The organism is Brachymonas sp. J145, assembly GCF_036312245.1.
GTDB lineage: Bacteria > Pseudomonadota > Gammaproteobacteria > Burkholderiales > Burkholderiaceae_C > Brachymonas > Brachymonas wangyanguii.
In genome coordinates this window covers 1-57671 of sequence record NZ_JAZDCI010000012.1, presented here as the reverse complement: position 1 = coordinate 57671, position 57671 = coordinate 1, and the positions used below count along the sequence as shown (strand labels likewise).

Genomic DNA, 57671 nt, shown 5'->3' with positions numbered 1-57671 from the left:
TGCTGCATCAGGTACAGGTAGTAGGGCAGCTGCTCGTGCGTCAGGCGCTCGAACAGGGTCAGCACATACTCGCCCTGATCGGTGGTGGCGAAATAGTTGGTGTTTTCGATACCGCCCTGGATGCCACGCAGCTGCGTGAGGGTGCCCAGGTTGAGGCGCTGGAACAGCGGCTGTGCCGCCTCCAGCGAGACGTCCGTATAAACTGCCATGGATGCTCAGAATTTCAGCAGGTTCCAGACGCGTTGGCCGCTGCTGGTGCTCGGGGTGGGAGTAGTAGGCTTGATTTCATAGGCGCCGGCGCGGCTGGGCGTGACGACCAGGCTGCGGGTTTCACCGCCCACGCGCAGTTCGTCGACCGCGCCGCCGGCATCGCTGTGGTGGATGCGTTCGATGCGCTGGTCGCCAGCCTGCATCGGTTCGGCCTGGCCGGTGCTGGTCACGGTGACCGGAGCCGCCAGTTCATTACCGGCACGGGTCTGCTGGCCGGTCTGGGCGCAGCCGGCCAGCGCAAGCGCCAGGGTAGCCGCCAGGGCGGAAAGCGTCAGGGAATGTTTCATGCTGTGAGTCGCTGAAGGAGGCGCACGGCATGGACCCATGGCTGGCGCAATGTTTCGATTTTAAACGATTACCGCCGGGTGACAGGCTGCGGGGAGATGTCCCGGCGAGACGCTTTGCAGGCACAATGCCTCCATGCAAGAATCCTCCGCCACCCCCGTCATTTCCGATCCGGCCACGCCGGACAACACCTTGTTGCTGGTCGATGGTTCCAGCTATATCTACCGCGCCTTCCATGCCGGCGGTAACTGGAGCGTGCCGCTGCCTGACGGCACGCAGCAGCCGACCGGCGCACTGCGCATCATGGTCAACATGATGCAGTCGCTGACCAAGGCCTATCCCGCCAGTTACGCGGTCTGCGTGTTCGACGCCAAGGGCACGACTTTCCGCAACGAAATCTATCCTGAGTACAAGGCGCAGCGCGCACCCATGCCGGACGACTTGCGCAGCCAGATCGAGCCGATCCACGATGTGGTGCGGCTGCTGGGCTGGCAGGTGCTGGCGATTGAAGGTGTGGAAGCCGATGACGTGATTGGCACCTTGGCGCGCATCGGCTCCGAGCGTGGCATGCGCGTGGTGGTGTCCAGCGGTGACAAGGACCTGAGCCAGCTGGTCAACGAGCGTGTCAGCATTATCGATACCATGAGCGGCAAGGTGCGTGACGTGGCCGGCGTGACGGCCGAATTTGGCGTGCCGCCGGCGCTGATGGTCGATTACCAGACGCTGGTCGGTGACACCATCGACAACGTGCCCGGCGTGGACAAGGTGGGCCCGAAAACAGCGGCCAAGTGGCTGAACGCCTACGGTTCGCTGGATGCGCTGATGGAGCGCGCTGACGAGATCAAGGGTGTGGCCGGCGAGAACCTGCGCAAGGCGGCCGACTGGCTGCCGACCGGCCGCAAGCTGGTCACCATCGTCACCGACTGCGACCTGTCGGCACAGGTAGATGGCCTGCCCGGAATGGACGCGCTGGCACTGAAAACACCCGACGTGCCGGCACTGCGCGATTTCTACACGCGCTATCAGTTCCGTTCGCTGCTGAAGGCGCTGCCGGACGAGAACCAGCCAGCGGCTGCCAACAGCGGCGATACCGTGGACCTGTTTGCTTCGCCAGCTACCGCTGAAACAGCAGCAGCACCGGCCTCCGTCGATTACCGCATGATCACCACGCAGGAGCAACTGACGGACCTGTTGCAGCAGCTGCAGCAGGCCGAGCTGGTCGCGATCGATACCGAAACCACTTCGCTGAATGCGCTACAGGCCACGCTGGTGGGCATGAGTTTTTCCACCGTGGCGGGCGAGGGCGTGTATATCCCGATCGCGCACGATGGCATGGATGCGCCCGAGCAGCTGCCGCTGCAGCTGGTGCTGGACACGCTGCGCCCCTGGCTGGAAGATGCCAGCCGCGCCAAGCTGGGCCAGCACATCAAGTATGACCGCCATGTGTTTGCCAACCATGGCGTGCAGGTGCGCGGTTATGTGCACGACACCATGCTGCAAAGCTATGTGCTCGAAGCGCATCGCCCACATGGCCTGGAAAGCCTGGCGCTGCGCCACCTGAGCCGCGACGGCACCAGCTACGAGGAGCTGTGTGGCAAGGGTGCCAGCCAGATCCCGTTTAGCCAGGTGCCGGTCGACAAGGCCACGCACTATGCCTGTGAAGATACCGATTTCACCCTGCAGGTGCACCAGGTGCTCTGGCCGCAGCTGGAGCAGGATGCAGAGCTGCGCGCCATCTACGAGCTGGAAATCGCCACCAGCGAAGTGCTGTTCCGCATGGAGCGCGAAGGCGTGCTGGTGGATGCGCAGCAGCTGGCGCGCCAGGGCAATGAGCTCGGCATGCGCCTGCTGGAGCTGGAAAAACAGGCCCACGAGGCGGCCGAACAGAGCTTCAACCTGGGATCACCCAAGCAGATTGGCGAGATTTTTTTTGGCAAGCTCGGCCTGCCGGTGATCAAGAAGACCTCGACTGGCGCGCCCAGCACCGATGAAGAGGTGCTGGAAAAGCTGGCCGAGGACTTCCCGCTGCCGCGCATCATCCTGGAATACCGCGGCCTGTCCAAGCTGAAGAACACCTATACCGACAAGCTGGCCGGCCTGGCCGATCCGGTGACCGGGCGCGTGCATACGAACTACGCGCAGGCAGTGGCCGTGACGGGGCGACTGTCCAGCAACGATCCCAACCTGCAGAACATTCCGGTGCGCACGCCGGAAGGCCGCCGTATCCGCGAGGCCTTTGTCGCGCCCGAAGGCAAGGTGATTGCCAGCGCCGACTACAGCCAGATTGAGCTGCGCATCATGGCGCATATCAGCGAGGATCCGGCGCTGATCCATGCCTTCGAGACCGGCGCCGACGTGCACCGCGCCACTGCCGCCGAGGTGTTTGGCGTGGCGCCAGACCAGGTCAGCAGCGAACAGCGCCGCTATGCCAAGGTGATCAACTTTGGCCTGATCTACGGCATGAGCAGCTTTGGCCTGGCCAAGTCGCTCGGCATCGACAACACGGCAGCGCGCAACTATATCCAACGCTATTTCGAGCGCTACCCGGGCGTGCAAGCCTATATGGAGCGCACGCGCGAACTGGCGCGCGACCAGGGCTATGTCGAGACCGTGTTTGGCCGCCGCCTGTATTTGCCCGATATCCGCAGCGGCAACGGCCAGCGCCGTGCCGGCGCCGAACGCGCCGCGATCAACGCGCCGATGCAGGGCACGGCCGCCGACCTGATCAAGAAGAGCATGGTCGAGGTGCTGCGTGTGCTGGATTCTGGCGATTACGCCACGCGCATGATCATGCAGGTGCACGACGAACTGGTGTTCGAGGTGCCCGAAGCCGAGATCGATTGGGTACGCAGCGAAGTGCCGCGCATCATGGCCGAGGTGGCGCAGCTGCGCGTGCCGCTGCTGGCCGAAATCGGCTTTGGCCCGAACTGGGAACAGGCGCACTGATTTTTTCACCACAACTGGAGACAAGCCATGCCGAACCGCGACCAGATCCACGATGCCATGGCGCTGCTGCCCGCAGGCCAGACGGGCACCAGCCGCCGCACCGTATTGCAGGCCGCCATGGCCAGTGGCCTCTTTGCTGCGGCGGTGCAACCGGTCAGCGCCCAGACCATGATCGTGACTTCCACCGACGGGCTGGAAGCCGGCGATGTCAGCATCGACGTGAACGGCTTTGCCATGCCGGCGTACCGCGCCGCGCCCAAGGGCGGAAAAAATCTGCCGGTGGTGCTGGTGCTGTCGGAAATCTTTGGCGTGCATGCGCATATTGCCGATGTGGCACGCCGGCTGGCGCACCAGGGCTATCTGGCGATTGCGCCGCAGCTGTTTGTGCGCCAGGGCGATGCCGCCAGCTACACCGATATTCCCACGCTGATGCGCGAGGTGATCGCCAAGGTGCCGGATGCGCAGGTGCTGGCAGATCTGGATGCCACGGTGCGCTGGGCTGGCCAGCAAGGCGGCGATACCAGTCGTCTGGGCGTGACCGGCTTCTGCTGGGGTGGTCGCATGACCTGGCTGTATGCGGCGCACAACCCGCAGGTCAAGGCCGGCGTGGCCTGGTATGGCCGTCTGATCGGCGACAAGACCGCGCTGACGCCGCAACAGCCGGTGGATCTGGCGGCGCAGCTCAAGGCACCGGTGCTGGGCCTGTATGGGGAGGCTGATACCGGTATCCCGATGGACACGGTGGATCGCATGTCAGCCGCGCTCAAGGCGGCGGGAGAGCAGGGCAACGCGGCGGCACGCAAGAGCCTGATCGGTGTCTACAAGAATGCGCCGCACGCCTTCCATGCCGATTACCGCCCGAGTTATCGCGAGCAGGATGCGAAGCATGGCTGGAAGGCGATGCTGGACTGGTTCAAGAATAACGGCGTGCGCTGACTCCGTTTGTCAGTCCTCTTCGCAATCGTCATGCGAGCATGTGGAAACTGGTGCACGCCAGACAGGTCCAGATGTCTCAGCGGCTTGCTCTAATCCTGCCTTGTTGCGATGCTTGTGCCATGCATCTCCCAGCATGGCAGCGCCCAGAGAGCCGCCAGCAGCCCATCCTAGCAAGGTGCTGCCAGTGGCGGCACTGACAGCAGCTGACAGCAGCGGGTTCGTATCTGCACTCTTGCGGGCCGGCGCATGTGAAGCAGAGGGTGCCGATGGCGGTGTATAGTCCGGTTCCGGCATACTAGGGCTTTTCCACTTGGCGATTTCACGTTGTCTTTGCAGCTCAGCGGCGCGGACGGCCTTCTTCCTGCGGGCTCGTCTGACGCGCGTTTGCAGGTTGGCGCGCTGAGTGTCAATGGCAAAAGAAAGAGTGTGCAGCCAATTTTTCTTGCTGGTACGGGGTTGCTCAATCTTTGCCTTTTTCTGAGGAGCAGGGGAGCGCTCTGTCAGCAACGCCTCAGGACGTGACTTGTTCCAGCGTCGCCATGTACGGCCTGCCAGATCAAGCACTACAGCCCAGAACGCGCCCAGCATCAGGCCGACAAAGGCACCAAACAGCCAGGCCCAAGGATCATCCGGTATGGCCAAGCCAAACAGCACGCACAAGGTGAAAGCATGGCTGGCAGGCAGTATCCAGTGCCTGCGCCAGAACCGTCTACCAAGGCGGTCAGTAGTCTGTGTGCGCTGAGTCTTCATGTCCCGAGTGTGCGACAAAATTCGGTTTGCTGCACTAATGCGTGGTTTGGCGACGTTTTCGTGCAGCAGGCTGCGTTGCCAAAGGGGAGGCCAGTTGCTGATACAGCGCAAACAGGAAGGCGACCCGGCTGGCATCATCCTTGCCTCCCTTGTAGCCGTAAGCATTGTCAACAGCCTTGTCGAGCGCTGCGTGTGCCTTGACCAGATCTACGGGCATGGTGCTCTGGTTATAGAGCTGGGCTAGCGTGCTATCCGAAAACAGGCTACGTGCATCCAGCACAGATTGCGCTGCGGATTCGATGGCTGCTTGCTGCTTGTCACTGAGCACTGGCGGCCACGGATAGTTGTTGTAGACGATGCTGACGGAGTATCGATAGTCGCTTTTCAAGCGTCCCGCAACGGTGCGCATCCAGGCATTGTGCAGACTGCTGCTCAAGATGCCGAAATGGTACAGTGTTGCGTTTGGAAGGATCAAGGCTGCATCGCCTGTCAAAGTATCTGGCTCAACAAATCCAATGGGAATAAATTGTCTTTTTTCTGAAGATACTTTCGGTATGACTAAATAGCTATTTTTAGGCATGAACTCCACATGGAAGCGTCTGGGAATGGTAGCAATAGCTCTGGTTGGCGCACTCTTGCTCTTTTCCCGAAATCGGCGGACAGCATCCACACGTTTCATGCATTCAGGCAGTTTGGCAAGTTCAGCGGGACTGGCATCGCCCAACCACAAGCACCAACGTTCAATCCCATTCAGGAATTCATTGGCTCCCAGCCATCTGCGGAAGTAGGACGTGCTGGCTGGCTCATTCTGAATGAACTCTGCTTTTTCAGCGGGGGTGAACAGGTAGTTGCCGTCATCAATCGGCTTGTTGCCAATGCCCATTTCAGGCACTTCGCACAGCGGTGTATTCCGGCGGCTCAAGACGACATCCGGCCCATTCACCAGGTAAGGGTTGATGTGGCTGACCAGCTGGCGACTACCTTCGGCAGCCTTGATGTCTTCGCTGTAATCGAACAACACGGGTTGTGCTGCTTTTTCACCACCATATCCCACAATAATGCAGTGTACCGCTGCCACCCCCTTGCCCTCATTGCTCCACTGGAACGTGCGGTGGGCAAAGCGCAAATGCAATCCTTGAGCCAGCATATACGGCCAGAGCACACCAACCTGTTCACCCTGACAAATGCTGTTGGTAGATACCAGTGCAGTACACAGGCGCGGGTTGCCCTGCATATAAGCAGCAGCCTTGACATGCCAGCACGCCACATAATCCAGCAAGCCATAGTTGGGAATGTGCCCCATTACGGCTTTTGTATCGGCACGCTGTTCTTCATTCTGGAACTTGGCTCCCACAAACGGTGGGTTGCCCACGATATAGCTGCAATTTTCAGGTGCCAGCAACTCGCTCCAGTCCGCATGCAAGGCATTGGCGTGCAGGATTTGCGGGCTGTCTACCAACGGCACACTCGGTCGTGTCGTGCCAAAGCGTAGTGCTGCCAGCTGGTTCATCTGGTGGTCGGTAATCCACATGGCCACCTGGGCAATATGTGCGGCACTCGCATCAATCTCTATGCCATGGAACTGCTGCACACTGACACGCGCCAGGGTGCTGATATCAAACAGCCCCTTGCTTTGCCCGCCCTTGCTGAACAGGCGCTCAATCACATCCATTTCCAGCAGACGGAGTTCGCGGTAGGCCACGACCAGGAAGTTGCCGCAACCGCAGGCAGGGTCGAGCACGCGAATAGTTGGTAGGCGGTCATACAGCGCGGTCAGTTTGGCGCGATTGGTCGCCGCCTGCTGCAGCTCCTTGCGCAAATCATCCATGAACAGGGGATTAATGGCGCGCAGGATATTCCGTTCACTGGTGTAATGCGCGCCCAGCTCTCGCCGACTAGCCTGGCGACTCAGATCAGGTTGATGCTGGTCTAGCACCCCTTGGAACATGGAGCCAAAGATTGCAGGTGAGATGGTCTTCCAGTCATAACGGGCGCAATCCAGCAACAAGTTGCGGAGGTCTGCATCAAAAGACGGAATACGTGTCCGCTCGGCAAACAGCTTGCCGTTGACATAGCAGAAGGCCTGCAAGGCATCGTCCAGATGGTGGCTGCGCTCCTCAACCGGGGTATTGAGAACCTCGAACAACTCCGTCAATTGGGCACCAGTATCCTTGCCATCGGCTCTGGTGTCTTCCAGCAGGCGCAAAAACATGCTGTTATCACCAAAGATTTCGGTGTCATCGGCAAACAGGCAGAACAACAGGCGCGTCAGGAAAACTTCCAGATCACGGCCCTTGAAATTGCTGCGCAGCAGGGCTTCGTGCAGTCGGGCCATCAGTTCCGTGGCCTTGCGATCTGCTTCTGTTTCCTCCTTGATGACCGGACGCTCGTCTTCAATCAGGAATCGGAACCAGTCAGCGTGCTTGGGCAAGTCGGCCAAGGTGCAGAAATGTTCCGTGTCCTGCTTCAGATCACACAGCACAAAGTTCTGAAAGTCGCACAGCAGGATATAGCGTGGCTGCTCATGTACCGGACACGACCAGCGGTAAGCTTCAGCCTGCTGGCGCGCATTTTTCAGGTTCTTGCCCAGACTCTTGAATTCAATGATGAATTTGCCCGGAATGAAACCATCCATGTAACCCGTCGAGCCATTGGCCTTTGGAACCTTGCCTTCACGCACGTAATGGTGCTCAGAAAGTCCGTAGCACTCCAGGAAACGCAGCGTAAAAATCTGCGCATCTGCTTCTTCGCGAAAGGCCTCCCGCCAGGGTTGGATAAAAGCACTCAGGCGGCTACGAATGGCGTTGGTGGTCAGTTTCATGCGGCCATTTTGCCCGAGTTGACAGGCAAAAATAGCTAGTGATCTGCTGGGTTCATGCTCCCAAGAGCAGAGTACTCAGCCACGCTCCACCGGCAGCGCCGGCTCGGTGGTGCACCATTCGCTCCAGCTACCCGCATAAAGGGCAGGGCGCGGCAGGCCGGCCAGTTCCATCGCCACGATATTCGGCACCGCGCTGACGCCACTGCCGCAGTGAATCGTCACGCTGGCAGCATCGCGCCCTTGCAGCAGCTGCCCAAACTCCTGGCGTAGTTGCGCAGCCGGCTTGAAACGGCCATCAGCCTCCATGTTCAGGGTGAACGGGCGGTTCAGCGCGCCAGGAATATGACCAGCGACTGGATCCATCGGCTCTTCGGCGCCGCTGTAACGGGCCGGACCACGGGAATCGATCAGGGTCTGGTGTGGCTGCTTAAGTCCTGCCGCCACACTGGCAGTATCAACCAGACGAACACACGATTCACTGATGGCAAACGGCGCACTGGCGGACGCCGTTGCTACCGTACCGCTTTCTACCGGGAGGCCAGCAACTTGCCAGGCTTCCAAACCGCCATCCAGAATCGCCACAGCCTCATGGCCGAGCCACTTCAGCATCCACCACAGGCGGCCGCAGTAGTTATTGCCATTGCGGTCGTAGACCACCGCTTGCATGTCGTTGCGGAAACCGATCGTCTGCAGTGCAGCGGCAAAATCCTCGCGCAACGGCAACGGATGCCGACCACCGCTCGCGCGGCGATCAGTTTGCTGGCTGCTCAGGAAGTGATCGAGATCGGCATGCACGGCACCCGGTACATGTGCCTGGGCAAACAACTCGGCACCCAGTGCCGGATTGGACAGGTCAAATGTGCAATCGAACACCATCAGGGGCTGGCCCGATGCCTGCAGGGCCTGGAGTTGTTCAGCGCTGATCAAGTGGGTAAACATAACTGACTCGGTAAAGGGTGCAGGTGGTGGGGCCCCCCAGCCCTCAACTCAATGAGGCAACCCCACATGGCGCTCCGACTGACGTCATTGCTGACTGCGTGCTACGGCCGGGAGAATATTACCGTGTCACACCTGCGTACTCATTTTAGGAGGCTGCGCCTTGTACTGCAATGAGGTATCAGGCTGCGTTGGCCGGAATGGGTGCAGGTGGTGGGGCCCCCCATCTACCATCGAATGGTAGCAACCCCATATGACGCTCCGACTGACGTCATTGCTGACTGCGTGCTACGGCCGGGAGTGTATTGCCGTGTCACACCTGCATGCTCATTCTAGGCGCTCTCTACGCCGGAGCACTACTTATTCTGCCGCAGCCAGCGCCGCCTTGCGCACCTGATGACCACGCACGGCTGTCGCCGCCACGCCGCTCAGGATGATGATCGCCATGCCGAGCCAGGCCAGCGGTTGTGGCATTTCATGGAACAGCCACAAGCCGAACAGCGTGCCGTAGACGATATTCAGGTACTGCAGCGTGGCCGCCAGCATGGTGGCGCCGCGCGAGTAGGCGCGCGTCAGGCACCACTGGCCCATGGAGGCAAACACGCCGCTGCCCAGCAGCCAGAGCGCGTTCATGCCTTCGATTCGATGGAATTCGCCAAATGCCAGCACGCCCAGAAAGCCCAGCAGCAGGGTGCCGACAGAGAAATAGAACACCACGCGCGATTCCGGTTCGCCCGCCTTGCCCAGCGCGCCGACCTGCATATAGGCCAGCGCCGCCATCATGCCGGCACCCAGGCCAATCATGCCGGCCACTGGCGGCAGCCGGTCAAAGCGCGGATTCAGCAGCATCAGCACGCCGGCAAAACCGACCAGCACGATCACGAACAGCCAGGGATGGCTGATGCGGCGCAGTCGCCACCAGTTGCCAGCCAGCACGATGGTGCCGACCCAGACGCTGCTCATGCTGTTGAGCGACATGGCGGTGGACATCGGCAGGTGCGCAATCGTGTAGAACCACATCGACATCGACAGTACGCCGACAATGCTGCGGCGCACGTGCAGCACCGGTACCGGCGTGGCAATCGGGACGTTCTGCAGGCGCATCAGCAGTGCAAACAGCACGATGCCGACCAGACCCCGGTAGACCAGGATTTCCATGATGCCGTGCGCCTCGGAGGCCAGTCGGATGCACAAGGCCATCAGGGTGAAGAACAGGGCACCCAGGGCCATCCAGAGGGCTTGCATAAATCGTCAGGGGGAGGTGTAAAGACAAAAAAAGAGATGGCGTCATGGGAAACGCCATCTCATATTGTAGGAAATCAGGCCGGATCGTGCTTAACGCAGGGCATCCACCGCCAGTTCCTCGGGATTGCCGACCTTGCGGCGATACCACTCGTGGAAGTGCTGCATGCCGTCTTCCATCGGGCTCTGGTAGGGGCCAACCTCGTTGTCGCCACGCTCCAGCAGCGCCTTGCGGCCGGCGTCCATGCGCTCGGCGATCTCGTCGTCCTCAATGCAGGTTTCCATGTAGGCGGCCTTTTGCGCCTCGATGAATTCCGGCTCGAAAGCGGCGATCTCCTCGGGGTAGAAGAACTCGACCAGGTTGAGCGTCTTGTCCACTGCCAGCGGGTGCAGCGTGGACACTGTCAGCACGTTCGGGTACCACTCGACCATGATGTGCGGGTAGTAGGTCAGCCAGATCGCGCCCTGTTCGGGCAGCTCGCCGTTGCGGTACTGCATCAGCACCTCGTGCCACTTCTGGTAGATCGGGCTGCCGGGCTTCTGCAGCTGGTTGGCGATGCCAACCGTCTGCACCGAGTACTCGGGCTTGAACTCCCAGGCCAGATCGTCACAGGTGACGAAGTTGCCCAGGCCCGGGTGGAACGGACCTACGTGGTAGTCTTCCAGATAGACCTCGATAAAGGTCTTCCAGTTGTAGTTGCAGATATGCGCTTCGACATGGTCGAGCACAAAACCGTCAAAGTTGAGCGCAGAGGCCGGGCCCATGTCGGCCAGGTCAGCGTGGATGTCGCGGCCGTTATCCTCGAACAGCAGGCCGTTCCAGTTGTGCAGCTTGTACTTGTTCAGGTTGAGGCAGGGATCCTCGGGGAAATGCGGGGCGCCCAGCAGCGTGCCTTCGCTGCTGTAGGTCCAGCGGTGCAGCGGGCAGACGATGTTGTTGCCCTGCGGCAGCGTGCCGCGACCTTTCAGCATCACGGCCTGGCGATGGCGGCAGACGTTGGAAATCAGCTGGATGCCGTTGGGCGTGTGTACCAGCGCACGGCCTTCGTTTTCCTGGGGCAGGGCGTAGTAGTCGCCCACGTTGGGCACGGCAGCAGCATGGCCGACATAACGCGGACCATGGGCAAAGATGGTGTCCAGTTCACGCTGGAACAGGGCCTCGCTGAAATAGCTGCTGACGGGGAATTGGCTTGTGGCCTGCTGTAATTGAAGACTCAAATCAGACATTGTGTCCTGACCTAAAGACTCCCCCTATGAAGGGGCAGGGTGCGCGTAGCGCGAAAAGGTGAAGCATGAGAGATACATGCGAAGGAAGCACATGCCACCATGCCTCCACCGGCGAACAGGGATTTTACCCGCTCGGGCTGTCTTGTGGGGGAATCTGTCGTTTTTATGCCTGATTTCGACGGTAATCATCTGTTTATTGCAGAAAAAGCCGGCTATTTTCATACAACTTGCATATTTCTGTCAGTTTCATCCGGCAACGTCGCGGCTCCGGGGGCACCGGTACAATGCCCGCATTCCCCCTTTGCCAGATAACGCATGAGCACGCCAACCGATTCCCCTGACCAACTCCCCGAGACTTACGAGGCCGCCCTGGCCGAACTGGAAGCCCTGGTGCAAGCCCTGGAAACCGGCCAGACACCACTGGACCAGCTGCTGGCCGGCTACCAGCGCGGTGCCACCTTGCTGGCTTTTTGCCGCAGCAAGCTGCAGGCGGTAGAAGACCAGATCCGTGTCCTCGATGCCGGCAATGGCCAGCTGCGTCCCTGGGAGGAGGCATGATGGCTAATAACTCCGCATTTGATGCCTGGACTACAGACCAGCTGCAGCGCGTTGAACAGGCGCTGCAGGGCTGGGTCGGCGAAGGCGCACCGGATGGCCTGCGCGAGGCCATGCGCTATGCGGTACTGGACGGCGGCAAGCGCCTGCGCCCGCTGCTGGTGCTGGCTGCCAGCGAAGCGGTACAGGGCCTGGCCGAAGGAGCCCTGCGCGGCGCCTGCGCTATCGAGTTGATCCATGCCTATTCGCTGGTGCATGACGACATGCCCTGCATGGACAACGATGTGCTGCGCCGTGGCAAGCCAACCGTGCACGTGCAGTTTGGCGAATCGGCAGCGTTGCTGGCCGGTGATTCGCTGCAGACCCAGGCTTTCGAGCTGCTGACGCCGGCTGCCGATCTGGTACCGGCAGCCATGCAGGCAGATCAGTGCCGCATCCTGGCGCGCGCCTCGGGCGGGCAGGGCATGGCTGGCGGCCAGGCGATCGATCTCGCCAGCGTCGGGCTGCAGCTGACGCAGGACGAGCTGCAGCACATGCACGCGCTCAAGACCGGCGCATTGCTGCAGGCCAGCGTGATGCTGGGCGTGGCCACTGGCCAGTGCAGTGCCGAAGCCGCACAACAGCTGCAGCAGTACGCTTCCGCCATCGGGCTGGCGTTCCAGGTGGTGGATGACATCCTCGACGTCACGGCCGACTCGCAGACCCTGGGCAAGACCGCCGGCAAGGATGCCGCCAACGACAAGCCCACCTATGTCTCGCTGATGGGCCTGGACGCATCGCGCCAGTATGCACAGCAACTGCACCAGCAGGCACAGGCCGCGCTGGCAGCCAGTGGCCTGGCCGAAACGGACAAATTGCACGCGATTGCCGATTGGGTGATCAATCGCGCCTACTGATGCACAGCCCTCAGAAGCTACAATGAACTTTTGGCCGCCACCGGGGCCGGCGTCAGCCTGCCCTGTTGCTGCCTGACAGGCCCAGCGGCCTGTTGCCTGCCTTCCATTCCTTCAGGATCCTCTTGCGATGTCCGATTTGCTAGCCAGCATCCAATCCCCCCATGACCTGCGCAAGCTGCCGCGTGAGCAGCTCAAGCCCCTGGCCAAAGAGTTGCGGGAGTTTCTGCTGGACAGCGTTTCCCGTACCGGTGGCCACCTGAGTTCCAACCTGGGCACGGTCGAGCTGACGGTGGCCCTGCATTACGTGTTCAACACGCCCGAAGACCGCATCGTCTGGGATGTGGGCCATCAGACCTATCCGCACAAGATCCTGACGGGTCGCCGCGACCGCATGCCGACTCTGCGCCAGCTGGACGGCCTGAGCGGTTTCCCGCGCCGCGACGAAAGCGATTACGACACTTTCGGCACCGCCCATTCCTCCACCAGCATTTCCGCTGCACTCGGCATGGCCACGGCCGCGCGCCAGAAGGGCGAGCAGCGCCACAGCATTGCCGTGATCGGTGATGGCGCCATGACGGCCGGCATGGCCTTCGAGGCCCTGAACAACGCCGGCGTGGAAGAGAACATCCGTCTGCTGGTGATCCTGAACGACAACGACATGAGCATCAGCCCGCCGGTGGGCGCGCTGAACCGCTACCTGGCGCAGCTGATGAGCGGCCAGTTCTATGCCGCGGCCAAGAACGTCGGCCGCAACGTGCTCAAGAATGCGCCGCCGCTGCTGAACCTGGCGCGCCGCATCGAGCAGGGCGCCAAGGGCATGGTGGTGCCGGGCACACTGTTCGAGAAATTCGGTTTCAACTACGTCGGCCCGATTGACGGCCACGACCTGGAGTCGCTGATCCCGACGCTGGAAAACCTGCGTCACCTGGAGGGCCCGCAGTTCCTGCACGTGGTCACGCGCAAGGGGCAGGGCTATGGCCTGGCCGAGGCGGACCCGATCGCCTACCATGGCCCCGGCAAGTTCGATCCCGCCGTTGGCCTGCAGAAGCCGGCCACCCCGCCCAAGACCACCTTTACTCAGATTTTCGGCAGCTGGCTGTGCGACATGGCGGAACAGGACAAGCGCCTGGTCGGCATCACGCCGGCGATGCGCGAAGGCTCCGGCATGGTCGAATTCCACAAGCGCTTCCCGGACCGCTACTACGATGTCGGCATTGCCGAACAGCACGCCGTGACCTTTGCTGCCGGCATGGCCTGCGAGGGCCTGAAGCCGGTGGTGGCGATTTATTCCACCTTCCTGCAGCGTGCCTATGACCAGTTGATCCACGACGTGGCACTGCAAAACCTGCCGGTGGTGTTTGCGCTGGACCGTGCCGGCCTGGTCGGCGCCGACGGCGCCACCCATGCCGGCAACTACGACATCGCCTTTACGCGCTGCATTCCCAACATGAGCGTAGCCTGCCCGGCAGACGAGGCCGAGTGCCGCCAGCTGCTGACCACCGCCTACGAGCAGGATCACCCCGTCACGGTGCGCTACCCGCGTGGTGCCGGCGCTGGCGTGACGCCGCCTGCTTCGCTGGAAGGCCTGCCATTTGGCAAGGGCGAAATCCGCCGCCAGGGGCAGGGCGGGGTGGCCATGCTGGTGTTTGGCTCGCTGCTGTACCCGGCACTCGAGGCGGCTGAACAGCTGGACGCCACGGTGGTCAACATGCGCTGGGCCAAGCCGCTCGACGAGGAACTGCTACTCCAAGTGGCCGGCACACATGCGCACCTGGTGACCATCGAGGATGGCTGCATCATGGGTGGCGCCGGCAGCGCCGTGCTGGAAGCGCTGGAAGCGCACCAGATCGAGCGTCCGGTGCTGCAGCTTGGCCTGCCGGACAGCTTTATCGAGCATGGCGATCCGGTCAAGCTGTACCAGATGCAGGGCCTGGATGCCGATGGCATTGCCGCTTCCGTACGCAAGCGTTTTGCGTCCTGAAGCCCGTCAGCCCCGAAAACATATTTACAAATTCCTGAATGCCGGGTAAAACCGGTCTGTCAGGCAGCCACCGGGATCCTATAATTTTCCGGTTAGGCTCAATCCTTTTCAAACTACTATCTGGAGAAATACATGGATCGTCGTTCCATCGTCAAGAGCATCGGTATTGCCGGTGCAACCGTTGCCGCAGGCGCACTGGCTGCGTGCGGCAAGAAAGAAGACGCCGCTGCAGCACCGGCTGCATCTGGCGCGGCACCGGCTCCTGGCGGTGCTCCGGCGGTTCATACGTCCGATTCCGTGCGCTGGCGCCTGGCTTCCAGCTTCCCCAAGTCGCTGGACACCATCTTCGGTAGCGGCGAGCGCTTTGCCCAGACCGTGAAAGAGCTGTCTGGCGGCAAGTTTGAAGTCACCGTGCACGCGGCTGGCGAGCTGATGCCCGCTTTTGGCGTGGTGGATGCGATCCAGAACGACACCGTGGAAATGGCCCAGTCTGCTTCCTACTACTTCACCGGCAAGGACCCGATCTTCGCCTTCGGCTGCGCCGTACCGTTCGGCCTGACCGCACGCCAGATGGACGCCTGGATGGAAGTCGGCAACGGTCGCAAGCTGCTGGACGAGTTCTACGCCAACTACAACATCAAGAGCGCCAGCGCCGGCAACACTGGTACGCAGATGGGTGGCTGGTATCGCCGCGAAATCAACACCGCAGCCGACCTGAACGGTCTGAAGATGCGCATGGGTGGCGGCCTGTTCGGCGAAGCCATGCAGAAGCTGGGCGTGGTGCCGCAGAACATGCCGGCCGGTGACGTCTACCAGTCGCTGGAAAAGGGCACGCTGGACGCAACCGAATTCGTCGGTCCCCACGACGATGAAAAGCTGGGCTTCAACAAGGTGGCTCCGTACTACTACTACCCGGGCTGGTGGGAAGGTGGTGCAGAACTGGAGTTCTTCATCAACAAGAAGGCCTACGAAGCCCTGTCCGCCACCAACAAGGCGATCGTGGACGCTGCTACCCGCGTGGCAGCCCGCGAAATGACCAACAAGTACGATGCCTTCAACCCGATCGCGCTGAAAAAGCTGGTGGCTGCCGGTACGCAGCTGAAGCCGTTCTCCAAGGAGATCCTGGACGCCGGTTTCAAGGCTTCCATGGAAGTGTTTGCCGAGCACGAAGCGCGCTCGCCGGAATTCAAGAAGATCCACCAGGACATGCGCGCATTCCAGCGCGACCAGCTGCTGTGGAGCCGCTTCTCGCAGTTCCGCTACGACAGCTACATGGCTACCGTGACCAACCTGTAATTGCCACAGGATCCGGCCAGTTCATACTGGCCGGTACGCTGCCAAAAACGGGTAAGCGGATTAAATGGTTGATCTTACCTTTGCATGAGAGTGAGGCAAACCGGCATCTCATCGGATTATCTGGTTGGCACTCCAACCTACTGCTGATGCATGCTTCCCTCGCTAATTCCAGCAAGAACCCCACACGCCTTAACTTCCCGGTCATCGTTGCAACGCGCTCTTAGTGAAACGAGTTGTTTCTCAAGCGCCTGTAGAGCGGTTATCTGCGAGCGCACATGAGAGATGTGATCATCGAGCAAGGCATTGACAGCGGTACAGGACTGATGAGGGTCGTCCTGATAGCGCTTTAGTTCGTGAATTTCTGCCAGTGACAGATCCAGGATGCGGCAGCGACGAATAAAGGCCAGCCGCTCAACGTGTTTCTCGGTATAGACACGGTAACCGTTCTCCTGCCGACCAGGCGGCGGCAACAAGCCCTGCCGTTCGTAGAAGCGGATCGTCTGTGTATCTACCCCTACTGACTGTGCCAACTGACCAATACGCATCGGGTTCCTCCGCAACGGATTCTCTACGCTATTGACATTATAGCTACTATATAGTTTTAAATGAAAACCCGATCACATTCAAGTGGAGTCATATCATGAGTAAAAACTGCGGAGGCCCCTGTGGCGACCATGCAAGGCCTGCGGCGGATACCGATATGCAGGCCTCCTCCGATGCGTCGGGGGAATGGGTCAGTGTTTATGCCGTGCCGAAGATGGACTGTCCATCAGAAGAGCGCATGATTCGCCTGGCCCTGAACGGCGTTGAGGGGATTCGGGCACTGTCCTTCGACTTGTCGAACCGCCGGTTGAAGGTCGTGCATGACGGTGAGGTCGAGCCCGTCACCTCGAAACTGAAGACCTTGGGGCTAGGCGCCTCGCTTCAGGAAACCGTCGCTGCAAATCCGGAGACCATCAAGGCCGCCGAGTTTTCGGCAGCTTCTGCTAAGCAAGAATCCGGGACCCTGCGCTGGTTGCTCGGCATCAATGCACTTCTGTTCGTGGTGGAAATGACTGCCGGTCTGATCGCCCGGTCCACCGGCCTGATTGGAGAATCCCTGGACAATTTTGCCGATGCGGCGGTGTACGGGCTTGCCCTTTATGCGGTTGGACATAGCGTGAAAATGCAGGTACGTGCCGCGCATCTTGCTGGTGTACTGCAACTGATCTTGGCTGTGGGCGTACTCATAGAGGTGGTGAGACGCTTTGTATTCGGTAGTGAGCCTGAATCGCTGGTGATGATGGCTATCGCATTCGTCGCATTGATTGCCAATACCAGTTGTCTGCTGCTCATATCCAAACATCGGGAGGGCGGGGCGCACATGAAGGCAAGCTGGATATTCTCGGCCAACGACGTGGTGATCAACCTGGGGGTCATCACCGCCGGCGCTCTGGTCGCGTGGACCGGGTCCAATTATCCGGATCTGATTATCGGCACCATCGCGGGGGTAATTGTACTTAACGGTGCTAGACGCATTCTGGCGCTCAAGGATTAAGCAATGTCCATTTTTGGCAAACATCTGTCACCGTACGCTCTGTTGTCCATATCGGGCCTGCTGGCAGCGTCTGATCAGGCCATAAAATGGCTGGTGCAACAATCAATGGCATATGGCGAGTCTATTTCAGTGACCTCATTCTTTAACTGGGTACACGTATGGAATACCGGTGCCGCATTCAGTCTTTTTGCGAATGGTGGAGGCTGGCAGCGCTACTTTTTTATCGGAATCGCGGTAGTGGTCTCGATTTTTCTGATCAAGCTGATCCTTGAAAATCGTCATAAAGGAGAAGCCATCGCTTACAGTCTTATCCTCGGTGGCGCCATGGGCAACCTGATTGACCGGGTCTTTCGCGGCTATGTTGTGGATTCCTTTGATTTCTATTGGCGAGACTGGCATTGGCCGGCCTTCAACCTGGCTGATATTGCAATTGTCCTCGGTGCCTTACTTTTAGTTTCCAGCAGCTTGTTGGGTAAAAAAGCAAACACCAATGCCGAGTCGGATGGATCTGACTGACACCTACGCCTATACAACACCATGACCGAACTTCCCGACAACATCCTTCACCTGCCGCAATACCAAGTACTGGGCTGCAAATCAACCGACGACGAAATGCACTTCCAGGTGGACGTGCCCGATCCCATCGCCTGCGAGGAATGCGGCGTGCAGGGTGAGTTCGTACGGTTCGGCAAGCGTGACGTTCCCTATCGTGATCTGCCCATCCACGGCAAGCGGGTCACTCTCTGGGTGGTCCGCCGCCGATACACCTGCCGGGCCTGCAAGACAACATTCAGGCCCCAGCTACCGGAGATGGTGGACGGATTCCGTATGACACTGCGGCTGCATGAGTACGTGGAGAAGGAATCCTTCAACCACCCCTACACCTTTGTGGCGGCACAGACCGGCCTGGACGAGAAGACGGTGCGCGACATCTTCAACGCCCGCGCCGAGTTGCTGGGGCGCTGGCACCGCTTCGAGACGCCCCGCATCCTGGGCATTGACGAGCTATACCTGAACAAGCGCTACCGCTGCATTCTGACCAACATTGAGGAGCGAACCCTGCTCGACCTGCTGGCCACCCGCCGCCAGGACGTGGTGACCAACTACCTGATGAAGCTAAAAGACCGGCAGAAGGTCGAGATCGTCAGCATGGACATGTGGAACCCCTACCGGGCAGCGGTCAAGGCTGTGCTGCCCCAGGCCCGTATCGTGGTCGATAAGTTCCATGTGGTGCGCATGGCCAACGATGCCCTAGAGAGAGTGCGCAAGGACCTCAGAAAGGAGCTGAAACCGTCCCAGAGCCGGACTCTCAAGGGAGACCGGAAAATCCTGCTGAAACGCGCTCACGAAGTCTCAGACCGGGAGCGCCTCATCATGGAGACCTGGACAGGCGCGTTCCCGCAACTGCTGGCCGCCTACGAGCACAAGGAGCGCTTCTACGGCATCTGGGACGCCACCACACGGCTCCAGGCAGAAGCCGCCCTGGACGAGTGGATAGCCACCATCCCGAAGGGCCAAAAGGAAGTCTGGAGCGATCTGGTCAGGGCAGTGGGAAACTGGCGCGAAGAGACCATGACCTACTTCGAGACGGACATGCCCGTCACCAACGCTTACACGGAGTCCATCAACCGACTGGCCAAGGACAAGAACCGTGAAGGGCGCGGTTACTCCTTCGAGGTGATGCGGGCACGAATGCTCTACACCACGAAGCACAAGAAGAAGGCACCGACTGCGAAGGTCTCTCCTTTCTACAAGAAAACCATCGGTTACGGACTGCCGGACTTCGCAGAGGAACTCAACTACGGAGTCGATCTATCAACCATCTGAGGGTGGTATCAGATTGATGGGGTGAAGGTGCCCCATCAACCATTAAATCCGTATACCCCCAAAAACAAAACCCGGATCGCGCAAGCGTCCGGGTTTTTTGCTGGCTGCCTGCCACACACGGTGGCAGGCGGGGCAGGGGCTTACTGGGCCTTCTTGTCCTGCTCCATCATGCGCTGCAGATCCTGCATCGGATCGTCAGCCAGACCATCGCTGCCGATGGGGGCCGGTGCCAGACCGCCGCCGGCTGCAGCCGGAGCAGCAGGCGTTTTGGCTGCGTCCGTTGCAGGAGCGGCAGGGGTAGCCGGAGCGGCCGGCTGTTCATCAGCGAAGGGATTACCCAGATCGTGGTTCAGCGTGGAGCCGACCGAGGGCATGCCCGGGGCGACCGGCTGTTGCAGGTCGCTTTCCAGCTTCTCATCCTGCAGGCTCTGGAACATCTGCTCCGTGACCTTGTCCATATCGACCTCAACCTGCTTGTCCAGGCTGCCAGTGACCAGCTGCGGGAAGGCAATCAGGATACCGACCATGGTGATCTGGATGATCAGGAAGGGGATCGCGCCCTTGTAGATCTGCATGGTGGTGATCGGCTCGATGGTCTTCTTCGTGACGCGATCGACATAGGCCTTGGCCGGTGCCACCGAGCGCAGGAAGAACAGCGCGAAACCGAACGGCGGGTGCAGGAAGGACGTCTGCATGTTGACCGCCAGCAGCACGCCGAACCAGATCAGGTCGATACCGAGCTTTTCCGCCACCGGTGCCAGCAGCGGCACGATGATGAAGGACAGCTCGAAGTAGTCCAGGAAGAACGCCAGGAAGAAGATCAGCACGTTCACGAAGATCAGGAAGCCGATCGGTCCGCCCGGCAGGTTGGCCAGCAGGCCTTCCACCCACAGCGAGCCGTCCACGCCCTGGAACACCAGGCTGAACATGGTGGCACCGATCAGGATGAACATCACGAAGGCGGACAGCTTGGTGGTGGATTCCAGTGCCTGCTTCAGCTGCACGAAGGACAGGCGGCGCTTGACCCAGCCCATGATCAGGGCACCGACGGCACCCATGGCACCGCCTTCGGTCGGCGTGGCCACGCCCAGGAAGATCGTGCCCAGCACCAGGAAGATCAGCAGCAGCGGCGGGATCAGCACAAAGGTGACGCGCTCGGCCAGCTTGGACAGCAGGTTGAGCTTGAGCAGCTTGTTCAGGCTGGCAATCACGAACGCCAGGAAGGTGCCGGCGCACAGGGCCACCACGACTTTTTCGTCGGTAGCCACGGCAGTGACCTCATGGCCAAACCAGGCATAGACGTCAATGATGTGGCGGGCCAGGAAGATGGCGACCAGTGCCGAAATGACGGTCAGCACGATCAGTGACGGGTAGCCGCTGCTGCCATTCGGCTGGCGATAGGCACGCGCCTCAGGGGGCAGGGCAGGGACCATCTTGGGGCGGAAGACGGCCAGGATCAGCACGTACAGGATGTAGAAGCCCATCAGCATGAAGCCGGGGATGAAGGCACCCTTGTACATGTCGGCGACGCTGCGGCCCAGCTGGTCGGCCATGATGATCAGCACCAGCGAGGGAGGGATGATCTGTGCCAGCGTACCCGAGGCGGCAATCACGCCCGAGGCGACGCGCCGGTCATAGCCGTAGCGCAGCATGATCGGCAGCGAAATCAGGCCCATGGAGATGACGGAAGCGGCAACCACGCCGGTGGTGGCGGCGAGCAGGGCGCCTACCAGCACCACGGCCAGCGCCAGGCCGCCACGCATCGGCCCGAAGACCTGTCCAATGGTATCGAGCAGGTCCTCGGCCATGCCGCTGCGTTCCAGAACCAGACCCATCAGGGTAAAGAACGGGATCGCCAGCATGGTGTCGTTGGTGATGATGCCGAAAATCCGCAGCGGCAGCGCCTGCATCAGCGCTGGCGGCAGGATACCGAGCTCGATGCCGAGGAAGCCGAAGAACAGGCCGCAGGCACCCAGGCTGAACGCCACCGGGAAGCCCATCAGCAGGAAGGCGATCAGGCCGCCGAACATGATCGGCGCGAAATTGTGAAGAATAAAGTCCATGGTGTCAGGCTCCGGAATCAGGCTTTCTGGTTGCCGGGAGCCGGCGTGTCATGCTCGTTGGCGCGCAGGGCGTTGATCAGCTCCTGCTCGGGCGGGGTTTCATCGGGCTTGTCAGCCGGATCGGCAATGCGGCCCTGCAGGAAGGCAAAGCGCTTGATCAGCTCGGACCAGCCTTGCAGCATCAGCAGCGCCACGCCAATCGGAATCGGCAGCCAGGCCGGCCAGCGGATCAGGCCGCCAGTGTTCTGTGACGATTCGCCGGAAACATACATGTACTCCACCATGGGAATCGCGTAATACAGGATGATCAGGCAGAACGGCGTGAGGAAAAAGATAAAGCCGAAGATCTCGATCCAGACCTGGGTGCGGCGCTTGAGCGTGCCGTAGAGCACGTCGATCTTGACGTGCTCCTGGCGCAGCAAGGTGTAGCCGGCCGCCAGCAGGAAAGCCCAGGCAAACAGGTACCACTGGACTTCGAGGTAGGCGTTGGAACTGGTGTGGAAGATCTTGCGCACCACGGCGTTGATCGCGCTGATCATGGTAGATGCCAGGATCAGCCAGATCACGGCCTTGCCGACAAAGCGGTTTAGCGCATCGATCAGCTGTGACAGCTTGAGAAGAATGGTCATGGGTTGTGCTCCCTGCAACGGCGACGGCAGGCCGGATCATGCGTGGCCTTGCCGTTGTTACCCGATGCTTACAAAAACGGAAGCTGCAATTCTACGTGTTCGAACGGATGTTCGCATAACGGATATGTAAGACAGGGGGTGTCTTCAGGCTTGCTGCGTATATTATTTGACATAATATACATTGTATTAATCATGTCGATGACCAAGGGCAGACGGAAAAATGGCCGGCATCGGCCGGCCATGACGCATGTTTGCCAGTTCCCTGGATCAGCGCACCGTGTTTTGCCACAAGGCTGGCGCTGCAACCGACGTGCTGCTGGTGCTGGCTGCGCCCGATGCCGCATCCACTGGCGCGACCGGATCGCCTCGCAAGGCTGCAGCCTGTTCCGGCGTCAGCGGCTTGAGCGGCTGCACCTTGCCCGGATCGCGGACCTTGCGCTGTTCCTGTTGGATCAGGTCGATATTGGCCTGGATGCCGCCGTATTTGGCAAATTCCAGCGCCGTCATGTTCAGGTCATTGCGTTCCCAGACCAGCGCGCCACGCTGGATCAGGTAGCGGATGGTGTCGGTATTGCCCATCCAGGCCGCCATCATCAGCGGCGTGCTGTTGTTGGGCGAATCGGCGTTGATGTCGGCACCACGGCCCAGCAGCAGCTTGACCATGTCCAGATTGGACTTGGTGGCGGCGTAATGCAAAGGCGTCCAGCCGTAACGATCGGTTTCGGCGCCCCGGTTGATGAGTCGGCGCGCCAGATCGTTCTGCTCCGTGTAGATGGCGATCATCAGCGGCGTTTCGTTATTGGCGTTGGTCGCATTGACGTCGATATTGCGCGCAGCCAGCAGCACCGGCAACACCTTGGTCGATTTTTCCTGGATGGCGTGGATCAGCGGTGTCTTGCCGTTTTCGCCGCGCAGGTTGGGATTGACGCCCTGCTGCAGCACTTCACGTGCACGTATATCGCTGTCGCGCTTGACCGCGACCATCAGGTCCTCAATGCTGGCTGCAGAGGCGATTCCCGAGAAGGAAATGGCTGTAATGGCAATGGCTTGGAGAATTTTCTTCATGTTGTGTGAGACTCCTCTTGAGAGATTTTGCATGAACTGCTGTTGCAAATGCTTTCAACTCATGAATTCATGGAAATCATGGTATTAGGATGATTTTCTGATCCTGTTTCTCATGGTTGTTGGCCAGCGGAAACAGCGCATCAAAGTTGCGTGTGGTGATTTCTGCCACCGTTTCCGGCGCCAGATTGCGTATCTCGGCCAGCAGTTTCGCCACATGCGGCACATAGGCTGGCGAGTTGGTCTTGCCGCGATACGGTACTGGTGCCAGGTACGGACTGTCGGTCTCGATCAGCATGCGGTCCAGCGGCACATAGCGTGCCACATCGCGCAAATCCTCGGCGTTACGGAAGGTGACGATGCCTGAGAAGGAGATGTAGAAACCCATGTCGAGCGCAGCGCGCGCCACTTCCATGGTTTCGGTAAAGCAGTGGAACACGCCGCCCGCAGAGCCGGAAGAGCCGTCTTCACCCTCCTCCTTCAGGATGCCCAGCGTGTGGTCGGAGGCGCTGCGGGTGTGGATCACCAGCGGCAGCGCCAGCTCGCGTGCAGCGCGGATATGGATGCGGAAGCGCTCGCGTTGCCACTCCATCTCGGCCAGGCTGCGGCCATTCAGGCGGTAGTAATCGAGTCCGGTCTCGCCGATGCCCACCACACGCGGCAGACGGCCGCGCTGCAGCAGATCCTCCAGCGTGGGCTCCTGCACCTCGTCGCTGTCGGGATGCACGCCAACGGTGGCCCAAAAATTGTCATGCTGCAGCGCCAGCGCGTGCACATCGGGGAATTCTTCCAGCGTGGTGCTGATGACCAGCGCGCGTTCAACCCGGGCTTCGGCCATCGCCTGGCGGATCTCGGGGATGCGGTCACGCAGATCGGGAAAATTGAGGTGGCAGTGGGAATCGACAAACATGGATCAACGGTAGTTGGCAACAGGACGGGCTGCAGAGCCAGCCGCCCTGCCCGCTGACTGGCGGCGCGGCTGCAGCGCCAGGCGGGCCTGCGATAGCAGGTCTTCCAGGAAAAGACCGGGGTTGTAGGGGTGCTCGGCAGAACGGCGGTCACGCGCGAGCTGGCGGCTCCAGCGCGTGAGCAGGTTCCAACCGGCCAGTCGGTCGGCCGTGGGGAAGTCTTCGGTGGCAAAAAAGCGCGGCACGCTGCCGCTGCGTACCAGGAAGGCATCGTGGCAGATTTTTTGCAGCGCATCAATCGCCTGCAAGGGTGTGAAACCGGCAAAGGCAGCGGTCTGCCCGCTCCAGGCGGCCTGCGGCAGCTGGCGCCAACTGGCCGCCATCACGCCCTGGCTGGCCAGCGCCAGCGCATCATGCGGGCGACCACCTGCGGCCTGCAGCAGCGCGGCGGCATCGTGGGCCGGCAGTCCTTGCTGTTCCAGCCAGACGGCGGCCTGCTCCTGCTGCGGCCAGGCCATGGTGTGCGTCATGCAGCGGCTGCGGATGGTCGGCAGCAGCTGGTGCGCCGCTTCGGTGGCCAGCACGAAGCGCACGTCGCCAGGCGGCTCTTCCAGCGTCTTGAGCAGCGCGTTGGCGGTGACGTGGTTCATGCGTTCGGCCGGGTAGATCAGGACCGCCTTGCCACGGTTACGGCTGCTGGTGCGCTGGGAAAACTCCACCGCATCGCGCATGCTCTCGATGCGGATCTCCTTGCTCGGCTTGCGCTTCTTGTCGTCCAGCTCCTTCTGCGCCTTTTCGCCCAGCGGCCAGTCCAGCTCGTGCAGCTGGGTTTCCGGCATCAGCACGAACAGGTCGGGATGCGTGCGCACCTCCACGCCGTGGCAGCTCTCGCAGTGACCACAGGCGCTGCCATCGGCTTGCGGCTGCTCGCACAGCCAGGATCGCACCAGGCCCAGAGCGATGGCGTACTGGCCCAAGCCCGACGGCCCCTGCAGCAGCCAGGCATGGCCGCGCTGTTGCAGCAGGTCCAGCATCTGCTGCTGCAGCCAGGGCGGCAGCGGGCCGTCTTGTGGCGGGGCGACAAAGGCCGGCGCAGCCGGCTTGCGTGTACTCATGCCAGCCAGCCTTTCTCACGCACTGCCTGTTCCACCTGCTGCCAGACTGCGTCCGGGGTCAGGGCGGCATCGATACGGGCAAAGCGTTCCGGGGCCTCGCTGGCGCGACGCGCATAGCCGGAAGCCACGCGTTCAAAAAATTCCTGCTGTTTGGCCTCGAACTTGTCCGGTTCGCGCGCACCGGCCAGGCGCTGCGCGGCCACTTCGGTCGGCAGGTCAAACCAGAGTGTCAACGCTGGTTGCAGCTGGATGTCCCGCTGGTGCAACACCATGTGCTCCAGCGTCTGCAGCGTGAACCAGTCAAAGCCGCGGCCGGCGCCCTGGTAGGCAAAGGTAGCATCGGCGAAGCGGTCGCACAGCACCACGTCACCGCGCTCCAGTGCCGGCAGGATCACCTGTTGCACATGGTCACGGCGTGCGGCAAATACCAGCAGCGCCTCGGTCAGCGCGTCCATTTCCTGGTACAGCACCAGTTCGCGCAGCGATTCGGCCAGCGGCGTGCCGCCCGGCTCACGCGTGCGCAGCACCGTCTTGCCCTGGGCGCGGAACGCGGCTTCGAGTGTGGCGATATGGGTGGTCTTGCCGGCTCCGTCAATGCCTTCAAAGCTCAGGAACAGGCCAGGTAGTCGTATCTCCATCAGCGCCCCCGGATGTACTTGTTGACGGCACGGTTGTGCGCGTCCAGTGTGTCACTGAATTCGGAGCTGCCATCACCACGCGCCACGAAATACAGCGCCTTGCTGTTGGCAGGATGCGCGGCAGCGGCCAGCGAGGCTTCGCCCGGCATGCTGATGGGCGTGGGCGGCAGGCCGGCCCGGGTATAGGTGTTGTAGGGGGTATCGGTCTGCAGGTGGATCTTGCGCAGATTGCCGTCAAAGCTGTCGCCAATGCCGTAGATCACGGTCGGGTCGGTTTGCAGGCGCATGCCGATGCGCAGGCGGTTGACGAACACCGAGGCCACCATGGCCCTATCCTCGGGGCGGCCGGTTTCCTTTTCGATGATGCTGGCCATGATCAGCATCTCGTAGGGGTTCTTGTAGGGCAGATCGGCATCTCGGCTGGCCCAGGCAGCTTCCAGCTTGCGATCCATGGTACGCATGGCCAGGCGCAGCACCGTCATGTCGGAGGCGTTCTTGGCGTACTTGTAGGTATCGGGGAACAGCAGGCCCTCGAGCGAGTTTTCCTTGCGTTCCAGTGTCTTCAGCAGCGCCTGTTCATCCAGCTGTGCGGATTCGGGACGCAGATGGTCCCCCTTGGCGAGTGCTGCGCGCGTCTGGCGCAGGTTCCAGCCTTCGCCGATGCGCACCTGGCGCAATGCAAATTCGCCATTGCGCAGCTTGCGCAGCAGCACCTGTGGGGAATCGCCCTGCTTGATCTCGTAGGTGCCGGCCTTGAACTGGGCGCCGCGCGCCTGTCCTGCCAGGCGCAGCCACCAGGACAGCAGGTCCGGCGAGGTCTGTACGCCGGCAGCCACGGCTTCTTTCGCAATCTGGATCGCGCCTTCGCCTGGCGTGACTTCCAGATCGACCATCTCCTGCGACAAGCGCAGTGGCTGCGATGACCACCAATAGACGCCGCCGGCGGCCAGGCCCAGCAATAGCAGGATGAAAACTATGATTTTGCGCACACGGTATCCTTGAAACCAGCTCAACGGAGCGGGCCTGGTACAGCCCGCCAAAGAACCACATCATAATTCAGCCATGCAAAGCTCCCCTGTTACACCCCGTTCCCCCCTGCTTTCCTTTGGCCTGCCGGATGGCGTGGCCAGACTTTCCGGCGCTGACAGCCGCTGGGGCGTGATCGAGGCGCGCGGCGCCGATGCCACGCGCTTCCTGCACAGCCAGCTGACCAATGACCTGGCGCTGCTGCAGCCCGGCGAAGCGCGCCTGGCTGCCTTCTGCTCGGCCAAGGGCCGCATGCAGGCCAGTTTCATCGTCGTGCGCACGCTGCACACGGCCGAGGAGGACCGCTACTTGCTGCTGTGCCGCCAGGACCTGCTGGCGCAGATCCTGAAGCGCCTGACCATGTTCAAGCTGCGCAGCCAGCTGACGCTGACCGATGTCAGTGCCGAGATCGCTGTCTACGGCCTGCTGGGCGAGGCGGCACGCCAGGCCTGGCAAGGTGACATGCCGGTGCTCTGGGCGCACCAGCAGCAGGAGCTGCGCGATCTGGTCTGGCTCTACCCGTCCGTGGGGCAGGATACGCAGCTGCCGCGTGCGCTGTGCCTGCAGCCGGCAGGCCTGCCGGCACCAGTTGGTGCCAGTGTCAGCGCCCAGGATTGGGAGCTGTCCGAGGTGCGCAGCGGCGTGGCCACGGTGTCTCAGGCGACCTGGGAGGCCTTTGTGCCGCAGATGATCAATTACGAAAGCGTGGGCGGCGTCAGCTTCAAGAAGGGCTGCTATCCCGGGCAGGAAGTGGTGGCGCGTAGCCAGTTCCGCGGTGCCATCAAGCGCCGTGGCTGCATTGCGGCTGGCGTGCTGGCCGATGGTGCCGCCCTGCCGCAAGCCGGCCAGGATGTTTTCCTGGTGCCGACCGCCGGCGCTGCTGACAGCGTGCGCGATGGCGAGTGCGGCCTGATCGCCCAGGTGGCTACCCTGCCGCAAGACGGCTTCGAACTGATTGCCTCGCTGCAGCTGCACGCGATGGAAGCCGTGAGCCAGGGCCTGGCGACGCTGCATGCCGGTTCGGACACTGGTCCGGAGCTGCAGCTGCTGCCACTGCCTTACGTACTGCTCGAAGACATCTGAGGCCAGGCTGGCGGACCGGCCCTGCGCTGCGGCCTCAGCCAGCCAGTACGTCCCGGATGAAACCGCTCTTGGCCTCGGTGTAGGCCGCGCGGTCATCGCCAAAGCGTTTGGCCAGTGCCCGCTTCAACTGCGCGTAGTGTTGCGCGAGTTCCGGATCGGCGCGCAGCCGGTCTCGAAAGCGCAAATGGTCATGCCAGAACGGACTGCCGATTTCTACCGCGTGCAGATGAAACTGCCTGGGCCGGGTCATGGGCCAGGCCAGAAAGCGGCGTTCGGGCAGCGCCACTTCATGCTCGGGCCGGTAGTCATAGCCCAAGCCCTGTAGCAGCGGCAGCACCTGTTCGATGTCTGACAGGCTGGCTGCGCCTAGCATCAGGTCGATGATGGGCTTGGCCGCCAGGTCAGGAACCGCCGTGCTGCCCACATGTTCGACCTCGAAACCTGTCGGCAGTGCCGCCAGCAGCCGATTACGTTCGGCGGCAAACTGTCGGGGCCAGTCATCCGAATAATCGGCAATGATCAGGGGCGCGCGGTGAGCCATTTACACCTGCTGCAAGGCCTGCGCCCGCGTCAGCAGGAAGGCTGCGACGGTCTGCAGCTCCTCCCGCTGGGCCAGCAGGCTGTCCTGGTCTTGTTGCTGAACCAGCAGTTGCTGTTCCATGGTCTGCGCCAGCTGGCGCACGCGCTTGCGCACCTGGTTGGGCGACAGCTGGCAATCACAGGCAAAACGCTCCCAGGCGACTGAACCTGGCGGTGTCGCCAGCTGGTGCCGGCCGATCGCCAGGGCCATGCGCTGCGCCTGCGGCTGGCACAGCACATCGTGCAGTGGCGCCAGTGTCACGCCCTCTTCCGCATGGCGCGGCTGGCGCAACAGCAGCTGGTGCGGTGCCAGATCAGCCGCGCCCAGCAGCACGCCTGCGATGACGGCATCGAGCAATTGCAGTATCAGGCTGGCATGTGGGCGGATCTGCTCACGCAGCAGCGCAAACGCCGCTGGCCAGCCTGTGGCCTGGCGGGACTGGCTGGCTCCCGGCGTCAGGCCCATGGCCTGTCCGAGGGTCTCGGCTGGCCAGCGCTGGCAGCGCTGCTCCTCGTCGTAATAACGGTCCGGACGCAGCTGCAGCAGCGCCGTCATCTCGCCGGGTGGCATCGCCTGCATCGGCATGACAGACACGCCAATGGCCTGCAGCAACTGCTGGCACCAGTGACGCTGGAACAGGGCTGCATCCTGACCCGGCGTGGCCAGCCAGAGCAGATGGCTGCTGCAGGGCTGCACGTCCTGGCCGTCCTGCTGCTGCCAAAGCGGGACCAGCGCATGGTCTGCGGGCCAGCCGCCACGCGCGGCCTGCGGACGCGCCAGCAGCAGGCTGATGCAGGCCTGGCGTTCGACATGGCCGGCGGGCAGTGCCGGCAGCTCCTGCTGGATATCGGCATCGTCAAAAATGGACAGCTGCTGCGCCTCGGCCTGCAGTTCTTCCAGCGTCAATGGGGCGGCCTTCCAGCGGCGGCGGTTGGGTGGCAGTGCGTGCAGCGTCACGGCTCCCAGCAAGTCGGTGCCGAGGGCATCCAGCAGCGCGATATCGTCATCGGCGGCGGCCTGCAGGCGTTGTGCCAGCGACTCGCGCATCGCGCCGGAGGGCAGCAGGCTGCCAAAAAATGCCAGACTGGCCCAGTGGCCAAAAGCCTCGGCCTGCAAGGGCAGATGCAGGGAGAGTGGCACGGCATCGGCATGGGCCAGCCAGTCGCGGTGGTAGCGGAACTGCAGCCAGCCCTGTGAGGGCATGGCCAGGTTCGAGCCGCCGCGTACACCCGGTGCCTGGCCACTGCTGCTGAGCGTACCGACTACCTGCCCCAGCAGGCGCACCTGCAGTCGGGTATGGGCGCGATCGGGGACGGTGCTGCTCATGGCTGCTCCTGCAGGTTATCGGCCAGCGGCACGCCGTCCAGTTGCAGCTGGGCACCCAGCGCCTGCAGCACCTGCAATACTTTTTCCAGTCGTACGGTGCGCTTGCCGGCTTCCAGTTCCACCACAAAGCGCAGGCCGACGCCGGCCGCCAGGGCCAGTTCAGCCTGGGTCAGACCTTGTTGCTTGCGTGTGCGGTAGACCGCCAGTCCCAGATCCTGGGGGGTATCGACAGGTTGCAGCATGGTGGATATTCCCGCTCGGGCATGTTTTACATGTCTGCCATTCTAGGCCAGATGGCGTTCAAGGGTTTGTCCGCAGCACCTCTGTGCTTACTAGCATCTATACTCCACGAATAGAACGATCGTGCTTTTATTTATTTGACGGCCACCTGATGCAATTCACCCCGCGCAATATCCTGCTCTACACCTTCTTCAAGCTGCCGTCCGCTTTCTGGTGCGGGGTACGCGTGACTTCACTGGACGCCAAGGGCTGCACCACCACGGTCAAGCACCGCTGGATCAACCAGAACCCGTTCCAGTCCATGTATTTTGCCGTGCAGGCGATGGCGGCCGAGATGTCGACCGGCGTACTGCTGATGCAAAAAATCCATGCCAGCGGCCAGCCAGTATCGATGCTGGTGGCGAACAACCGCTCCAGCTTTGGCAAGAAGGCGCGCGGCCGCATCCGTTTCCGTTGCGATCAGGGGGCGGTGTTCGATCAGGCCCTGCAACAGGCCTTGCGGCAGGATGAGGGAGTAACGGTCTGGGTCAGCAGCGTCGGCACCGACGAAGCTGGTGACGAAGTCAGCCGCTTCGATTTCGAATGGACGCTGCGGCGCAAGCAGGCGGCCTGAAGCCGACGTGAAGCCGACGTGAAGCCGGCCAGCGGCGATCAGAACACCAGTACCTTGTCGGCGGCCAGTGTGTAGTCGGCCAGCTCGCCCAGGTTGCCGATCTCGCAACCGGCGATCAGCGGCAGCTCCAGCAGGCCGCGGTTCTGCATGCAGGTGCGGCAGACACGCACCGTGCCACCCAGATCGACCAGCATTTCCACCATTTCCTGCAGCGTGGCGCCGCTGGCATGGGCCTGGTTCGGCAGTGCCACCACGGTGGCATCCGACATCAGGAACATGGTCACCTTGGGCTGACTGTCCTTGCCGGCCAGTGCCAGCGCCAGGCGCAGGGCGGAATGGCAGTTTTCGTTGCCGTAGGGAGCAGCGTTGACGATGAACAGGACGTGCTGGGACATGGAGGCCTCGTGTCTGGTGCGGCAGCTACCGTACGATGGGATGTGCGCCAGTGCGGCAGCTGTCCGGTTTGGGGACGGCGCACATCAATCCATTATCTGCTAAATTGTTGTGCGGATCAGCGCTTCAGGCCCTTGAGCTTGTCGAATGCCGAGGCCATGGCGGTCGGCTGCGCCTGTCCCCTGCCCTGACCAGCGCCGTAGTGACGGGCACCCTGGCCACCGCTGCCGGAACGGCGCTCCTGGCCTTGCGGGCGCTGGTGGCCGGTGGGCGCGTCCAGCTTCATGGTCAGGCTGATGCGCTTGCGCGCCACATCGACCTCCAGCACCTTGACCTTGACGATCTGGCCGGTCTTGACGACTTCATGCGCGTCCTGCACAAAGCGGTTGGACAGCTGGCTCACGTGCACCAGGCCGTCCTGGTGCACGCCCAGATCGACGAAGGCGCCAAAGGCCGCCACGTTGCTGACCGTGCCTTCCAGCACCATGCCTTCGCGCAGGTCAGCGATATCTTCCACGCCCTCGTTGAAGCGCGCCACGGCAAAGTCCGGACGCGGGTCACGGCCGGGCTTTTCCAGCTCCTGCAGGATGTCCTTGACCGTGATGACGCCGAACTGGTCGTTGGCAAACAGCTCAGGACGCAGCGTTTTCAGCAGCTCGGCACGGCCCATCAGCTGGTCCACCGGCTTGCCAACCTGGGCAATGATGCGTTCCACCACCGGATAGGTTTCCGGGTGCACGCCAGTCATGTCGAGCGGATTGCTGCCGTCGCGGATGCGCAGGAAGCCGGCACTCTGCTCGAAGGTCTTGGGGCCCAGGCCCGTCACCTTGAGCAACTGGGCGCGGTCGGCAAAGGCGCCGTTCGCTTCGCGCCACTTGACGATCGCCTTGGCCACGGTGCCACTCAGGCCGGAAACGCGACTCAGCAGCGGCGCGCTGGCAGTGTTCAGGTCCACGCCAACACCGTTCACGCAGTCCTCGACCACGGCATCCAGCGTGCGGGCCAGATCACTCTGGTTCACATCGTGCTGGTACTGGCCCACGCCGATGCTTTTCGGATCGATCTTGACCAGCTCGGCGAGAGGATCCTGCAGGCGGCGCGCGATGCTGGCGGCACCACGCAGGCTGACGTCCACATCCGGCATTTCCTGGCTGGCGTATTCGCTGGCGCTGTAGACCGAGGCGCCGGCCTCACTCACCACCACTTTCTGGATCTGCGGCTTGGCCATCTGGTTGGCGGCGGCGGTCTTTTCCAGCAACTTGATCAGGTCGGCCGCCAGCTTGTCGGTTTCGCGGCTGGCGGTGCCGTTGCCGATGGCGATCAGCTGCACGCCATGCTGCGCGCACAGGCGCGCCAGCGTGTGCAGGCTGCCATCCCAGTCGCGACGTGGCTCGTGCGGGAACACGGTGGCGGTCTCCAGCAGCTTGCCGGTGGCATCGACTACGGCCACCTTGACGCCGGTTCGGATGCCCGGGTCCAGGCCCATGACCGATTTCTGGCCAGCCGGCGCCGCCAGCAGCAGGTCACGCAGGTTATCGCCAAACACCTTGATCGCCACTTGCTCGGCATCGTCGCGCAGGCGTGCAAACAGGTCGCGCTCCAGTGACAAGGACAGCTTGACGCGCCAGGTCCAGGCCACGCACTTGCGCAGCAGGTCATCGGCCGGGCGGCCCTGGTGGCTCCAGCCCAGATGCCGCGCGATACGGCCTTCGGCCAGGCTGGGCTGCTGCAGGCGGCTGCGCGCATCGGCTGCCCGGGCATCGACCTCGGGCAGCACCAGCTTGGCGTCCAGGATGTCCTGGCTGCGGCCACGGAACACCGCCAGCGCGCGGTGAGAGGGCACGCGGCCTATCGGCTCGTCGTAGTCAAAGTAGTCGCGGAACTTGGCCACTTCCGGATCGTTCTCGTTCTTGCCATCCATCAGCTTGCTCTGGAACAGGCCTTCTTCCCAGAGCCAGCCGCGCAGCAGCTGCACCAGGCTGGCATCTTCGGCCCAGCGTTCGCTCAGAATGTCGCGCACGCCATCCAGCACTGCCGGGATGGTGGTGAAATCCTCGCCGCCCTCGCCTTTCTCGGCCAGCACATAGGCCTGCGCCTCGATCTGCGGGTCACGCGTGGGATCGGCATAAAGCAGATCGGCCAGCGGCTCGATACCGAATTCACGTGCGATCTGGCCCTTGGTCCGGCGCTTGGGCTTGTACGGCAGGTAGAGGTCTTCCAGCTCCTGCTTGGTGGGTGCGGCCTCGATGGCGGCATGCAGCTCGGGCGTCAGCTTGCCCTGCTCGTCGATGCTCTTGAGGATGGCCTCGCGGCGGCTGGCCAGCTCACGCAGATAAGACAGGCGCGCTTCCAGTTCGCGCAGCTGGATATCGTCCAGGCCGCCGGTGGCTTCCTTGCGGTAGCGCGCAATAAAGGGCACCGTGGCACCGCCATCCAGAAGTTCGACTGCTGCCTGAACTTGCTTTGGCAGCACTTTGATTTCATTGGCTATTTTCTGGATGATGGCGGTCACTTGAGCCTGCTCCGATAGTTGGGTGGACATGCAAAACGCTAGAGTATGCCACTGTCGGAGCCTGCTTTCGGCGCCGCAGCAAGGACTTGGCGGAATCGTGCATGCGTCACGCTGGCGCTGCAGACGGCATGTTCTCCTGCAGGCATCCGGCCTGGCGCTGCGGTATATTCAGCGCATGCGGCATGCAGCCGCCCAAGGAGATTCCATGCGCTTCCGTTCCCTGATCATGATTCTTTTCTTTGTCCTGGTGGGCGGCTTTGTCACGCTCAACTGGCTGGAGCTGTCCCGCAATACCGTGCTCAACCTGGGCGTGACCACGGTCGAGGGGCCGCTGGGTCTGGTGATGCTGGGCCTGCTGCTGCTGGCAGTGATCCTGTTCCTCGGCTATGCCGTGATGATCCAGACCAGCTCACTGCTGGAAACGCGTGCCCACACCAAGGAAATGAAGACGCAGCGCGAACTGGCCGACAAGGCCGAAGCCAGCCGTTACACTGAGCTGCGCGGCATGATTGACCGCATCGAAACCGAATCGCGCGACCGCCAGAGCCAGTTGCAGCAATGGATGGACAGCCGCCTGAACACGCTGCAGGACCAGGTCTGCAGCCGCGTCGATACCAGCGGCAACACCATTGCGTCCTACATGGGCGAACTGGAAGACCGCCTGGAAGCGCAAGGCCTGCCGCCGAATGCGCCGATGGACTATCGCCGCGTGCCGGCCGATGCGGTGGAGATCAAGCGCGAATACCCGCTGTAAGCGGCCAGTCGCCAGGCTCAGTCGGTGGCAATCACCGGCTGCATGTCCTGCGGCAGTTGCAGCGATTGCGCCTTGCGGCTGCCTACCGCCAGCTTGCGCACGTACTTGAAGGTGCCGGTGCCGTGGGTGCAGAGCTGCCCCTTGGCATCACGGATGCTGGCCTCGACAAAGGCCATGGTGGCGGTGCGGTGCAGAATCCGGCCTTCGCCCACTAGATCGCCCTGCGCCGGGCGCATGAAACTGCTTTTCATCTCGATCGTGACCACGCCCATGCCCTCTTCCAGAGAACGCGCGGCCGTGGCCATGGTCACGTCCAGCAGTGTCATGCAGACACCGCCGTGCACCACGTGGAAGGAATTCAGGTGCTCCGGCAGCGGCGTGTAGCGCACCTCGGAGCGGCCTTCGACCGCCATGTGGATCTGCAGGCCCAGGTGGTCGGCAAACGGCACCAGCGGGATATTGACGCGCGGCGGCGGCGCTTCGCTCATGCAGCGTAATCCAGCACGGTGCGGCTGGAGCACATCGGCTTGACCTTGGCCTTCACCGCCATGTGATCGGGATGGTCCTGGTAGGCATCGAGTGCCGCCTTGTCCTCGAACACGGAGTACAGCACGATATCGGCATTGGCTTCCAGACCGTCGCTGCGCAGACCCACTTCCAGCGTGATGATGCCGGGCACGCAGTGGCGGCAGCTTTCCAGCAGCTCTTTCATGCGCGGGGCGTCGGCGGGATTGTGCAGGGACCAGATGACGATGTGCTTGATCATGGGGATGTGTCTGTCAGTTGCGGAAAACCGCCAGCTTACCGCAAAATCCGGCCGCACTCAGCCTGTGGCTAGCCACCACCACGAGAGCAGGCCAAAGGCCAGCACGCCGGCCAGCGTCGGCATGGCAACGCCACCGGCAATGCGGCGCGCCAGCAGCATCGCGCTGATCGCCAGCAGCAGCCGTGCCACTTGCCAGAGCGGCTCGCCCCAGGACCATTGCGGCCACAGCGCTGCCACCAGTAGGGCACCAATCGCGGCTGGTCCGAGTGCCTGCAGCGCCCCCATCAGCCGTGGCGGCGGCGTCTGGCCGCCTTGCTGGCTGCGCTGCATCCAGCGCATCGGCAGCAGGCGCAGCAAAAACGTGCCGGCGCCGCAGAGCAGGATCACCCACCAGAGCGAATCAGCGTGCTGCATGTTCCCTCCCGGCGTAGAACGCACCCAGCAGCGCGCCGCTGGCCAGCCCGCCCAGCATGGCGTAGTGTGAGGGCAGCAGCCACAGCAGCAGCATGGTGCTGATCATGGCGCCCAGCGTGACCTGCACGCGCGCGTGGCGGAACATTTCCAGCAGCAGCGCGATGAACAGCGAAGGCAGCACGAAGTCCAGCGTCTGGTTCAGCCAGGGTGATTGCGCGCCCAGCTGCTGGCCCAACACGGCACCCAGCATGGTGCCGCCGACCCAGGACGCATACGCGCCCAGCTCCATGCCCAGATACCAGCCCTGGCGATCAGCTGGCGCAATGCTGTCCAGCTTGCTGACCGACGCGGCATAGACCTCATCGGTCAGCCAGAACGCCAGCAGCGGCGTTGGCAACAGTGGTGCGCCCTGCCCCAGCTTGTCCAGGATCGAGGGACCGTAGAACAGGTGGCGTATATTCATCAGCAAAATCGTGCCGATGATGCTGAACGGCCCGGCACCGGCGGCAGCCAGCGCCACCAGCACGAACTGCGCCGCGCCAGCATAAACTACGACAGAGGTCATGGTCGCCAGCAGCGGCGAAAAGCCAGCCTGAATCGCCATCAGGCCAAAGGAAAACGCCACCGGAAAATAGCCCAGCGCAATCGACAGGCTGTGCGTCAGCCCCTGCACCACCGCAGGTCGCGTGATGGCCGGTGTGCTCATGCGTCGGTGACGGGCAGCTGGTCAGCCGCCAGCGCCTGCTGCGCCAGCCGGTAGACCTCACGAGCGGGCTCGTTCTTCAGGCGGTGATCGCTCCAGACCTGGCGCCAGCGGCGCGCACCGCGCTGGCCATGGCGCAGGCCCAGCATGCAACGTGCCACGGCATACCACCAGGTATCGTGCTGCTGCGCCTCGCGCTCCATGTATTCGACCATGGCCAGTTCCACCGCATCGCGATCCACGCGCGGGCTCAGGTCCTCGCTGCCTTCCATCAGCGCATCCCACTGGGTCAGGCTCCAGGGGTTGTGCCAGGCCTCGCGGCCAATCATCACGCCATCCAGATGCTGCCAGTGTTCACGGATCTGCTCCGCCGTGGCAATACCACCATTGACGCTGATATGCAGATCAGGGAAATCACGTTTGAGCTGGTAGGCGACGTCATAACGCAGCGGCGGGATTTCGCGGTTTTCCTTCGGGCTCAGGCCCTTGAGCCAGGCATTGCGTGCATGCACGATGAACACCTGGCAGCCGGCATCGGCCAGCGTGCCGACGAAATCGCGCACCATGGCATAGCTTTCGTCCTTGTCCAGGCCGATGCGGTGCTTGACCGTGACCGGCACGCGCGTGACGGCATCCTGCATCGCCTTGATGCAGTCGGCCACGCGCACCGGTTCGCGCATCAGGCAGGCCCCAAAAGCGCCCTGTTGCACACGGTCGCTTGGGCAGCCGCAGTTCAGGTTGATCTCGTCATAGCCCCATTGCTCGCCGGCCCGGGCGCTGCCCGCCAGCATGGCCGGATCGCTGCCACCCAGTTGCAGCGCCACCGGATGCTCTTCGGCGTTGTAGCGCAGGTGGCTTTCGGCCGCACCGCGCATGATGGCGCCCATATTGATCATCTCGGTATACAGCAAGGCGCGTCGGCTCAGCAGCCGCCAGAAAAAGCGGGCATGCCGATCCGAGACATCCAACAAGGGGGCCGTGGCCAGGCGCGGGCGCTCAGACAGCTGCATGCATCAACCCAGCAACATGCTGATAAACACCGCAATCACTGCCAGCGGTGCGACAAAGCGGCTCACCAGGCTCCAGATCAGGTAGGCCGTGCCTTCCAGGCCCAGCTCCTGGCGGATCTTTTCCTGGTTCATGAACCAGCCGGCAAAAATGATGATGCCCAAGCCGGTCAGCGGCAGCATGAACTTGCTGGTCAGCTTGTCCAGGAAATCGAAAATATTGTTGCCCAGGATCTGGATCTCGCTCCAGTGGTTGAAGGACAGCAGCGACGCCACGCCCAGCAGCCAGATCACCACACCGGCGGTGACGGCGGCGCTCTTGCGGCCCAGCGAGGTGCGCTCTTCCACCAGCGCCACCACCGGCTCCAGCAGCGACATCGAAGACGTCAGCGCAGCAAAGCTCAGCAGGACGAAGAACAGTGCGCCCAGCACGGTGCCGCCCGTCATGTTGCCGAAGGCGATCGGCAGCGTCACGAAGATCAGGCCGGGGCCGGAGCTGGGCTCCAGGTTGTGCGCAAACACCAGCGGGAAGATCGCCATGCCGGCCATCAGGGCAATCGTGGTGTCGAGGATCACCACGGTGCGTGCCGTGCTCAGCAGGTTCACTTCCTTGCCCAGATAGGCACCGTAGGCCGTCATGATGCCCATGCCGAGCGACAGCGTGAAGAAGGCGTGTCCCAGCGCTGCCAGCACCACCTGGCCGTTGATGGCGCTCCAGTCCGGCGTGAACAGGAAGGCGGCCGCGCGGCCGAAGGAGTCCGTGGCCACGGCAGCGTAGCCGACCAGGATCAGCAGCACCAGCGCCAGGCCCGGCATCATGATGCGCGAGGCGCGCTCCAGGCCGGTGGTGACGCCCATGGCAACGATCCAGACGGTCAGGCCCATGAACACGGTATGCCAGAGCATCAGGCTGCCAGCATTGGCCAGAAAGCCCTCGAAGACGGCACCGGTTTCCTTGCCGGTCATGCCCTGGAAGGTGCCGGAGCCGGTCAGGAACAGGTAATCCAGCGCCCAGCCGCCAATCACGCTGTAGAAGGACAGGATTAGGAAGGCACCCAGAATTCCGACAAAGCCCAGTACTTTCCAGGCCGGCGAGCGGCCTTCCTGGCGTGCGACGAACTCCATCGCCTGGATCGGGTTCTGCTGGGCACGACGGCCAATCAGCCATTCCATGATCAGGATTGGCACGCCGATCAGCGTGATGCACAGCAGATAGGTCAGCACAAAGGCCGAGCCGCCGCTGACGCCGGTCATATAGGGAAATTTCCAGATATTGCCCAGACCCACGGCGGAGCCAGTGGCGGCAAGAATGAAGCCAAATCGGGAGCTCCACTGGCCGTGGGATGCTTTGGTCGTGTTCATGGCGTTCCTTGTTCGGTCACGCCGGAAGATCGCTCAGGCCAGCGTGAATCATCGGAGAACTCGTGTGCGGGCACCGGGTGCCGCTGCAACGAAGTGTAGAGTGGCCGATTCTAGCCGAGGCGGCCGCGCACAAGCGTTTTCAGGGCTTGCGCGCAGGCAGGTAGGCGCGCATCATCCACACCGCGTCCGGGCCGAAGCTGCCGACATCCGGCCCCGGTGCCGGCGCAAAGCCAAAGCGGCGCCAGTAGTTGTCGGCGCCCTGTACCGCCACCAGCGCGGCCTGCGGCCAGTCACAGGAGGCACCCTGGTTCAGCACCTGCTGCATCAGGCGATTCGCCAGGCCGCTGCCGTGGTGCCGCGGCGCCACCGCGATATCGTGCACGTACAGGCAATCGGCCTGCTGTGGCGATACCAGGCGCGTGTGGTTCCACATCGGCACTTGCTTGCTGGACCAGGGCACGGCAATGGCATAGCCGCACAGCTCATTTGGCGCATCTGCCAGCGCCGCCCCCCAGCTCAGCGGATGACCGGGCGGGCCGGCATCGAGCTTGCCTTGCAGCACATGCGCCTGCTCCACCAGGAACGGCGCATACGCTTTTTCCTGCACCGCGAGGATGGCATCGATAGACCATTGCTGCAGGGGACGAAGCACGTAAGGAGGCATGGAAACAAGAAGGACGACAGGACAAGTGACGCCAGCATGCATGTAGCGTCATATTTAGCATGATAGTCGATAGGTATTGTGTCAGAACCGTGATGCGCCCTGTCTTGCCAGAGCGGGAATTACAGGGAAAATGCGTACATGTTCATGTCTGGATCACCATTTACCCGCCGCAGCCTGTTGCAGGCCGGCACGGCTGCGACTGCCGGCATCTGGCTGCCGGCCTGTGCCGCACAGACGCCGCTGGCACGACACCCGGATGCCCCCCGGCTGCGCCTGGTCGCCCCATCCGGCTACCTGCCCAATCCGGAACGCATCGACATCGGCCTGCAACGCCTGCAGCGTGCCGGTTTTGCGCTGGAAAACACGGTGGCACTCGGCCGGCGCCATCAGCGCTTTGCCGGTACCGATGCCGAACGCGCGGCCGACCTGCAGGAGGTGGCCAGTGGCCGTGTCGCAGCACCGCAGGTGCTGCTGGGTGCCCGTGGTGGCTATGGCGCGATCCGGCTGTTGCCGCTGATCGACTGGGCGTCCCTGGGCAGCCGCATGCGCGAAGCCGGTACGCTGTTCCTGGGTTACAGCGATGTCTGCGCGTTGCAGCTAGCGCTGTTGGCGCAGGGCCGTACCGGCAGCTTTGCCGGACCGATGTTCTACAGCGAGTTTGGCAGCCCCTGGCCGAGCAGCTTTGCGCTGCAGCAATTTGTGCAGACCGTGACCAGCACGCACCAGACCATCGAGGTGGCGCAGCCGACGCCGCGTGCGCTGGATCTGGAAGGCGTATTCTGGGGCGGCAACCTGTCGGTGCTGGCCGCACTGGCCGGCAGCCCGTGGATGCCGCGGGTGCCGGGCGGTATCCTGTTCATCGAGGATGTGGGTGAACAGCCCTACCGGCTGGAGCGCATGCTGCAGACGCTGCAGCTGTCCGGCGTGCTCAAGCAGCAGCAGGCAATCGTGCTGGGCACCTTCCGCCTGCGAGACGAGGAAGACGGCTACGACGCCAGCTACGATTTCAACAGCGTGATCGGCGTGCTGCGGCAAATCACCGGCCTGCCGGTGCTGACCGGCTTTCCGTTTGGCCATATCCGCGACAAGGTGACCATGCCGCTCGGCTACCGGGCGCGACTGCAGACCACGGCGCAGGGCTACCGGCTGCGCTTCTCCGGCTACCCGCGGCTGGATGCGCGCCATCTGCAACTGCAGACGCTGACGGATCCGGTGGCTGTTGCACCTGCTAGCACTTCTGTGGATGAGGATAGTGCCTGAGCAGACTACTGGCGGCGGTGAAGTCCCTACAATTCCTGTTGATGGCAGCTGTCAGCTGCCTGACTGATTTTTACCTGCCTGAACCATGGACGACGATTCCCAGACCTCCCCTGCCCCTGCAACCGCGAAGAAATCGCACCTGCTGCGCCATATCCTGACCGGCTTTTTTGCCATTGCCCCGCTGTACGTCACCTGGTGGGTCTTCCAGTTCATGTTCGGCCTGCTGGCGAATGCCGGCAAGCCACTGGTCAGTGCCGCCGCCAGCCTGATCGAACCGATCTCGGCTACCGCCTCGCAATGGCTGTTGGCGACCGAGTTCCAGAACCTGATGGCAGTGCTGCTGACCCTGCTGACGCTGTACATCATCGGCCTGCTGGCGACGCAGGTGATCGGCCGCCAGCTGATCAAGTGGATGGAAGACCTGATGATCCGCCTGCCCGGCGTGCAGATCATCTACAAGGCGACCAAGCGCTTCATCGAGACGCTGAGCAATCCCTCGGTCAAGGGCCAGCGCGTGGTGCTGATCAACTTCCCGTCTTCGGAGATGAAGGCCGTGGGCCTGGTGACGCGCGTATTGACCGATGCCGACAGCGGCAAGGAACTGGCCGCCGTCTACGTCCCGACCTCGCCCAACCCGACCTCCGGCTATATCGAGATCGTGCCAATGGAAGACGTGGTGCCGACTGACTGGACCTTCGAGGAAGCGATGAACTTCGTCATGACCGGCGGTGCGAACTCGCCGGATACGGTGAAGTTCCGGCATTGAGCCGGGGCATCCCCTAAAACAGGACGGGCCTGCAGGATATAACCTGCAGGCCCGTTGGCTTTTCAGCGTCAGCTGCTGTGGATCAGCCGACCCACTTGCGGGCATTCACCCACAGCTGCATCCATGGGCTGAAGCCGGTCTTGTCACCTGCCAGCGCCGGGTCGATCCAGCTCATCTGCAGCGGACGGAACACGCGCTCCGGGTGCGGCATCATGGCGGTGAAACGGCCATCGGCGGTGGTGACGGCGGTCAGGCCGCCCGGGCTGCCGTTCGGGTTGAACGGGTAGGTTTCGGTCGGCTGGCCATGGTTGTCCACGTAGCGCATTGCCTTGTGCACCTGGGCGTGATCGCCCTGCACCGCGAAGTTGGCAAAGCCCTCGCCGTGCGCCACGGCGATCGGCAGGCGGCTGCCGGCCATGCCCTGCAGGAAGATGCTGGGCGAATCCAGCACCTCGACCATGCTGTAGCGCGCCTCGAAGCGGGCGCTCTGGTTGTGCGTGAAGCGCGGCCAGTGCTCGGCACCGGGGATCATGCTGGCCAGTTCGGCAAACATCTGGCAACCGTTGCAGACGCCCAGCGCGAAGGTGTCATTGCGCGCAAAGAATGCGGCAAAAGCGTCACGCAGCACCGGGTTGAAGGTGATGCTGCGCGCCCAGCCCACGCCGGCACCCAGGGTGTCGCCGTAGCTGAAGCCGCCGCAGGCGACCACGCCCTGCACCTGGGACAGGCTGACGCGGCCGGCCTGCAGGTCGGTCATGTGCACGTCCAGCGTGTCGAAACCGGCACGGTCGAAGGCGTAGGCCATTTCCACGTGCGAGTTGACGCCCTGCTCGCGCAGCACGGCTACGCGCGGACGGCTGGTGTGCACAGCCGGGGCTTCGGGCGTGAAGGTCAGGTGCATGTGCATGCCCGGATCCTTGCGGTCGCCGGCGGCACGGTGTTCGCTGTCGGCACAGGCCGGGTTGTCGCGCTGCTGGGCAATCTTCCAGCTCACGCTGTCCCAGACCTGGTGCAGGTCTTCCAGATCGGCAGCAAAAATGTTCTGCGCATCGCGCCAGATCGTCAGCTGGCCCTTGCCGGCATCGACTTCGGAGCTTTCGTTGCGCACATTGCCGATGAAATGGCTGCAGCCACCCAGGCCGTGTGCATTCAGCACCTGCATCACCTCGTTGCGGTCTTCCTTGCGTACCTGCAGGATCACGCCGAGTTCTTCGTTGAACAGCGCCTTGAGCGTTTCCTCGTGGCGGCGGCCCGATGTCTGCTGTGCCCAGTTCTTGGCTTCGCCGCTGTCCAGGCGGCTGTCGCTGACGCCGTCGCCGTGCGCCAGCAGCATGTCCACCGTCAGCGCCACGCCGACATGGCCGGCAAAAGCCATCTCGGCCACGGCGGCCAGCAGGCCACCGTCGCTGCGGTCGTGGTAGGCCAGGATCTTGCCCTGTGCGCGCAGGGTGTTGACGGCATTGACCAGGTTCACCAGGTCTTTCGCCTGGTCCAGGTCCGGCACAATGTCGCCGCCCTGCCCCAGTACCTGGCTCAGGATGCTGCCGGCCATGCGCTGCTGGCCACGACCCAGGTCGATCAGCAGCAGGCGGGAATCGGGAACGTCACGGTCCAGCTGAGGCGTGAGCGTGCCACGCACGTCCTGCAGCGAGGCAAAGGCGGTCACGATCAGGCTGACCGGCGATACCACCTTGCGTGCCTGTGCCGCGCCTTCGGCAGACGGATCCTGCCATTGGGTGCGCATGGACAGCGAGTCCTTGCCGACCGGAATCGAAATGCCGAGCTCCGGGCACAGTTTCATGCCGACGGCTTCTACCGTGCGATACAGCGCGGCATCTTCACCGGCTTCGCCACAGGCTGCCATCCAGTTGGCGGACAGCTTGACGCGCGGCAACTCGATCGGGGCCGCCAGCAGGTTGGTGATGGCTTCGGCCACGGCCATGCGGCCGGAGGCCGGGGCATCGAACACCGCTAGCGGCGTGCGTTCGCCCATGCTCATGGCTTCGCCGGCAACGCCGGCAAAGTCGGCCAGCGTCACGGCCACGTCGGCCACCGGCACCTGCCACGGGCCAACCATCTGGTCGCGGTGCGTCAGGCCACCAACGGCGCGGTCGCCGATGGTGATCAGGAAGCGCTTGCTGGCCACGGTCGGGTGGCTCAGCACCTGGATGATGGCCTGCTGCAGGTCCAGGTCGCCGGTATCCAGCGGCATGCCCTGGTGCGTGACGGTCTTGACGTCGCGCTGCATCTTCGGCGGCTTGCCCAGCAGCACGTTCATCGGCATGTCGACCGGCAGGTCCTCATCGACGATGTCGCCACTGTTCAGATCGACCGCGCCCACATGCAGGTGGCGCTCTTCGGTGGTAACGCCGACCACGGCAAACGGGCAGCGCTCGCGCTCGCACAGGGCGCGGAACTGCGCCAGGCTTTCCGGCGCAATCGCCATCACGTAGCGTTCCTGGCTTTCGTTGCACCAGATTTCCTTGGGTGCCAGGCCGGTTTCTTCCAGCGGCACGCTGCGCAGGTCAAAGCGCGCACCGCGGCCAGCATCGTTGACCAGCTCAGGGAAGGCGTTGGACAGGCCGCCGGCACCAACGTCGTGGATCGCCAGGATCGGGTTGGCTTCGCCAAGCGCCCAGCAATGGTTGATCACCTCTTGCGCACGGCGCTCGATTTCCGGGTTGCCACGCTGCACCGAGTCGAAGTCCAGGTGCGCCGCGTTGGCGCCGCTGCTCATCGAGCTGGCCGCACCTCCGCCCATGCCGATGCGCATGCCGGGGCCACCCAGCTGGATCAGCAGCGTGCCGGGCGGGAATTCGATCTTGTGCGTCTGGCTGGCATCGATGCTGCCCAGGCCACCGGCGATCATGATCGGCTTGTGGTAGCCCATCTGGCGCACCTGCACGCCGTCCTGCGTACGGCTGACGATGGTCTGCTCGTATTCACGAAAATAGCCGGTCAGGTTGGGACGGCCGAATTCGTTGTTGAAGGCGGCGCCACCCAGCGGGCCTTCGGTCATGATCTGCAGCGGGCTGGCGATGTGCTCGGGCTTGCCGCCCGGCTGGTCGCTCATGCCGCCCCACAGCTTCGATACCGTAAAACCGGTCAGGCCGGCCTTGGGACGCGAGCCACGGCCGGTTGCACCCTCGTCACGGATCTCGCCGCCGGCGCCGGTAGAAGCGCCCGGGAACGGGGAAATCGCGGTCGGGTGGTTGTGCGTCTCGACCTTCATCAGCACGTGCTGCAGCTTGTCCTGGCCGCGGTAGCGCATGCCCTGCTCGGTGGATTCATCGGCCATGAAGCGCAGGCTGGTACCGCCTTCCATGATGGCGGCGTTGTCGGAATAGGCGACGATGGTGTGCTGCGGTGATACCTTTTCGGTATTGCGGATCATGCCGAACAGGGAGTGCGGCTGCGCTTCGCCATCGATGGTGAACTCGGCGTTGAAGATCTTGTGGCGGCAGTGTTCGCTGTTGGCCTGCGCGAACATCATCAGTTCAACGTCAGTCGGGTTGCGCTTGAGCTCCTGGAAGCCCTGCAGCAGGTAGTCGATCTCGTCGTCGGCCAGGGCCAGGCCCCAGTCGCGGTTGGCCTCCTCCAGCGCGGCACGGCCACCGCCGAGCACGTCCACATGCTCCATCGGCACCGGGTCCAGGTGCGTGAACAGGCTGTTGGCGGCATCCAGCGTGGGCAGCACGCTTTCGGTCATGCGATCGTGCAGCAGCGCAGCGATCTGCTCCAGCTGGCCGTCCTTGAGCTTGCTGCCCTCGAGCGCATACACGGTGCCGCGCTCGATGCGGCGCACGCTGGCGGCATCAGTCAGGCCGCAGTTGCGCGCGATATCGGTGGCCTTGGAAGCCCAGGGCGACACGGTGCCGACGCGCGGCGTGACGACGATGCTGGCCAGCGGCTTGTCGGCGGCATCGGCCGGCTCGCCATAGGTCAGCAGCTGTTGCAGCGCCTGCTGGCTGGTCGCATCCAGCGGCTGGTCGCTTTCAACCCAGTGCATGAACTGGCCAGTGATGGCACGCACGCCGGGAGCGATCGCCTGGATCTGGCTCAGGAGTTGCTGGGAACGGAAATGGGTGAGAGCGTTGCCGCCCTCGAAACGGGTAATGGTTGTCTGCATGGAAATGAGAGGCAACAGGCAGCTGATGTAAACCGCCATTGTAATCGGCGGGCATGACGGGTGGGCGCTTCGTGGGCATTCCCCACGGGCTTGTGCCGGTGCTTCAGGTCAGCACTTCCCAGGGCACGATGCAATCGGCATCGAGCTGCTGCAGGCGCAGCGCCTGCAGGCCGAAGACCTGGCGCAGCAAGGTATCGTCCAGTACCTGCGACGGCTGGCCGTGCGCCTGGATGCGGCCCTGCTGCAGCACGCAGACCTGGTGGCAGAAGCGCGAGGCCAGCGTCAGATCATGCAGTACCACGGCAATCGCCATGCCCTGCCCCGCCAGCTGGCGCAGCAGGCCCATGATCTGCAGCTGGTGTGCCGGGTCCAGCGCGGCCAGCGGTTCGTCGGCCAGCAGGATTGGCGTTTCGGTCGCCAGCGCACGCGCCAGCAGTACGCGGGCACGCTCGCCACCGGACAGGGTTTGCACATTGCGCATGGACATGTGCTGGCAATCGGTCAACTGCATGGCGCGCTGGATGGCGGCTTCGCCACTGGGCCGTTCGGCATCGCCATGCGGCAAGCGGCCCAGCGCCACCACGTCGGCCACCGGCAACGGCCAGTGCACCTGCTGGCCCTGCGCCAGATAGGCAATGTGGCGCGCGCGTTCGCTGGCCGACCACTGTGCCAGCGGCTGCTCCTGCAGCAGGATCTGGCCACGACTGGCCGGTGCCATGCCGAGCAGCGTGCGCAACAGGCTGGTCTTGCCGGCTCCGTTGGGGCCGAGAATGCCGAGCAGCTGGCCGCTGCGCAATTCCAGCTCAATGTCGTGCAACAGCGTACGCTTGCCGGCTTCCATCTGCACGCCCTGCATTTGCATCATCACGCTGCTCATGCCGACCTCCGGTGCAGGCCCAGGATCAGTGACAGGAAGAACGGCGCGCCAATCAGGGCGGTGAGCACACCAAGCTTGAGCTCCTGGCCATCGTTGTAGGCCAGGCGCACGCCGATATCGGCCAGCAGCAGCAGGATGGCCCCGGCCCAGGCCGATACCGGCAGCAGCGCCGAGGGATCGGCCTTGACCCAGGGCCGCATTACATGCGGCGCCACCAGGCCGACAAAGCCGATGCTGCCCGCTACCGATACCGCTGCGCCCACGCTACAGGCGGTGCCGGCCAGCACCAGCAGGCGCAGCTGCGGCAGGCGGATGCCCATGGTGTGCGCGGTTTCCTCGCCGAGCGCCAGCGCCTGCAGGCCACGGCGCGATTGCCACAGCAGCAGCAGGCCGAGCACGATCAAGGGCACGCCCAGCGCTACTTCGCGCATGCTGCGATCCGCCAGCGAGCCCATCATCCAGAATACGATTTCCTGCAGCGCAAAGGCATTGCGCGACCAGTTCATCACCAGCGCAATCAGCGCGCTGCACAGCGCGGAAATCGCCACGCCAGCCAGGATCAGGGTGGTGGTGTCCTGGTTGCGCTGCGCCAGCAGCAGCACCAGCAGCACCGCCAGTGAGGTACCGGCCATGCCGGCCAAGGGCAGTGCCAGCGCAGTCATCTGCGCCAGCCCGGTATAGAGCGCAATTACCGCGCCCAGCGCGGCCCCGCTGGTCACGCCCAGCAGGCCGGGTTCCGCCAGCGGGTTGCGCAGCAGGCCTTGCAGCGCGGCACCGGACATGCCCAGCGCCGCCCCGACCGCCACGCACAGCACGGTACGCGGCAGGCGCAAATCCCAGAAGATGCGGCTCGGTACCCAGTCGCCAGCCAGCACGCCTTGCAGCAGGCGCAGCGGCGACATGTCCACGTAGCCAATCGTCAGCGACAGCAGGCATAGCGCCAGCAGTACCAGACCGGCCAGCAGCCAGCGGCCCATGGACCAGCGGGCCCAACCCGGTGCGGCAGAAAAATCGGAAACAGTCATGGCAGCGATTATCGGTCCTGGCGCTGCTGCGCCATGCGCGCCGCCGTGTCCAGGCTCCAGGGACCGCCGCAGATAGTGGTGCGGGTCTGCAGGGTCAGGCTCTCGAGTACCGTGTGCTGCAGCGCCGGATGCAGCTGGTCACGTGGCACCACGCTTGGCATGTCGCTGGCGTAATCAGGCGTGAGCATCAGGTCCGGATGGGTGGCGACCAGCCGTTCCAGCGGCAGATAGCCATAGCCGCTCAGGCCAGCCTCGACGCCGGCATTGCGGTAACCGGCCAGTTCGATCAATTCGTTCATCAGCGTGCCCTGGCCGGTGCTGTAGCCTTGCCAGCTGCGCTCGGCCGCTACCGGCCATGGCGCGGATTGCTGCTGCGCTGCCTGTTGCAGCTGCTGCTGTTGCTGCTGCAGCGCCTGCACCAGCGCCCTGCCCTTGTCGGCCTCGCCGACCGCATCAGCCACCAGCGTGATCTGCTGCTGCACCTCGGCCAGGCTGCTGGCCAGTGGCACTTCCAGCACCGGAATGCCCAGGTCACGCAGCATCTGCGTGGTGTAGCGTGTCGTGTAGCGGCCCACCAGTACCAGATCGGGTTTGAGCAGCAGCACCTCTTCGGCATCACCGCGCACGATGGGCAGTGCGCGCGCCTGCGGCTCCAGCACCGACAGGCCGGGATCATGCGAGAGCTTGCTCAGTGCCGCGATACGGCCCGGTTCCACCAGTTGCAGCAGCAGCTGGTCGGTGCAGAGATTCAGCGAGACGATGCGCTGGGCCTGCTGGCTGGCCACCGCCGTAGCTGCCGTCTGTGGCGGTTCGGGCTGGCAGCCGGCCAGCGCCGCCGCCACGCAACCAGCGGCCAGCCAGCGCAAGGCGTGGCGTAGCGTGGGGCGGCGCAGCGGGCGGACGGGCATGGTCAATTACTTGAAGTCCCAGCGGTAGCCCAGGCGGATTTCGCGGCCGGGCATGTTGTAGTTATGGACTTCCTCATAGTAGCGGTCAAACAGGTTGTCCACGCTCAGGCTGACGGTCTGGCGCTTGTCGATGGCGTAGCCCAGGCTCATGTCCCACAGGGTGTAGCCGCCGCGCTCCGCCTTGGACTTCCAGCTCTTGCCGTTGTAGCGGGCACCCAGGCGTGCATGCAACTTGTCCCAGTCCCCCACCAGCGCGGCGCGCGCGGTGTTCTTGGGCACGTACTCCAGCGGCGACCAGACGTTGCCATTGCGCTGCTCGCTGCGGAAGCTGTGCGTGTAGCCCAGATCCAGGCGCAGGTTCGGGCTGAACTGCCAGTTGCCGACCAGCTCCACGCCGCGCATGCGCGCCTCGTCAGCGTTGCGCCAGCTCTTCAGGCCCGGGCTGACGTCATAGGCGACGATCTTGTCCTGGATGCGCGTGTGGTACAGCGTCAGGTCGGCGTTCCAGTTCTCGCGTTCGATACCGATACCGGCATCGACGCTGGTGCTGCTTTCCGGATCCAGATTGGCGTTACCGACGTAGGTGATCGGCACCGGGTACCAGTTACCGGCCGAGTCAACTTTCCAGTCGCTGCCGGAGTATTCGCCGGACAGCTTCCAGGCGCTGGGCGCACTGAAGCCCTTGCCCGCCGAGGCATGCAGGGAGATACCCGGCGACACTTCGTGCTTGATGCCGGCGCTCGGGCTGAACTGGCTGAAATCACGGCTTTGCGTCACGTTGCCCAGACCGTCGGTCGGCAGCGTGGACATGGTGATGCGGTCGTAACGGCCACCCACGTACAGATTGGTCTGGCCTTCGTTCAGACTGATGTTCTGTTGCGCATACAGGCCATGCGTCTTCAGCTTACTGTCCGGGTTATACGAGAAGGTCCACGGCGGCGTGCCGCTGCGCGCGCTGGCTTCGGTCTGGTTGTAGTCGTAGCCAAACACCAGCTTGTAGCCATCGGCCCAGTCCCAGGCATCCTTCAGCTGCAGGCCGTGCCACTTGATGCGCGAATCATAGGATTGCGCCAGGCTGCGGTCCGCTTGCAGGTCGTAGTTGATGTAGTTTTCCTTGCCGGTGTAGGCCGCGGCGGTCAACGCATGGTTGCCGGCTTCGCCCTGCAGCGTCAGGCTGTAGAGGTCACGGCTGGCATCCTTGCTGGTCTCGAACTGCTTGATCTCCGGATCGGGGCCGGGGTTCTGCACGTCATCGGCACGGAACAGGTCGGCACGCGCATCCAGTGTCCAGCCCGGTGCCAGTTCGGCACCCAGGCGCAGGCCGTGGCTGTGCTGCTTGTAACCGCTGAACTCCATGGTCTGGCCATTGCCGTCCTGGTAATTGCCGCGCTTTTCCCAGTTGCCAAAATAGTCAAAGTTCAGATTCTCACTGATGGCGCCGCCGATATTGGCATCGACCTGGCGCAGGTCATGGTTGCCGGCAGACACGCCCACACCGCCCTGGATCTCGTCGGTACGGCGGACCGGAATCACGTTGATCACGCCGGCCATGGCCTGCGAGCCATAGAGCGAAGATGCCGGGCCTTTCATGACCTCGACGCGCGACACGCCATTCACCGGCATGAAGCTGATGTTGTTGTGCACAGCCGGAATGCCGTTTTGCAGCACCAGCGTCTGCATGCTCTCGCCGGTCATGGGCGAGCTCGGCGTAAAGCCGCGCATGCCAACCGAACCGCTCATGCCGGGATAACGCTTGATGTCGACATTGGTCGTCTTGCCCAGCAGGTCGGCCAGTTCACGGTGCGGCACGCGCTCGATTTCCTGGCGCGTCACCACCTCGATACGCTGCGGTGTGTCCTTGAGCGGCATGGGCGCACGTGCTCCGGTGACGACCACGCGATAGGGTTCGTCCTGGGGGCCGGCAGCAGCCACTTGCAGTGCCGGCTCGACGGCATCGGGCTGGACAGTTTCTGCCACGGCAGCGGCAACCGGAGTCAGGCAGATCAGCAGACCTGCCAGGCGAATGGAATGGGGATGGAGTTTCAAGGCCAGTTCTCGTATCAGTTGGCCGTGCTGCATGCGACGCGTCGGTTGTCGTGGCCGGGTGCCCGCATTGCCGGCACACCGCCCTACCGCCATGTCTGCTACCCCGCAGACGGCCAGGTTTGCGCCGCCATCACCCTGTCATGGCAGCTTGGTCAAACACAGGCCGGTATCCGGACTCGCAAGTCTTGATGCATCGCCTTCCCACTGCTTGAACCGGCGCCGCCTTGCACGACGCTGCCCAAGCCGGCAGTGGCTGCCATGCCTGTTGCATGGCCTGATGCACCCACACTCGCTTACCGTTGCGGGGGCAGTCCGGGCATTGTGCGGCTGGCGCACGCACCCGGTTCCCGTTTAACCTGCCAGCCGGATTCATCGCTTCCGGCATCACAGGCACCTGGGTCTTGGCGCCGGCATGGCGCCGGCAAGTATCGGATTGTAAATGCAAAGTGCCGGTTTGTCCGCTTGTTGCGCCAGCCCGACATTCCCCGCTGCCTGCGACAGGCTCGCATTCCTAGGATAATTGCGCCCATGAGCATCAAGATCCATACCCCCGAAGAAATCGAACACATGCGCGTTGCCGGCCGCTTTGCCGCCGAGCTGCTCGACTACATCGCGCCGTTTGTCGTGCCCGGCGTGACCACCAACGAGCTGGATCGCCTGTGCGCCGAATACACCACCTCGCGCGGTTCGGTGTCGGCACCGCTGAACTATGCCCCGCCCGGCCATACGCCCTACCCCAAGTCGATCTGCACCTCGGTCAACCACCAGGTCTGCCACGGCATCCCGAACGAAAAGCCGCTGAAGAAAGGCGATATCGTCAACATCGACGTCACGCCGACCACCAACGGCTGGCACGGCGATAGCAGCCGCATGTTCATCGTCGGTGGTGAATCGGCGGTACAGCCCTTTGTCACTCGCCTGTTGCGCGTCACCTACGAATCGATGTGGATCGGCATCCAGCAGGTCAAGCCGGGCGCGCGCCTGGGCGATATCGGTCATGCGATCCAGCAGCACGTGGAAGGCCATGGCTACAGCGTGGTGCGCGAGTTCTGCGGCCACGGCACCGGCCAGGAGTTCCACACCGAGCCGCAAGTGCTGCACTACGGCAAGCCCGGCACGCTCGAAGAGCTGCAGCCCGGCATGATCTTCACCATCGAGCCGATGGTCAACGCCGGCCGCCGTGAGATCAAGCAGGGTCCGGACGGCTGGGCCATCGTGACCAAGGATCGATCCCTGTCGGCGCAGTACGAACACACCCTGGTCGTCACCGAGACCGGCTACGAGGTGCTGACGGTATCGCCCGGCATGCCGGCGCTGCCGGATTTCATCAGCTCGACCAAGACCTGATTCCGTAACGTTCACCCGCTGATCCGCATGCCGCAGACCCTCGCCCCTCTCTCCCCGGAAACCCTGGCCAGTCTGCGTACCGGCTACCAGCAGGACAAGGAGGCGCTGTTTGCGGCGTTCTCGACCAACGCCGGACGCAAGCTGCGTGCCTTGCGCAGCGTGCATACGCTGTGGCGCAAGCTCACGCGCCTGACCGACCGCATGCTGTCCACGCTGTGGCGCGCACATGGGCTGCAGCGCGGCGGCCTGCTGCTGGCGGCGGTGGGCGGCTATGGCCGCGCCGAACTCTCGCCGCATTCCGATGTCGACGTGCTGATCCTGCTGCCCGACGGCGCGGACCTGGAGCAGGATGCAGACCTGAAGGAGCGCGTGGAGCACTTTGTCAGCTGCTGCTGGGACGTGGGCCTGCAGATCGGCTCCAGTGTGCGCACGCTGCAGGAATGCATCCGCGAATCGCAGGCCGACATCACGATCCAGACCGCGCTGCTGGAGCGGCGCTACATCACCGGCTCGCGCAAGCTGTTCCAGCAGCTCAGCGCCGCCTATGACAGCGTGATGCAGCCCTACGCCTTCTACCTGGCCAAGACGCTGGAAATGCGCCAGCGCCACGCCAAGTATGACAACACGCCCTACTCGCTCGAACCCAACTGCAAGGAATCGCCCGGCGGCCTGCGCGATCTGCACATCCTGCTCTGGGTGGCCAAGGCGGCCGGCTATGGCAACAGCTGGGACAGCATCTCGCAAAGCGGGCTGCTGACCGATTACGAGGCACGCCAGATCAAGCGTACCTATGCCATGCTCGGCATGATCCGCAGCCAGCTGCACCTGGTGGCGCGCCGCCACGAGGATCGCCTGCTGTTTGACGTGCAGACCAGCGTGGCCGAACAACTCGGCTACACCAGCCAGCCACGCACCACGCGCACCGGTCCGCAGCGCAACCCGATCCGTCCGAGCGAAGCGCTGATGCGCCACTACTACTGGACCGCCAAGGCGGTGGTGCAGCTCAACCAGATCCTGCTGCTGAACATTGCCGAGCGCCTGCGCGACAGCGGCCACACCTACGATTACGACCCGGCACCGGTGACCGAAGCCATGCGCGCGCTGCAGCAGCGCCAGCAGGACAAGGCCGCAGCCGCTGCCGAAGAATCTTCGCCGCTGCAGCAGCAGGACGTGGTCAACCCGGTCGCCAGCACCGCACTGACGCGGCTGGACTACCTGCCGCGCCAGATCGATCGTCCGCGCCGCAAGATCAACGAGCGCTTTTTTGATACCGACGGCCTGCTCGATGTTGCTACCGATGACATCTACCAGCGCCAGCCGCACGCGATCCTGGAGACCTTTCTGGTACTGCAGCGCGAAGTCGGCATCCAGGGCCTGTCGGCACGTACGCTGCGTGCGCTGTACAACGCGCGCGTGCTGATGGACAGCGCCTTCCGCCGCGATCCGGTGAACCGCCAGCAGTTCCTGCAGATCCTGCAGGCCCCCAGCGGCGTGACGCAGGCGCTGCGCCAGATGAACCAGACCTCGGTGCTGGGCCGCTACCTGTGGGTGTTCCGCAAGATCGTTGGCCAGATGCAGCACGACCTGTTCCATGTCTACACGGTGGACCAGCACATCCTGATGGTGGTGCGCAACGTGCGGCGCTTTTTCAAGGCCGAACACGCGCACGAATACCCACTGTGTTCGCAGCTGGCCGCAGGCTGGGATGCGCCCTGGATCCTGTCCACCGCGGCGCTGTTCCACGATGTGGCCAAGGGTCGCGGTGGCGACCATTCGGTGCTGGGCGAAATCGAGATGCGCCGTTTCTGCAAGACACACGGCATCGGCCAGGAAGACACCGAGCTGCTCGCCTTCCTGGTGCGTGAACACCTGACCATGAGCCAGGTCTCGCAAAAACAGGACCTGAACGATCCCGAAGTGATCACCCGCTTTGCCAGGCTGGTGGGCAACGAGCGTTACCTGACGGCGCTCTACCTGCTCACCGTGGCCGATATCCGCGGCACCAGCCCGAAGGTCTGGAACGCCTGGAAAGGCAAGCTGCTGCAGCAGATGTACCAGGCCACGCTGCGCGTGCTCGGCGGCCATATCCCTGATGCCGATGCGCTGGTGGAAGCACGCAAGCGCGAAGCGCTGATCGAGCTGGCACGCCACTCCATGCCGCGCAACAGCCATGTGAAACTGTGGGAGACGCTGGACGTACGCTACTTCATGCGCCACGAAAGCGGCGACATCGCCTGGCACACGCGCCATCTGGCCCACTTGGTCGGCGAAGGCAAGACGGTGGTGCGGGCGCGCCTGTCGCCGCATGGCGAAGGCCTGCAGGTGATGGTCTACACGCCGGATCAGCCGGACCTGTTTGCCCGTATCTGCAGCTTTTTCGAGCGTGGCTCGTTCAGCATCCTGGATGCGCGCGTGCACACCACCAGCGACGGCTGCGCGCTCGATACCTTTCTGATGGTGACCACCATCATGCCGGAGCACTACCGCGAGTTCATCACCATGGTGGAAAACTCGCTGGCGCAGGCGCTGGAAAAGCACGAACCGCTGCGCGAACCCGGCCGCACGCGCCTGTCGCGCCGCGTGAAGGAGTTTCCGATCACGCCCTATGTGAAGCTGGCGCCCGACGAAAAAGGCCAGAACTGGCTGCTGACGATCAATGCCAGCGACCGCATCGGCCTGCTCTACCGCATCACGCGCGTGCTGGCCGCCAACGGTATCGGGCTGGAACTGGCCAAGGTCTCGACCATGGGTGAACGGGTGGAAGACACCTTCCTGATCCATGCGCCGGCGCTGGCCTCGACCCGCTTCCAGACCGAACTGGAGCAGCAGCTGCTGGCAGCAATCGATACCAACTGATGCCCGAGTTTGCTGCATTGCACACATATGCCATCGGGCATGACTACAATGCGGCGAGACCCACACTATAGCTACGGATAGAGACGACATGACCCAGACCACCCACGACACCACCCGTATTGACGATACCCGCATGCGCGCCGTGCGCCCGCTGCTGACGCCGGCGCTGCTGCAGGAAAGCCTGCCGGTGAGCGACCTGCTGATCGACCGCGTGGAGCAGCAGCGCCAGGCCATCAGCGATGTGCTGCACGGCCGCGATGACCGTCTGATCGTGGTGGTGGGCCCCTGCTCCATCCATGACCATGACCAGGCGATCGAGTACGCGCAGCGCCTGCTGCCGCTGGCGCAGGAGCTGTCAGAAGACCTGCTGGTGGTGATGCGCGTGTATTTCGAAAAGCCGCGCACCACGGTGGGCTGGAAAGGCTATATCAACGATCCGCACCTGGACGGCACGTTTGCCATGAACGAAGGCCTGGAGCGCGCGCGCCGCCTGCTGCTGGAGATCGTGGAGCTGGGCCTGCCGGCCGGCACCGAGTTCCTGGACCTGCTGAGCCCGCAGTTCATCAGCGACCTGATCGCCTGGGGCGCGATTGGCGCGCGCACCACGGAAAGCCAGAGCCACCGCCAGCTGGCCTCGGGCCTGAGCTGCCCGGTGGGCTTCAAGAATGGCACCGACGGCGGCGTGAAGGTGGCGGTGGACGCCATCGTCTCGGCGCAATCGCCGCATGCCTTCATGGGCATGACCAAGATGGGCCAGGCAGCGATTTTCGAGACGCGCGGCAATGATGACTGCCACGTGATCCTGCGCGGCGGCAAGACGCCCAACTACGATGCCGCCCATGTGCAGGCCGCCTGCGAAACGCTGGAAGCCAGCAAGCTGCGCCCGCAGGTGATGATCGACCTGTCGCACGCCAACAGCAGCAAGCAGCACCAGCGCCAGATCGATGTCGCCTCCGACGTGGCCGGCCAGATTGCCGGCGGCGACGCCCGTATTACCGGCGTGATGATCGAAAGCCATCTGGAAGAAGGCCGTCAGGATCTGGGCCAGGGCGAGCTGAAGCGTGGCGTGTCTATTACGGATGCGTGCATCAGTTTTGCGCAGACGGAGCCGGTGTTGCGCGAGTTGGCAACTGCGGTGCGCAAACGTCGCGCTGGCTGAGTACGGAGGGCGGGCATATTATTCGGGTTTTGAACCCGGAGCCTGCCATGCGGTATCCCGTTTATGTGTATCCCGGAAATGCTGCCACAGCGTGGGCGGTAGTGTTTCCGGATTTTCCGGGGTGTCATGCGGCTTGTGACACTTTGGAAGGTTCTTGGTAGATATCGACCTGAGCCAATCTTGCAGATGACAATCAAGCCAATATGGTGCTGGGACGGGGGTAGAAATGTTGTTCTAACACCACGATTACAAAGGTTTTTTTGGAACGTGAATTTTTCTTTTCCCCATGAATTTCCCCCATGACACGGGTTCGATTCTTGTACTTATGGGCTACAAAGAAAATCGCATCTTCTTCTTACGCATTATGCCGCCAATTGCGGGATCGTCCCGCATTTCTGCACACCAGCAAGGGGGGGCGCAGATTGACACCCCCCCCATGCCAGGGGCACCTCGCGGGCGCGTGCGTGACGGCTCACTCCTGAAACTGCGACAAATTGTCGCGGTTTGGCCTCGCGGGCGCGTGCGTGACGGATCACAGATTCGCGTGGATCATTTTGATCCTCGCGTTCCTCGCGGGCGCGTGCGTGACGGATCACATGCAGATGGCTCAATTTGATCTGTCTGCACCCTCGCAGGCGCGTGCGTGACGGCTCACTTTATACCTTCGTCAGATTTCTGACGAAGGTCCCTCGCGGGCGCAAGCGTGACGGCTCACAAAGTGAAAAGGATCAAATTGACACTTTTCACCCTCGCAGGCGCGTGCGTGACGGCTCACGAATCAAGTCGTCAAAATGGCGACTTGAAAACCCTCGCGGGCGCGTGCGTGACGGATCACGCAGACCCGTCAAATTGACGGAACTGCTCAAACCTCGCAGGCGCGTGCGTGACGGATCAAGTGGACAAATTGTCCACTTGAAAACACTTCCCACCTCGCGGGCGCGTGCGTGACGGCTCACCCCACCCGCTTGCACAGCAATTCCAGCACCCGCCTCTGACTGGCTCGCTCGATCACCGTCTTGATTTCCAGTGTCTGAATCGACCCGGATCTACTAGACACTCGCGAGCCGCTGGTAGTGACGTTTTTCGAATTCCATCGGGGATACCGCCCCGCATGTATTGTGGCGTCGTTTGGGGTTGTAGAACATCTCGATGTAGTTGAAGACATCGGCCCGCGCATCCTGCCGGGTGGAATAGATCTGGCGACGAATCCGCTCGCGCTTGAGCAGTTGAAAGAAGCTCTCCGCCACCGCGTTATCGTGGCAGTTGCCGCGCCGACTCATGCTGCTGACCAGATTGTGCGCGCGCAGCAACTTCTGCCAATCCTGCCCCGTGAACTGACACCCCTGATCGGAATGCACCAGAACCGACTCCTTGGGCTGCCTGCGCCAGATGGCCATCAGCAGCGCGCTCAAAGCCAGATCGCTATCGATGCGACTGCCCATGGACCAGCCAATAACCTGCCTGGAGAATAGATCAAGTACGACAGCCAGGTACAGCCAGCCCTCGTGCGTGCGGATATAGGTGATGTCCGTCACCCATGCCTGATTGGGACCCATCGGCGTGAACTGCCGATTCAGATGATTGGGAGCCACCACGGCAGGCCTGCCGCCCCGGCTGCCATGGCGGCGCCGATAGCCCGTCTGTGAACGGATACCTGCTGCGCGCAGCAGACGTGCCACACGATGCTTGCCGCACGGCTCACCCAGATCGCGCATGTCCAGAGTCAGCTTGCGGTACCCATACACGCAGCCACTTTCCAGCCAAGCTTGCTTGAGCAGGCCCAGCAGACGCTGGTCATCGCGTTGCTTGTCGCTGTAGGGTTTGTGCTTCCAGGCGTAATAGCCGCTGGGATGGACCCTCAGCACCGAACATAGACGGCGTACCGCGTGTACACCCTCATGGCGCTGGATAAACGCGTACCTCACCCGGACTGCC

General features: G+C 62.9%; 51 protein-coding genes, 1 CRISPR repeat array and 1 riboswitch (1 of these 53 running past the window's edge). Of the genes, 18 read left to right on the top strand and 33 right to left on the bottom strand.

All coding sequences use genetic code 11. From position 1 onward, the window contains the following. Window positions 1-209: the 5' portion of a homoserine kinase gene (locus V1261_RS10355; protein ID WP_329771663.1), read on the bottom strand. The gene continues 763 nt to the left of window position 1, outside the view; only the first 209 of its 972 coding nucleotides appear in the window; its start codon is at window positions 207-209; its stop codon lies beyond the left edge, outside the window. A 6-nt stretch (window positions 210-215) separates the two neighbouring features. Next, window positions 216-557, bottom strand: a complete 342-nt coding sequence (locus V1261_RS10350; protein ID WP_329771662.1) for a hypothetical protein — start codon at window positions 555-557, stop codon at window positions 216-218. Between the two features lie 133 nt (window positions 558-690). Here V1261_RS10350 and polA point away from each other — a divergent pair, with 133 nt between their 5' ends. Further along, the gene (polA, locus tag V1261_RS10345) at window positions 691-3501 is read left to right on the top strand and encodes a DNA polymerase I (RefSeq protein WP_329771661.1); all 2811 of its coding nucleotides are present in this window, start codon (window positions 691-693) and stop codon (window positions 3499-3501) included. A gap of 27 nt (window positions 3502-3528) precedes the next feature. After that, window positions 3529-4437 carry a dienelactone hydrolase family protein gene (locus tag V1261_RS10340; protein ID WP_329771660.1) on the top strand — a complete coding sequence of 303 codons (909 nt, stop codon included), beginning with the start codon at window positions 3529-3531 and terminating at the stop codon, window positions 4435-4437. 9 nt (window positions 4438-4446) lie between these two features. On the opposite strand, the gene V1261_RS10335 is transcribed toward V1261_RS10340, so the two are convergent. From V1261_RS10335 to V1261_RS10315, 5 genes are all read right to left on the bottom strand, one after another. Beyond that, window positions 4447-5187 (bottom strand): hypothetical protein, encoded by a 741-nt coding sequence (locus tag V1261_RS10335; RefSeq protein ID WP_329771658.1) that lies wholly within the window; start codon window positions 5185-5187, stop codon window positions 4447-4449. A gap of 34 nt (window positions 5188-5221) precedes the next feature. Further along, on the bottom strand, window positions 5222-8008 hold the full coding sequence (locus V1261_RS10330; RefSeq protein WP_329771656.1) for a class I SAM-dependent DNA methyltransferase: 2787 nt from the start codon (window positions 8006-8008) through the stop codon (window positions 5222-5224). A 75-nt stretch (window positions 8009-8083) separates the two neighbouring features. After that, entirely contained in the window at window positions 8084-8947 is an 864-nt protein-coding gene (locus V1261_RS10325) for a sulfurtransferase (RefSeq protein WP_329771655.1), read from the bottom strand. A 357-nt stretch (window positions 8948-9304) separates the two neighbouring features. Beyond that, window positions 9305-10189, bottom strand: coding sequence for a DMT family transporter (locus tag V1261_RS10320; RefSeq protein WP_329771654.1), 885 nt, complete (start codon window positions 10187-10189; stop codon window positions 9305-9307). A 90-nt stretch (window positions 10190-10279) separates the two neighbouring features. Further along, complete coding sequence (locus tag V1261_RS10315; RefSeq protein ID WP_329771653.1) at window positions 10280-11413, bottom strand: aromatic ring-hydroxylating oxygenase subunit alpha; 1134 nt, start codon at window positions 11411-11413, stop codon at window positions 10280-10282. 315 nt (window positions 11414-11728) lie between these two features. On the opposite strand from V1261_RS10315, the gene xseB reads away from it, so the two are divergent. From xseB to V1261_RS10295, 4 genes are all read left to right on the top strand, one after another. Continuing rightward, on the top strand, window positions 11729-11971 hold the full coding sequence (gene xseB, locus V1261_RS10310) for an exodeoxyribonuclease VII small subunit (RefSeq protein ID WP_329771652.1): 243 nt from the start codon (window positions 11729-11731) through the stop codon (window positions 11969-11971). Next, window positions 11968-12864 (top strand): polyprenyl synthetase family protein, encoded by an 897-nt coding sequence (locus tag V1261_RS10305; protein WP_436231819.1) that lies wholly within the window; start codon window positions 11968-11970, stop codon window positions 12862-12864. The genes xseB and V1261_RS10305 overlap by 4 nt, the downstream gene beginning before the upstream one ends. Window positions 12865-12991: 127 nt before the next feature. Beyond that, the gene (dxs, locus tag V1261_RS10300) at window positions 12992-14845 is read left to right on the top strand and encodes a 1-deoxy-D-xylulose-5-phosphate synthase (protein WP_329771649.1); all 1854 of its coding nucleotides are present in this window, start codon (window positions 12992-12994) and stop codon (window positions 14843-14845) included. A 132-nt stretch (window positions 14846-14977) separates the two neighbouring features. After that, complete coding sequence (locus V1261_RS10295) at window positions 14978-16141, top strand: TRAP transporter substrate-binding protein (RefSeq protein WP_329771648.1); 1164 nt, start codon at window positions 14978-14980, stop codon at window positions 16139-16141. Window positions 16142-16278: 137 nt separating this feature from the next. Here the strand turns inward: V1261_RS10295 and cadR are convergent, their stop codons facing one another. Further along, complete coding sequence (gene cadR, locus V1261_RS10290) at window positions 16279-16686, bottom strand: Cd(II)/Pb(II)-responsive transcriptional regulator (RefSeq protein WP_001219642.1); 408 nt, start codon at window positions 16684-16686, stop codon at window positions 16279-16281. A 95-nt stretch (window positions 16687-16781) separates the two neighbouring features. On the opposite strand from cadR, the gene V1261_RS10285 reads away from it, so the two are divergent. From V1261_RS10285 to V1261_RS10275, 3 genes are read left to right on the top strand one after another with little or no spacing between them, the layout of a single operon-like run. Further along, window positions 16782-17678 (top strand): cation efflux transmembrane domain-containing protein, encoded by an 897-nt coding sequence (locus V1261_RS10285; protein WP_004781121.1) that lies wholly within the window; start codon window positions 16782-16784, stop codon window positions 17676-17678. A gap of 3 nt (window positions 17679-17681) precedes the next feature. After that, complete coding sequence (gene lspA, locus V1261_RS10280) at window positions 17682-18194, top strand: signal peptidase II (protein ID WP_004726826.1); 513 nt, start codon at window positions 17682-17684, stop codon at window positions 18192-18194. A gap of 21 nt (window positions 18195-18215) precedes the next feature. Beyond that, window positions 18216-19505, top strand: coding sequence for an ISL3-like element ISPpu12 family transposase (locus V1261_RS10275; RefSeq protein WP_000137810.1), 1290 nt, complete (start codon window positions 18216-18218; stop codon window positions 19503-19505). A 140-nt stretch (window positions 19506-19645) separates the two neighbouring features. On the opposite strand, the gene V1261_RS10270 is transcribed toward V1261_RS10275, so the two are convergent. The 7 genes from V1261_RS10270 to mltG all read right to left on the bottom strand — a co-directional run bounded on the left by V1261_RS10270 (window position 19646) and on the right by mltG (window position 26909). Further along, on the bottom strand, window positions 19646-21568 hold the full coding sequence (locus tag V1261_RS10270) for a TRAP transporter large permease (protein WP_329771640.1): 1923 nt from the start codon (window positions 21566-21568) through the stop codon (window positions 19646-19648). Window positions 21569-21585: 17 nt separating this feature from the next. Further along, entirely contained in the window at window positions 21586-22197 is a 612-nt protein-coding gene (locus tag V1261_RS10265) for a TRAP transporter small permease subunit (protein ID WP_329771639.1), read from the bottom strand. A gap of 267 nt (window positions 22198-22464) precedes the next feature. After that, the gene (locus V1261_RS10260; protein WP_329771638.1) at window positions 22465-23262 is read right to left on the bottom strand and encodes an ankyrin repeat domain-containing protein; all 798 of its coding nucleotides are present in this window, start codon (window positions 23260-23262) and stop codon (window positions 22465-22467) included. Between the two features lie 76 nt (window positions 23263-23338). After that, window positions 23339-24169, bottom strand: a complete 831-nt coding sequence (locus tag V1261_RS10255; protein WP_329771637.1) for a TatD family hydrolase — start codon at window positions 24167-24169, stop codon at window positions 23339-23341. A 3-nt stretch (window positions 24170-24172) separates the two neighbouring features. Further along, window positions 24173-25282 (bottom strand): DNA polymerase III subunit delta', encoded by a 1110-nt coding sequence (gene holB / locus V1261_RS10250; protein WP_442877953.1) that lies wholly within the window; start codon window positions 25280-25282, stop codon window positions 24173-24175. After that, the gene (tmk, locus tag V1261_RS10245; RefSeq protein WP_329771636.1) at window positions 25279-25920 is read right to left on the bottom strand and encodes a dTMP kinase; all 642 of its coding nucleotides are present in this window, start codon (window positions 25918-25920) and stop codon (window positions 25279-25281) included. The genes holB and tmk overlap by 4 nt, the downstream gene beginning before the upstream one ends. After that, entirely contained in the window at window positions 25920-26909 is a 990-nt protein-coding gene (gene mltG / locus V1261_RS10240) for an endolytic transglycosylase MltG (protein WP_329771635.1), read from the bottom strand. The genes tmk and mltG overlap by 1 nt, the downstream gene beginning before the upstream one ends. A gap of 73 nt (window positions 26910-26982) precedes the next feature. Here mltG and ygfZ point away from each other — a divergent pair, with 73 nt between their 5' ends. Then, window positions 26983-28029 (top strand): CAF17-like 4Fe-4S cluster assembly/insertion protein YgfZ, encoded by a 1047-nt coding sequence (gene ygfZ, locus V1261_RS10235; RefSeq protein ID WP_329771634.1) that lies wholly within the window; start codon window positions 26983-26985, stop codon window positions 28027-28029. Between the two features lie 34 nt (window positions 28030-28063). Here ygfZ and V1261_RS10230 read toward each other — a convergent pair whose 3' ends face one another. The 3 genes from V1261_RS10230 to V1261_RS10220 are packed head-to-tail and all read right to left on the bottom strand — an operon-like array spanning window position 28064 to window position 30177. Next, window positions 28064-28570, bottom strand: a complete 507-nt coding sequence (locus V1261_RS10230) for a GrpB family protein (protein WP_329771633.1) — start codon at window positions 28568-28570, stop codon at window positions 28064-28066. Next, complete coding sequence (locus V1261_RS10225; RefSeq protein ID WP_329771632.1) at window positions 28571-29935, bottom strand: HipA N-terminal domain-containing protein; 1365 nt, start codon at window positions 29933-29935, stop codon at window positions 28571-28573. After that, window positions 29932-30177, bottom strand: coding sequence for a helix-turn-helix transcriptional regulator (locus tag V1261_RS10220; protein WP_329771631.1), 246 nt, complete (start codon window positions 30175-30177; stop codon window positions 29932-29934). Before V1261_RS10220 ends, V1261_RS10225 begins: the two co-directional genes overlap by 4 nt. A 149-nt stretch (window positions 30178-30326) precedes the next feature. Between V1261_RS10220 and V1261_RS10215 the strand changes: the two genes are divergently transcribed. Further along, the gene (locus V1261_RS10215; RefSeq protein WP_329771630.1) at window positions 30327-30788 is read left to right on the top strand and encodes a DUF4442 domain-containing protein; all 462 of its coding nucleotides are present in this window, start codon (window positions 30327-30329) and stop codon (window positions 30786-30788) included. 38 nt (window positions 30789-30826) lie between these two features. Here V1261_RS10215 and V1261_RS10210 read toward each other — a convergent pair whose 3' ends face one another. Both V1261_RS10210 and V1261_RS10205 read right to left on the bottom strand, forming a co-directional pair. After that, window positions 30827-31183, bottom strand: coding sequence for a DsrE/DsrF/TusD sulfur relay family protein (locus V1261_RS10210; RefSeq protein WP_329771628.1), 357 nt, complete (start codon window positions 31181-31183; stop codon window positions 30827-30829). Between the two features lie 116 nt (window positions 31184-31299). Next, window positions 31300-33723, bottom strand: a complete 2424-nt coding sequence (locus V1261_RS10205) for a Tex family protein (RefSeq protein WP_436231809.1) — start codon at window positions 33721-33723, stop codon at window positions 31300-31302. A gap of 175 nt (window positions 33724-33898) precedes the next feature. Between V1261_RS10205 and V1261_RS10200 the strand changes: the two genes are divergently transcribed. Further along, window positions 33899-34447: a LapA family protein gene (locus V1261_RS10200; RefSeq protein WP_329771627.1), complete on the top strand. Its 549-nt coding sequence runs from the start codon at window positions 33899-33901 to the stop codon at window positions 34445-34447. Window positions 34448-34464: 17 nt separating this feature from the next. Here the strand turns inward: V1261_RS10200 and V1261_RS10195 are convergent, their stop codons facing one another. The 7 genes from V1261_RS10195 to V1261_RS10165 form a co-directional block, all read right to left on the bottom strand. Then, window positions 34465-34935: a PaaI family thioesterase gene (locus V1261_RS10195; RefSeq protein ID WP_329771625.1), complete on the bottom strand. Its 471-nt coding sequence runs from the start codon at window positions 34933-34935 to the stop codon at window positions 34465-34467. Then, entirely contained in the window at window positions 34932-35213 is a 282-nt protein-coding gene (locus V1261_RS10190; protein ID WP_329771624.1) for a Dabb family protein, read from the bottom strand. The genes V1261_RS10195 and V1261_RS10190 overlap by 4 nt, the downstream gene beginning before the upstream one ends. A 57-nt stretch (window positions 35214-35270) precedes the next feature. Next, window positions 35271-35627 (bottom strand): AzlD domain-containing protein, encoded by a 357-nt coding sequence (locus V1261_RS10185; protein WP_329771623.1) that lies wholly within the window; start codon window positions 35625-35627, stop codon window positions 35271-35273. Beyond that, complete coding sequence (locus tag V1261_RS10180; protein WP_329771622.1) at window positions 35614-36333, bottom strand: AzlC family ABC transporter permease; 720 nt, start codon at window positions 36331-36333, stop codon at window positions 35614-35616. The genes V1261_RS10185 and V1261_RS10180 overlap by 14 nt, the downstream gene beginning before the upstream one ends. Beyond that, the gene (gene dusA, locus V1261_RS10175; RefSeq protein ID WP_329771621.1) at window positions 36330-37340 is read right to left on the bottom strand and encodes a tRNA dihydrouridine(20/20a) synthase DusA; all 1011 of its coding nucleotides are present in this window, start codon (window positions 37338-37340) and stop codon (window positions 36330-36332) included. Before dusA ends, V1261_RS10180 begins: the two co-directional genes overlap by 4 nt. 3 nt (window positions 37341-37343) lie before the next feature. Further along, on the bottom strand, window positions 37344-38699 hold the full coding sequence (locus V1261_RS10170; RefSeq protein WP_329771620.1) for a sodium-dependent transporter: 1356 nt from the start codon (window positions 38697-38699) through the stop codon (window positions 37344-37346). Between the two features lie 139 nt (window positions 38700-38838). Next, a complete protein-coding gene (locus V1261_RS10165) occupies window positions 38839-39351 on the bottom strand; it encodes a GNAT family N-acetyltransferase (protein WP_329771618.1) in 513 nt (170 codons plus the stop codon). Window positions 39352-39507: 156 nt separating this feature from the next. On the opposite strand from V1261_RS10165, the gene V1261_RS10160 reads away from it, so the two are divergent. Next, the gene (locus V1261_RS10160; protein WP_329771617.1) at window positions 39508-40623 is read left to right on the top strand and encodes an LD-carboxypeptidase; all 1116 of its coding nucleotides are present in this window, start codon (window positions 39508-39510) and stop codon (window positions 40621-40623) included. Window positions 40624-40708: 85 nt separating this feature from the next. After that, window positions 40709-41389 carry a DUF502 domain-containing protein gene (locus V1261_RS10155; protein WP_329771616.1) on the top strand — a complete coding sequence of 227 codons (681 nt, stop codon included), beginning with the start codon at window positions 40709-40711 and terminating at the stop codon, window positions 41387-41389. Window positions 41390-41471: 82 nt separating this feature from the next. Here V1261_RS10155 and purL read toward each other — a convergent pair whose 3' ends face one another. The 5 genes from purL to V1261_RS10130 form a co-directional block, all read right to left on the bottom strand. Next, the gene (gene purL / locus V1261_RS10150; protein WP_329771615.1) at window positions 41472-45518 is read right to left on the bottom strand and encodes a phosphoribosylformylglycinamidine synthase; all 4047 of its coding nucleotides are present in this window, start codon (window positions 45516-45518) and stop codon (window positions 41472-41474) included. Between the two features lie 103 nt (window positions 45519-45621). After that, window positions 45622-46395, bottom strand: coding sequence for an ABC transporter ATP-binding protein (locus tag V1261_RS10145; RefSeq protein ID WP_329771614.1), 774 nt, complete (start codon window positions 46393-46395; stop codon window positions 45622-45624). Then, a complete protein-coding gene (locus V1261_RS10140; protein ID WP_329771613.1) occupies window positions 46392-47420 on the bottom strand; it encodes a FecCD family ABC transporter permease in 1029 nt (342 codons plus the stop codon). Before V1261_RS10140 ends, V1261_RS10145 begins: the two co-directional genes overlap by 4 nt. An 8-nt stretch (window positions 47421-47428) precedes the next feature. Continuing rightward, complete coding sequence (locus V1261_RS10135) at window positions 47429-48328, bottom strand: ABC transporter substrate-binding protein (protein ID WP_329771612.1); 900 nt, start codon at window positions 48326-48328, stop codon at window positions 47429-47431. A gap of 6 nt (window positions 48329-48334) precedes the next feature. Continuing rightward, window positions 48335-50374 (bottom strand): TonB-dependent receptor plug domain-containing protein, encoded by a 2040-nt coding sequence (locus V1261_RS10130; RefSeq protein WP_329771611.1) that lies wholly within the window; start codon window positions 50372-50374, stop codon window positions 48335-48337. A gap of 144 nt (window positions 50375-50518) precedes the next feature. Then, a riboswitch (cobalamin riboswitch) is annotated at window positions 50519-50787 on the bottom strand. 115 nt (window positions 50788-50902) lie between these two features. On the opposite strand from V1261_RS10130, the gene map reads away from it, so the two are divergent. The 4 genes from map (at window position 50903) to V1261_RS10110 (ending at window position 55897) form a co-directional block, all read left to right on the top strand. After that, window positions 50903-51721, top strand: coding sequence for a type I methionyl aminopeptidase (gene map / locus V1261_RS10125; protein ID WP_329771610.1), 819 nt, complete (start codon window positions 50903-50905; stop codon window positions 51719-51721). Between the two features lie 27 nt (window positions 51722-51748). Then, the gene (glnD, locus tag V1261_RS10120; RefSeq protein WP_329771609.1) at window positions 51749-54577 is read left to right on the top strand and encodes a [protein-PII] uridylyltransferase; all 2829 of its coding nucleotides are present in this window, start codon (window positions 51749-51751) and stop codon (window positions 54575-54577) included. Between the two features lie 88 nt (window positions 54578-54665). Next, complete coding sequence (locus tag V1261_RS10115; protein WP_329771608.1) at window positions 54666-55736, top strand: 3-deoxy-7-phosphoheptulonate synthase; 1071 nt, start codon at window positions 54666-54668, stop codon at window positions 55734-55736. 47 nt (window positions 55737-55783) lie between these two features. Beyond that, complete coding sequence (locus tag V1261_RS10110) at window positions 55784-55897, top strand: type II toxin-antitoxin system HicB family antitoxin (protein ID WP_329771607.1); 114 nt, start codon at window positions 55784-55786, stop codon at window positions 55895-55897. Window positions 55898-56184: 287 nt separating this feature from the next. After that, window positions 56185-56687: a CRISPR direct-repeat array (repeat unit 23 nt; unit sequence CCTCGCGGGCGCGTGCGTGACGG). A 98-nt stretch (window positions 56688-56785) separates the two neighbouring features. On the opposite strand, the gene V1261_RS10105 is transcribed toward V1261_RS10110, so the two are convergent. Continuing rightward, window positions 56786-57671, bottom strand: an 886-nt coding sequence (locus V1261_RS10105) for an IS3 family transposase (protein ID WP_329771603.1), incomplete at its 5' end; no start/stop codon positions are given.

Bases quoted from the DNA above. Each gene is read 5' to 3' on its own strand.
- V1261_RS10350 (WP_329771662.1), bottom strand. From the start codon at position 557: ATGAAACATTCCCTGACGCTTTCCGCCCTGGCGGCTACCCTGGCGCTT.
- polA (WP_329771661.1), top strand. From the start codon at position 691: ATGCAAGAATCCTCCGCCACCCCCGTCATTTCCGATCCGGCCACGCCG.
- V1261_RS10340 (WP_329771660.1), top strand. From the start codon at position 3,529: ATGCCGAACCGCGACCAGATCCACGATGCCATGGCGCTGCTGCCCGCA.
- V1261_RS10335 (WP_329771658.1), bottom strand. From the start codon at position 5,187: ATGAAGACTCAGCGCACACAGACTACTGACCGCCTTGGTAGACGGTTC.
- V1261_RS10330 (WP_329771656.1), bottom strand. From the start codon at position 8,008: ATGAAACTGACCACCAACGCCATTCGTAGCCGCCTGAGTGCTTTTATC.
- V1261_RS10325 (WP_329771655.1), bottom strand. From the start codon at position 8,947: ATGTTTACCCACTTGATCAGCGCTGAACAACTCCAGGCCCTGCAGGCA.
- V1261_RS10320 (WP_329771654.1), bottom strand. From the start codon at position 10,189: ATGCAAGCCCTCTGGATGGCCCTGGGTGCCCTGTTCTTCACCCTGATG.
- V1261_RS10315 (WP_329771653.1), bottom strand. From the start codon at position 11,413: ATGTCTGATTTGAGTCTTCAATTACAGCAGGCCACAAGCCAATTCCCC.
- xseB (WP_329771652.1), top strand. From the start codon at position 11,729: ATGAGCACGCCAACCGATTCCCCTGACCAACTCCCCGAGACTTACGAG.
- V1261_RS10305 (WP_436231819.1), top strand. From the start codon at position 11,968: ATGATGGCTAATAACTCCGCATTTGATGCCTGGACTACAGACCAGCTG.
- dxs (WP_329771649.1), top strand. From the start codon at position 12,992: ATGTCCGATTTGCTAGCCAGCATCCAATCCCCCCATGACCTGCGCAAG.
- V1261_RS10295 (WP_329771648.1), top strand. From the start codon at position 14,978: ATGGATCGTCGTTCCATCGTCAAGAGCATCGGTATTGCCGGTGCAACC.
- cadR (WP_001219642.1), bottom strand. From the start codon at position 16,686: ATGCGTATTGGTCAGTTGGCACAGTCAGTAGGGGTAGATACACAGACG.
- V1261_RS10285 (WP_004781121.1), top strand. From the start codon at position 16,782: ATGAGTAAAAACTGCGGAGGCCCCTGTGGCGACCATGCAAGGCCTGCG.
- lspA (WP_004726826.1), top strand. From the start codon at position 17,682: ATGTCCATTTTTGGCAAACATCTGTCACCGTACGCTCTGTTGTCCATA.
- V1261_RS10275 (WP_000137810.1), top strand. From the start codon at position 18,216: ATGACCGAACTTCCCGACAACATCCTTCACCTGCCGCAATACCAAGTA.
- V1261_RS10270 (WP_329771640.1), bottom strand. From the start codon at position 21,568: ATGGACTTTATTCTTCACAATTTCGCGCCGATCATGTTCGGCGGCCTG.
- V1261_RS10265 (WP_329771639.1), bottom strand. From the start codon at position 22,197: ATGACCATTCTTCTCAAGCTGTCACAGCTGATCGATGCGCTAAACCGC.
- V1261_RS10260 (WP_329771638.1), bottom strand. From the start codon at position 23,262: ATGAAGAAAATTCTCCAAGCCATTGCCATTACAGCCATTTCCTTCTCG.
- V1261_RS10255 (WP_329771637.1), bottom strand. From the start codon at position 24,169: ATGTTTGTCGATTCCCACTGCCACCTCAATTTTCCCGATCTGCGTGAC.
- holB (WP_442877953.1), bottom strand. From the start codon at position 25,282: ATGAGTACACGCAAGCCGGCTGCGCCGGCCTTTGTCGCCCCGCCACAA.
- tmk (WP_329771636.1), bottom strand. From the start codon at position 25,920: ATGGAGATACGACTACCTGGCCTGTTCCTGAGCTTTGAAGGCATTGAC.
- ygfZ (WP_329771634.1), top strand. From the start codon at position 26,983: ATGCAAAGCTCCCCTGTTACACCCCGTTCCCCCCTGCTTTCCTTTGGC.
- V1261_RS10230 (WP_329771633.1), bottom strand. From the start codon at position 28,570: ATGGCTCACCGCGCGCCCCTGATCATTGCCGATTATTCGGATGACTGG.
- V1261_RS10225 (WP_329771632.1), bottom strand. From the start codon at position 29,935: ATGAGCAGCACCGTCCCCGATCGCGCCCATACCCGACTGCAGGTGCGC.
- V1261_RS10220 (WP_329771631.1), bottom strand. From the start codon at position 30,177: ATGCTGCAACCTGTCGATACCCCCCAGGATCTGGGACTGGCGGTCTAC.
- V1261_RS10215 (WP_329771630.1), top strand. From the start codon at position 30,327: ATGCAATTCACCCCGCGCAATATCCTGCTCTACACCTTCTTCAAGCTG.
- V1261_RS10210 (WP_329771628.1), bottom strand. From the start codon at position 31,183: ATGTCCCAGCACGTCCTGTTCATCGTCAACGCTGCTCCCTACGGCAAC.
- V1261_RS10205 (WP_436231809.1), bottom strand. From the start codon at position 33,723: ATGTCCACCCAACTATCGGAGCAGGCTCAAGTGACCGCCATCATCCAG.
- V1261_RS10200 (WP_329771627.1), top strand. From the start codon at position 33,899: ATGCGCTTCCGTTCCCTGATCATGATTCTTTTCTTTGTCCTGGTGGGC.
- V1261_RS10195 (WP_329771625.1), bottom strand. From the start codon at position 34,935: ATGAGCGAAGCGCCGCCGCCGCGCGTCAATATCCCGCTGGTGCCGTTT.
- V1261_RS10190 (WP_329771624.1), bottom strand. From the start codon at position 35,213: ATGATCAAGCACATCGTCATCTGGTCCCTGCACAATCCCGCCGACGCC.
- V1261_RS10185 (WP_329771623.1), bottom strand. From the start codon at position 35,627: ATGCAGCACGCTGATTCGCTCTGGTGGGTGATCCTGCTCTGCGGCGCC.
- V1261_RS10180 (WP_329771622.1), bottom strand. From the start codon at position 36,333: ATGAGCACACCGGCCATCACGCGACCTGCGGTGGTGCAGGGGCTGACG.
- dusA (WP_329771621.1), bottom strand. From the start codon at position 37,340: ATGCAGCTGTCTGAGCGCCCGCGCCTGGCCACGGCCCCCTTGTTGGAT.
- V1261_RS10170 (WP_329771620.1), bottom strand. From the start codon at position 38,699: ATGAACACGACCAAAGCATCCCACGGCCAGTGGAGCTCCCGATTTGGC.
- V1261_RS10160 (WP_329771617.1), top strand. From the start codon at position 39,508: ATGTCTGGATCACCATTTACCCGCCGCAGCCTGTTGCAGGCCGGCACG.
- V1261_RS10155 (WP_329771616.1), top strand. From the start codon at position 40,709: ATGGACGACGATTCCCAGACCTCCCCTGCCCCTGCAACCGCGAAGAAA.
- purL (WP_329771615.1), bottom strand. From the start codon at position 45,518: ATGCAGACAACCATTACCCGTTTCGAGGGCGGCAACGCTCTCACCCAT.
- V1261_RS10145 (WP_329771614.1), bottom strand. From the start codon at position 46,395: ATGAGCAGCGTGATGATGCAAATGCAGGGCGTGCAGATGGAAGCCGGC.
- V1261_RS10140 (WP_329771613.1), bottom strand. From the start codon at position 47,420: ATGACTGTTTCCGATTTTTCTGCCGCACCGGGTTGGGCCCGCTGGTCC.
- V1261_RS10135 (WP_329771612.1), bottom strand. From the start codon at position 48,328: ATGCCCGTCCGCCCGCTGCGCCGCCCCACGCTACGCCACGCCTTGCGC.
- map (WP_329771610.1), top strand. From the start codon at position 50,903: ATGAGCATCAAGATCCATACCCCCGAAGAAATCGAACACATGCGCGTT.
- glnD (WP_329771609.1), top strand. From the start codon at position 51,749: ATGCCGCAGACCCTCGCCCCTCTCTCCCCGGAAACCCTGGCCAGTCTG.
- V1261_RS10115 (WP_329771608.1), top strand. From the start codon at position 54,666: ATGACCCAGACCACCCACGACACCACCCGTATTGACGATACCCGCATG.
- V1261_RS10110 (WP_329771607.1), top strand. From the start codon at position 55,784: ATGCGGTATCCCGTTTATGTGTATCCCGGAAATGCTGCCACAGCGTGG.